Consider the following 56608-nt stretch of genomic DNA (forward strand, 5'->3'; position numbering starts at 1 on the left):
ATGAGCGGTAGTTTAGAACAGTTTTTGACGGATCTGTCACGTGGGCTTGAGCGCACGATGGTGGCAGTGAACAAGGAACTCACCTTGCGTCAGCGCATCAAGCGAACCTGGTCCATGCGCCAGTGCGCTAGGTTTCTCAATGTGAGTATTCAGTATCTGACCAAGTTCGCCAATTCGAGCGATGACTTTCCCGCAGGAGAATATGTTGGAAGAGAGCGTGTTTTCACGCTTTCAGAATTGATGCACATGCGGGCCCTTCTGGCAGCCTCGGCAAAGCGGCCGTACGACTACCTGGCCTGGCGGAAGCCTGACGCACCTTTGCCCGTCATCTCGTTTGCAAGCCAGAAAGGCGGCACCGCCAAAAGTCTGAGCGCCGCGCATTTTGCCCAGTATCTCAGCTTGCACTACGGCATGCGTGTCGGTGTCATGGATGCTGACCCCCAAAGTACAATAACGCTCTACTTCGTCGGGGGAGAGGGCCTTCCCCAAATGCCCGACGAAAACACCGCCTCCATGGTGGACTTTGCTGGACTCTTTCAGTCGGAAGACGCGCCATATACCGACCATGATGCGCAAACGCTCGACAGCTTCTTTCTCAAGACCTCCTGGCCAGGCCTGCGCCTGCTTCCAGCTCACGGCGAAACATCCGAGGGTGAGATCCAGATTGCGCGGCTTGTCCGCGAAGCCCCCGCAGGAAAGAGCTTTTACCGCTACCTACGCGATGCCATCGACCGCTGGAAAGCGGGCCACCCACCGAAAACGCTACCCAACGAATTGGTAGTCGACGGCAAGGTCGACCAGGAGCGACTCGACACCGCACTAACGGAGACGCTGGATGTCATCATCATCGACTATCAACCCGCGCTCACACTATTCCAGTTGAATAACGTGATTGCGTCGACTTCGCTGGTCATACCGCAAACCATGAAGGGGTTCGACATCGCGACGTTGTCGACCTTTGTGACTGGTCTGCTTGGGATGCTTCAGCACATCCTGGCCCATGAAAGGATCGAGATCGGAACCGGTGCGAACATGCTGTTGCCAACGATCGTTCAACGGTCCAATGCGCAGGATCTTAACCACATCGGAAACCTGCTAGAACATTGCCCCACGGAGATTCTGCCCGTGTTTTATCTGCGTTCCGACGCGATCTCGAACGCGTCGGACGTCTATCAGTCCGTATACGAATACGAGCCGGACACGCCCGGAAAGCGCAAGGGGATCAACCGGTTCATCACGAATGCCGATGCCGTGAACGACGCCATAATATCGCGACTCTGGCCAGGTCTCGAACGTGGCTACGCCAATACTTGGATGGACGAATTCTATGAAGATGACGGCGAGGGTGAAGCATGAAACGCAGTATTCCAAGGTCGCTGGTCAGCAAGGCTACCAATCTCGATACAAACAAGGAACGTGCGAGCGGTTCCGAAGGCAGTACAGAATCGAGTGATGCTGTTTCGACTCCTTTTAAGGGGGCCGGCAGTGCCTGGAAATCAGGAGCGCTTGCGCAGTCGCAAGCTGCAGTAGAGCGAAGCAGAGCCGAGCTTTGTTTGGATATCCTCAACGGTCGCCACGAGTTAAGCCTGTCGCCAGATCAAATCTCCGATCCGATGGGAACCGACCGCCGACAAGACTGGATGTCCCAGGAAGCCTTCAGGTCTTTGGTAAACAGCATCGCTTCGAACGGGCAGGACACGCCCATTCTAGTGTGGCCGGAGGATCCGGATTGGCAGCCGGATCCGTTGGACCCGTCGAATATCGCGGGGGTTCCATTCGTGATGCTGACAGGACGCCGCCGACTGGCTGCCGCGTCAGAGCTCGGTGTACCCCTTCGTGCAATCCTTGCCCCGCCTGACGCGCGAAACGCTGAGAACAGCAAGTTTGAGATGTTGTTTCTGCGGTTTCGCGAGAATGAGGAGCGCGAGAATCTCAGCCCTTTTGAGCGATTGGTTTCGATTGGTGAAATGTATGAGACGCTGGCTTCTGGCGAAGAGAAACTGACAGCTGTGGCCTTCGCCAAGAAAATTGGTGTGCATGAGAGCCTAGTCTCGCGAGCACGGTCCGTTTTCGCTGCGCAGGATCAAATCTTGAACACGTTCAAGAACGTCTACGACATGAGCTTTCGCGATTTACAGGGTGCCTTAGCGAGCTTGGAGAGAACGAACAAAGCCAAGCCAAAACCAAAGACAAAGACAAAGCCCCAAAAACTCACCGTAAAGCGCAAGGTGGGCAACCGAAATCTTTCGGTCACTTCCGTCGATGGAAACCTATCAATCAAGGTTGCAGGAGTGCCGATTGACCAAGAGCGTCTCGAAAAGCTTGGAGACTTAGTCGCAAACTATTTGAACGTCGAAGACACGGAGAAAGATACCGACTGAAGACAGCGTTGGTGAGATGTTCTTCGGAACGATGAGGCAAGGAGCATAAAAGGAACGACAAGTGAATTAACGGCAAAAGAAAAGCCCCCAAGCGGTGTGGCCTGAGAGCTGATCTTAATGGTTTGGTCGCCTTCAAGATAGGTCTCACAGGATTCACTGTCAACGACGAACGCTTCTGAGCGAACGGCTTTCTTTTGCCTCCACATGACCGGAGGTGAGATACAGGCATGAAACATACAGGTTGGCGCAAGCCGACACCGTGTCTTGGGGTTGCTGAGCAGCTTGCCCAAGCCGGTGAACAGGTAGCAGTACCTAAAACACGAGCATTTGTCGCGCTCAAACGCGTTGGGGCCCATATCGGCCTGAAGGCTGGCGACATGATGCTCCTCGATACCCTGGGGGCCTTCACTCAGGCTCAGGACTGGGAGGAGGGGCAGCGCCCGATCGTCTGGGCGTCGAACGCCTATCTGATGGAGCAGACGGGCTTTTCCCTGTCGGCCCTCAAGCGCCACGCGCGGCGTCTTGCTGAGATCGGCGTGATTTCCTTCCAGGATAGCCCCAATGGCAAGCGGTGGGGCCGCAGGGACGCCGATGGGCGCATCATTGAGGCTTACGGCTTTGATCTGTCGCCGCTTTCAGCCCGTGTCGAGGAGTTCGAAGAGCTTCATGCCGAGCTGCAGGCTGAACGCGAGCTCTGCCAGCGCCTGAAGCGCCAGATCACGGTTGCGCGCCGGATGATCCGAGCCCGGATTGAAGCGGCTATCAGCAGCGCGCTGCGCGGGCCCTGGAGCCAATTCACGGGGCTTTTTGAGGAGCTTCTGGACCGGCTTCCGCGTCGCCATGAAGCGTCCGAGCAGCTTGCTCGGCTCCTGACGTGGTTCAAGGATCTCCAGGAGCGGGTCGAGGCGGCCTATCTCAAGGCAACTGAGGTCGTTCAAACTGTGGAAAACACGCCCGAAACCAAGGAACAAGTTTCTGGGAAGACTCAAGAAATGAACCCCAGGGAGGTCATTTCCGAACCTCATATACTAATTACAAATCAACTTAATCCTGTAACTAGTAATTCCTCTGAAAAAGAGGAAGCGGCAGGTGTGGTGCCCAATGCCGAACCCGAAGAGCGGGTTGATAGGGAGTTGGAAGACTGGGTTGCTGAGGTACGCAAGAAGCGGACAGCGCTCGACCTGCCGACAATCATGCAGGCCTGTCCGGAATTCGCGTCCTGGGCGCGCAATATGGGTGGATTCCTGAAGGATTGGGGCGACCTGCACCGCGTTGCCGGGCAACTCAGGCCGATGATCGGGATCTCGGAGCATGCCTGGAACGTCGCGCAGGACCGAATGGGGACCCAAGTGGCCACGGCCGCATTTGCGCTCGTCTTCGAGAAGCACAGTACCGGTGAGGTTGCCTCTCCGGGTGGATATCTTCGGGGCATGGTGGAGAAGGCCGGGGCAGGGGAGCTGCATCTGGAGCGCAGCTTTTATGGCAGGCTCAACGGGCAGGCCGCATGATCGGGCAAGATTGAGAAATACCACGCGTTCGCAGCTTTAAGCAGGCCTGTAGAGATATTCTCTGCCGATCTGGAGGACCATCTAACTATTTGATCTATATCAATAATATCGAATCTCATGCGAGATACTGCCGATGCTCGTTGCCGATCTTTCATCCCCAACTGGCTCTGCTGATCCAAATCAAGAGCTTCGGTAGACGTGCCGGCATTGAGTCCTGTGGTGAGGACTCAATGGTTTTGCCAAGAACGGGTCCGGACCCGTAGAAAGTGAAAGTGTCCTTCGGGTTTTGTGACTGACGGATGAGGGCCTTTGGGGTCCCTCAGATGGGTCCGGGCCGGATTCCGGTCTGCCGTTCCTGATGAAGGGCATTCTAATGCAAACAGGTGTCTTGCGCGTATTGCGCGCGACCGCTGCCTCGTGGTGGCGACACAAGGAACTACGCCGATCCGGCCAGACGGGGCAGGCACAGCGGCGCGAGCGCGAGACCGTCCTGTGTGATCTCAGCTATCTGAAGCAGGCGGCGTTATTGCCGAACGCGCATGTGATTTGCGGAGAGGGCGGGACATTCATCCATCTCGGTTGGACCACCGTTTCAACCTTCGCGCCGATCGAGCGCTTTCCCTTGGCTACTCTTGCGGTCGCACGAGGGACCCCGTTCATCGATATCCGACCCGTCACCGATGTCATCGCCTTCGCGAACCTGCCGCGGGTGGCGCAGGACGAGTCGGTCGACCCTGAACCTTGGGGTCCCGGCAGGTCCGCGTCGCTGACCACCTACATCGACATGGTCGAAGCCCTCGGTGGCAGGATCGCCAACGATCCACGCCCCCGTCAGTCAACCTGATCACCACTCCCTCTCATCAACACTCGAAAGGAGGCCAGCCATGGCCCGATCCCGCACGCCCAAATTCGATGCCTCCGAGGTCATCACAAACGAAATCATCCGCATCATCGAGCGCGGCGTCCTGCCGTGGCGCAAGCCATGGACCGCAGGTGGCAGCTGTCGCCCCCTGCGCGTGGGCGGGGAACCCTACCAGGGAGTGAACAACTTCCTGCTGACCATGCGGACCGTGATGGCGGGCCACAGCTCTCCCTTCTGGATGACGTTGCCGCAGGCCAATGCGTTGGACGCAAAGGTCCGCAAGGGCGAAAAGTCCTCTGTCGTTGTTTACTACGGTCAAAGCCGGAGAGACGCCGGCGATGAGCATGATCACAGCGACGGGGATGATCACTCCGAGGAAGCCCGTATCTTCCGCTTCCAGAAATCCTACCGCGTGTTCAATGCCTGCCAGATCGAGGGCTTGCCCGACAGTTTCTACCCCGACCCGGAGCCAGCGCCTGAACATCCGCCGTCCGAGCCCATCGCGCACATGCAGGCGTTTTTCGACGCCATCGACATCACGACCGTCTTCACGGGGACGGAAGCGTACTATTTGCCCCCCGTGGACAAGGTTTACATGCCATCCATCACGCGGTTCCAGGACCCGCGCAATTTCTACGGGGTCTGGGCGCATGAGCTGGCCCATGCCACGAAAGCCCCCCATCGATTGAACCGTGATTTTGGGTTCTCGAAGTTTGGCAACACGTCCTATGCGCGCGAGGAGATCGTCGCGGAATTGACCTCGGTGTTCCTGGGTCAGACGCTCGGCTTCACGGCGCATACGCTCGAGATGAATGCCGCCTATCTCCACAACTGGTTGCGCGTCCTGCGCTCGGACAAGGGTGCGATCTTCAAGCACGCCGCGGACGCACAGCGCGCTTGCGACTACTTGATCGCCAGATCGGAGGCGGGCAGGGCAGGGCGCAGCGCCAAAGCGGCCTGACCACACGGAGAACGGAGACTTCCATGTCATGCAAGGAACCCAAGACGCTGCGGGTGGCCTGCTTCAAAGATGGCCGCCGCAAGATCATCACCTTCAAACGCGGCGCCTATTGGTGGAGCTCGTCCGAGGGTGCCTATCCACTCTCGGCCGCGCTCGAGACCATCAAGGAAAACGGTGGCTGGGTCGAGACCATCCCCAACCCGAATTACAGACCCAAGGGTCTGTTCGGGTAGGGCACCTTCTCCTTCGGTCCTGCCGCCAAGCAGAAAAGAAAAAGCAGGCTTTGGGAAGGGTGTTTCAACTTCTCAAAGGAGATCCCCATGGCCATGACCGTTCAACCCCAGCCAGATCGTCCCGACTCGACCGTGATCGCGGCGCAGAACGACGCGTTTCGCAAGCTCGCGTGCCTTGGAGTGCCGCCCGCGCAGCCCATCCAGGGCCGAATGCATGTCACCCGCGCGCTTATGGAGGCTGGTGACGGCTTCATGGCCGAGGCGGTGAAGGCGACCGGTGAGTTTGCCACATTCGAGCCTGAGAATGATCCCGAGGGATGGCACGATTTCGGGGCGGTCGAGATCCGGGGCGAGACCGTGTTCTGGAAGATCGATCTCTATGAAGCAGACTCGGATTTCCGCTACGGGGCTGAGACCCCGGACAATCCTGCCACCACCATGCGCGTGCTGACCATCATGCTGGCGCGCGACTGGTAGGGGAGGGGACTCCTCCCCCCTGACATCTGAGACGATGAAGGCCCGCTGCCCCTCAAAAGGGAAAGCGGGCCTTTTGTCGTGGTGATCCCTGAAGCCGGGGATTGGTTACGCGCGTGAAGGCGCGGGCCACACCTCACCCACCTGGAAGGATATCCCATGACCACAAGCTTTGCCCCTCTCACCGTCGCCATCGGCGATCTGGTCCCGCATCCTGCCAATGTGCGCAGCAACGCGCCGGAAACCTATGATCCCGAGAACATCGCGCATCTGAAGGCCAGCATCGCTGTGCTGGGCCTGCTCCAGCCGCTCTTGGTCCAGAAGCTTGACGGCAAATATGCTGTCCTCGCCGGTGGCCGACGCCATGCTGCGCTGAAGGAGCTGGTCGCCGACAAGGCCAGCAAGGGGTTCATGGCGAAAACCAAAGTCGACTGCCGCCTTGTCCCTGACGACTGTGACGTCACCACTGCGCTGTCGCTTGCCGAGAACATCACCCAGGCACCGATGAACGCAATCGACGAGTTCGAGGCTTTCGCGCGGATGATGGAGGTCGACGGCCAGACGCCCGAGACCATCGCAAAGACCTTCGGTACCACGGTGGCCGCCGTGAAAGGCCGGTTGCGCTATGGCCTTATCCACCCCGACATCCGCGCCGCGGCACGGGGCAAGGTGATCACGCTCGACACGATGAAAGCCTTTGCCGAGCACCCGAGCCAGGAGGCGCAGCGCGAGGTCTTCGAGGCGCTCACGAAGGACGGAGGCTATCTGCAGGCCTATACCGTTCGACAGGCGCTCAAATCCCGCGGCGTGCAGGTCAGCGACGATATCGGGGCCTTCGTGCGCGCGGACTACGAGGCGCGGGGCGGCGCCGTCGCGGCCGATCTTCTGGAAGAACATTCCGTGCTCGAGGATGCAGCACTGGTCGAGACCATCTTGCTCGAGAAGCTCGGGGCCGCCGCCGAAGAGGCCCGCACGAGGCTGGGCTTTGCCTGGGCCGATGCGATGGTGCGGTATGATTACGCGACAATGGCCGACTACGGCCGCGTCTATCCCGGCCCGATCGAGCCCGACGAGGCCGCCCAGAAGCGCGTGGATGAAATCACCGCCGAGCTTGAGAAATTGCAGCTCGAAATGGAGGACGAGGGGCTCGAGGACGGTGCCTACAATGCCCTTTACGACCGCGTCGACGCTCTGGAAGAGGAAGCCCGCGACCTGCAGGAGGCCTACAGCGCCGAGGACCTAGCGCGATCTGGGGTGATAGCCTCGTGGCAGGGTGGGCAGATCACGCTCCATGTTGGTCTCGTCCGCCCGGAAGACACCGTCAAAGAGGAGGGCGCGCGCGGCTCCTCGGCTAGCCCAACCGGGGAGGAGGCCCCGGACCCGGGCGAAATCACCTACCCGGCCTCGCTGGCCGAGGACCTCAAGACCGAGCGGGCCATGGCCCTCGGCGCCGCGATGGCGCTGCATCCGGAGGCCACGCTCGATCTGACGCTCTTCAAGCTGGTGAGCGACGTTCTGGCCAGCGGCATGAGTGTCACGCAGGCGATCAAGATCGATGCCCGCAAGGAATACCGCAACCACGCCAAGATGGACGAGATCGACGAGACCTCGCTTGAGCAGGTGGCGGCGGCGCATGATGCGCTGGACCTCTCGTGGCTCGATGATACCCGCCCGCCCGCCGATCAGTTCGCGGCGTTCCGCGCGCTGGAGGCAGGCGAGAAGGCCAAGCTCGTCGCCTTTGCAACCGCCAGCACCACGCAGTCCTGCTTCGCGCGGGACCGCCAGCGCGACAGCCTGATGCATGCGTTGGAGATCGAGATCATGCCCGACATCCGCGCCCACTGGACGCCGAATGCGGCGCTCTTCAACCGCTTCAAGAAGGCCTGGCTCCTGAGGATCCTCGGCGAGGATCTGGGTCTCGCCCAGGAGGCGGTGACGCTGGCCTCGTCGAGCAAGAAGGAGATCGTCGCCTTTTGTGACAAGCTCTTCGCCGAGCCCTTCGCCACGCTCACGGACGCGCAGCGCGCTGCCGTGGCCGCCTGGTGCCCGCCCATGATGCAGACCGCCGGTGTCGCCTGTGATGAGGCGGAGCCCGCTGCGGAAGCCCCCGAGCCTGACAGCGAGGTCGCGCAAGCGGCCTGAGTCCTCACGCGACCCGCGCGAGGCATTCCCCGCGCGGGTCGACCCTCCCACACCCAACCGAAAGACATCCTCATGGCTATTCTCAAGTTCTCTGCGTCCGCTGTTGCGGCACAGATCGCCCATGCGCGCGACTGCAAAACCTTCCTGCCCAACTGGAACGGGCCCGTGGACAGGCCCGCCCTGATCCTGATCGTCGGCAATGGTGTGCATCTGCGCTCAAACGGCATCGATGGCACGACCACCCGAATCGTCACCACCGAACAGGCCGATCCCTCTTTCGCCTTCGCCGACGGCATGAACCCGTTTCGGGACACCGACTGGATGGCGCAGCGCCGCATGGCGTTTCGCGATCTGACCGGCCAGTTTTACACCGACATCCTGGATGACGTGCAGGTGCTCATCGACCGGGGGCGGGGTGCGATCCGGCTCGCCACCGATGGCCACAGCATCCGCGTCTTCGTGCGCCGGGCCTCGGATTATCTCATCGGCGGGACCTACGAGGTGCCGTCAGGCCTCGGCGGCACCTTCCGGGTCATCCTCAAGGATGCCTGCGATACCTTCGCGATCGTGCAGAACTGCGGCAATTGCGAGGATTTCGACGCCATGCAGCCCTACCGCGTGCCGCTCGATGCGCTGATGGAAATCGACGGTCGGAGGGCGGCTTAACGCGCCCTTCCTCAAACCAGCATCGCCAATACCCTGCCGGACCTGCGGCCCCCTCGGACCATTGGCGACGACATTTTTCCTTCTGAGAGAAAGGACTCTGAAATGGGTTGGCTCTTCTACACCGACCGCCGCGTCCAGACCTACGCGGATGAGAAAGCGGAAATCGCACGGCTCTGCACCTTTGAGAGCGACACGCGCAAGACCGAACTCATCAAATCCTGCAAGGTGGGTTCGACCTGGTATGCAGCGGCGAGGGTCACAAGCATCGACGGCACCCCTGTCGAAGACACGACCTATGTCACCGATGCGGATGGCTCCATCACTTTCGCCGCCGTATTCCTTACCCGATATGATGACGGCTGCTGGGGCTACAAGGACATGGAGGAAAGCGCGGGACCGGTCGAATCCCGCGCGCCACTGAGCCTATTGGCCCTGCTGTCCGAGCTGAAAGACCCAGACAGCTATGCTCATGCCTGGCGCCAGCGCTGCCAGGACTGGGCTGCGATCCCGGACTACGAGGAAGGCGACAAGATCAAGCTCGCAGCACCTGTGACGCTCACCGATGGCAGTACCTGCCAGATTGTCACCGCGACCCACTACAGGCGCGGGCGGCAAAAGCGCCGCTGCTACCGCATCGAGGAAACTGGTGGGCTCGTACGCCTGTCGAAGGCCTCGCTTGCGGGCTCGGAGCTGCTCAGCTCCGCGAAAGGTGCGGCTAGCCCGGTGCTGGCGGAGTTCCTGGCGGGGCGAAATTAGGTCCTGCGCCGGACGGTTCATCGACCTGCCCGGCGACAGCAGATGCTGCGGCTTGTCTTGACAAGGCAATGCAAATGCATTACCTATCGCGGGCAGCAAAGAACCTTTTCTTCAGGAGACTGCCATGACAGCCCTCGCACAAGATGTCTCGAAACTCACGGATCGGTATCAGACGACCGTGCCGGCGGGTGTGCGCAAACAGCTCAAGCTGGGCAAGGGCGACCAGATTCGTTACTGCACCGAGCCGAGTGGCAGGGTCTATATCGAGCCCGTGCGCAGCGACGAGGAAGATCCCGTGCTCGGAGCCTTTCTCGATTTTGTCGAGGCCGATATCAAGGCGCATCCGGACCGCATTCGGGCGTTCGATGGGGCTTTGCATGACCGTCTTGCAGCACTGGTCGGAGACGTTGACGTCGATCTCGATGCGCCGCTATCGCTCGAGGATGAATGAGCGGCGATAGCGTGCCCGCCCAAGCGCCCCTTGTCGTAAACGGATGGTCGATTTATGCGCATCCGCTCTTTCTGGATCAGCTCGAAGGGCTGATTGAAGAGGTCGAGGCGCGTAAGGCACGCGATCCTAAGACCTGGCGCAAGAAAAACCCGACGAAACGGCTGGCCGCCATCTTCAAGCTGGTCACCGAGGCCATACCGGCAGATCCGGGTGCCGCCGCCTTCCGGCAAGGCGGCACACTCGGCGATCACCGCAAGCACTGGTTCCGGGCGAAATTCTTCCAGCAGTATCGGTTGTTCTACCGGTTCAACAGCGATGCGAAGGTCATCGTGGTAGCCTGGGTGAACGACGACAAGACCCTGCGCGCCTATGGCAGCAAGACGGATGCCTATGCGACGTTCAAAGGGATGCTGGAAGATGGAAATCCACCTGACAATTTCGACGCGCTCTTGAAAGAAGCTGCAGCGGCGGGCAAGCGGTTCGAAACTTCCCTTGAAGCGGTGCCCGATCGGTAAGTGGGCCAGCTTGCTGTGACCCTTTGGCATTATCGTTTACGACGCCCCGCTGGAAGATGTAGCATCGGCTGATAATACGGTCGGAGAAAGCACAATGATTGAGGCGGAAAACGATAGGCAGCACCTCGGGCTAGAGGAGCAATGCGCGCCTGACCTGACGGGGCACCGTTTCCCAATTGCTGTGCACGTTGCAGACATGCCCGATGACCTCGGCAAGCTGCTGGATATCGGGCTCGAGGAGCATTTCCGTGGCGGCTGATGTCAATTCGTATGACGCCTGGTTTTGCGCGCAGGTACAGGCCGCGCTGGAGGATGCACGCTCGGGAACATCTCAGGTTCAGGTGATGCAGGCCGCACAGGCATTGATTGATGCGAAACGGGAGGTCGAACCCAAGTCCTGACCAAGCCTTGGGGGCAGCGCGGTCTGACCCCGTCACCCTGAAAAGCGAAAGCGGGCTTTTTGTCCTTTGGAACTCAGACCCTGATCCAAAGGAAAATCCCCATGTCCAAACCCAGAACGGCCAACCCGGCTCTCGCAATCTCCGAAGCCGATCTCGCCTCTGCCCTCGCGCAAATCGGCACGGAGGTCGATGACCAGCCCCTGCGCAGTTCAGCGCTCGCGCGTATCATGCGCGAGACGTTTCATGGCAGCGATGCCGGGGGCGCCTGGGACTGGCGCATAGCCTATGACATGATGCAGGCTGCGGCTGTCCAAGTGGTGCTGCGTGGGAACGGCGTGGCAGATGACATCGCCGCTGCAAAGCTGCTTGCCTCGCGGCTGCTGACGGAAACCCGCCGCTCCGAGCAGCAGATCCGGCTGCAGCAGTTTTCCACGCCGTTGCCTTTCGCGGCGCTGGTCTTGCGGGCCGCGGCGATCCGCAAGGGCGACACCGTGCTGGAGCCCTCGGCTGGCACCGGTGCACTGGCTGCTTTCGCCGCCCGGGCCGGTGCCACCCTTGTGCTCAACGAGATCGACCCCTTTCGCCAGAGCCTTTTGCGCGCGGCCTTTGGTGGCGATGTGACGGGCCATGACGGCGAGCATATCGACGATCTGCTTCAGGCGCCGGTTCTACCCGACGTCGTGGTGATGAATCCGCCCTTCGCCTCCTCGGTCGACCGATCCCGCGACAAGCACATCGCTGCCAAACATCTCATTGCGGCTGCAAAGCGCCTGGCACCAGGTGGGCGCCTGGTGGCGATCATGCCGCCGGGGTTCACGCCCGAACGCGATGCCGCGCATTGGTCCCGCGCCTGCGGTCTCCTGACGCCACGATTGGCGCTGACGATGCCGGGGCAGGTCTACCGCAAGCTCGGCACCTCTGTCGAAACCCAGCTCATGGTCTTCGACAAGGTGCAGGAGGGCGGCGAGATGATCCGCGCCACTTTGTGCGATCTGGATGAAGCCCTTCCATTTGTCGATGCCGTGGCCGCAACACGGACCGAGATGAGCCCGGCCCAACGGGTTGAAGCGATCCCTCATGCTCGGCCGACCGTTCGATCATTTGTCCCGCGCAAGACCGCTGCCGGTGTTATCACCGCCCCCACAGCCAGGGCCAATGCCGTCCGTCCGCTCAGCTTCACGAGCCTTCAGACCCCGCGCAACAACATGCCCATCTCGGACATCTATGCGCGCTACCGTCCGCAACGGATCGAGATTGCGGATGCGCAGGAACATCCCACGCCGCTCGTTGAAAGCATCGCCATGGCCTCGGTTGCCCCGCCCATGCCCTCAAATACGGGCCGTGATGACTTGCGCCTGCCCGCACGGTTGATCGAGGAGGGACATCTCTCCGAGGCGCAGCTGGAAACCATCATCATGGCGCATGACGCCCATCGGCGCGACCTGCCGGGTCGGTTCGCGATCGATGACGACCAGACCAAGCTGACGCGCGCCGATGATGACCCTAATGCACGTGCCTATCGCCTTGGCTATTTCCTCGGCGACGGCACCGGTTGCGGCAAGGGGCGCGAATGCGCGGGGCTCATTCTCGTGAACTGGCTGGCCGGTCGCAGAAAGGCGATCTGGGTCTCCAAATCCGCCACGCTCATCGAGGACGCCATCCGCGACTGGACCGATCTCGGCGGCTCGCCCGCCGACATCCAGCCGCTCTCAAAATGGAAACCGGACCAGCCCGTCCCTATGGGTGACGGTATTCTCTTCGTCACCTACGCCACGCTGCGGTCCGCGGGCAAATGCGGCACCACGCGACTGAGCCAGATCCTCGACTGGATGGGCGCGGAGTTCGAAGGCGTCCTCGCTTTTGATGAGGCCCATGCCATGCAGAACGCGGCCGGGTCCGAGCAGGGCAGGGGGGTCAAACCCTCCCAGCAGGGCCTTGCTGGCCTGCGGCTGCAACTGGCAGCACCCCGCGCCCGCGTCTTCTACATCTCGGCCACGGGTGCCACGAGCGTGCACAACCTGGCCTATGCCGCGCGGCTGGGGCTCTGGGGGCAGGGCCCCGAATACCCCTTCCCAAGCCGCGAGAGCTTTGTGTCGGCGATGGAAGCCGGCGGTGTCGCCGCCATGGAGGTGGTGGCCCGCGATCTCAAGACGCTCGGGCTCTACACGGCGCGCGCCCTCAGCTTCGACGGCGTGGAGTATGACGTGCTCGAACACGCGCTCACCCCGGCCCAGATCAAGATCTACGATGCATACGCGGGTGCGTTTCGGACGATCCACCACAATCTCGAAGCCGCGCTGACGGCGACCGGCGTCAACGACGCCTCGGGCGAGACCAATGCCTCGGCCGCACGCGCCTCGGCCAAGTCCCGCTTCGAGAGCACGAAGCAGCGCTTCTTCAACCATCTCCTGATGGGCATGAAAGCCCCGACCATCATCCGCGCCATCGAGCATGACCTCGCGGCGGGCCACGCCTGCGTCATCCAGGTGGTCTCGACGGGCGAGAGCCTGTTGAAACGCCGGCTTGAGACGATGGATTCCGACGACGAGCTCGTCGAGGGCGCCCTGACGCCGCGCGACTATGTTCTGGGCTACCTCGAACAGGCCTTCCCGATCCACGCGCAAAAGCTCGTGGAAATCGACGGCAGTATGGTGGCGGAACCTTTGCGGGATGAGACCGGGGCGCTGGTTGTCTCGCGCGAGGCGCTCGCCCTGCGTGACGCGGCCATGATGGAGCTAATGACGCTGGCCCCGATCCCCGCAGCGCTCGACCAGATCCTCTGGGCCTTTAGCGACGAGGCCGTCGCAGAAGTCACGGGCCGATCGATCCGGCCCCTCAAGGCCGAGGACGGCCATCTCTTCATCGAAAAGCGCGCCGCCAGCAGCAATTCCTCCGAGACCCAGGCCTTCATGGACGGCGAAAAGGATGTCCTGATCTTCTCCGATGCGGGTGGCACCGGTCGATCCTACCATGCGGCGCAAACGGCGAAGAACCAGAAACGGCGCCGGCACTACCTGTTGGAGCCCGGCTGGCGCGCCGATGCGGCCATCCAGGGGCTGGGCCGCACGCATCGCTCGGCGCAGGTCAGCGCGCCCTTCTTCCGGGTCTGCACCTCGGATGTGCATGGCGAAAAACGTTTCACCTCGACGATAGCCAAGCGCCTCGACCAGCTGGGGGCCTTGACCAAGGGTCAGCGCGAGACCGGCTCGCAAGGCATGTTCCGCGAGGAGGACAATCTCGAAAGCCCGATCGCACGGGCGGCGCTGCGTGGGTATTTCGCCGATCTTGCCGCCGGGCGGGCCGAGGCGATGAGCTACGAGAGCTTCACCGACTGGACGGCACTGCGGCTGATCGACATGGACGGGGTGCTGCTCGAAGAGCTTCCGCCGATCCAACGGTTTCTGAACCGGGTTCTGGCCCTGCCCATCCACATGCAGAACGCGCTCTTTGCCGAGTTCATGCGCCGGATTGCCGATCAGACTGAACGGGCGCGCGCGGCAGGCACGCTCGATCTCGGCGTGGAAACGCTGCGTGGCGAAAAGATCGAACAGGTCTCCACGGAAGATCTCTGGACCTGCCCGAAATCTGGCGCGGTGACGCGGATCATCGGGCTTGAGGTGACCGACCCAGTGCATGTCCTGGGCGCCAAAGAGGCCATGTCGCGCAATCCCGACAAGCTGCCGATGGTGAATCGCGCCTCCGGTCGCGCGGCGCTCATCTCGGCGCGGCCCATGCAGATGTATGACGAGGACATTGTCACGCTGATGCGCAAGGCGGTGCGGCCAAACGGGTCGAGCTATCTCGAAGAGGCACGGTTTGAGTCCTCGGCTTGGGAAGAGATCGACAGGCCCGAATTTGCGCAGATTTGGGATGCCGAGGCTGCGTCCCTGCCAAAAACCACCACGACCAAGCTCTACCTGCTGACCGGGCTGCTGCTGCCGATCTGGAAGGACATTCCGACCACCAATGAGCGGATCTACCGTGTCACGCCAGACGGGGCGACGGCCATGATCGGGCGGACGCTGAGTGAGGAAGGGGCGGCCTCGCTGCGCGCCCGCTTCCTCGTCTCCAATCCGCAAACGCCACAGGAGATGTTGACCGCCGCCCTCGGCACCACCGCACCTGTCGATCTGGGCCGGGGTCTGACCCTGACCCGTCGCCGGGTCGCAGGCGAGATGCGCCTTGAGTTGGGCGGTGCGGATCGGGGCATGATCGATGGCCTCAAGGCGCTCGGCTGCTTCACCGAGATCATCGCCTTCCAGTTGCGTGTGTTCCTGCCGCATGGGGACGGGATCGACACGGGAAGCATTCTGGCCCGGATCGTGGGGCAGCGAGTCGCCAAGGTGGCAGAACAAGCCGCCTGAAAAGTCAAAGCGGGCTTCCGGTCGGGCGTCGCGGATCTGAGTTTCACTGGTCTGCGCTTTCTGGGCGCGCGCAGACCAATGCCACGCCCGCCCCCCAAATTCAGATAAGAGGACAGACCCATGACCAATCCCCAGATCGATTATGCCGCAATGGCGGCTCAGTGGCGCGCAGAGCGCGAAACCACATTGAAGGCATCCCGAACGGAGCTGCTCGCGCAACTACGTGCGCTTGGCATCAGCGAGGTCACTGCCGAATACGAAGGCTATGGCGACTCCGGCAATGTCGAGGATGTGACGGTGCAGCCCGCAGAGGTCCAACTGCCGGAGGCGCTTGCCACCGAAGTGGGCGACTTCGCCTGGTCGCTCGCCTATCACCATCACCCGGGGTTCGAAAACAACGAGGGTGGCTACGGCACGCTGACCTGGGACTTGCGCAACGACAGTATCACCTTGGATCATGCCGACCGCTATGTCGAATGCTCGCACAGCTATGACGAGGGGCTGTGAGATGGCCCATCCGCTTCATCATGCCGAAAGCTCTGCCCGGAAATTCGGCGGGGTGCCGTCTGACTATCAGGCTGTGCACGATTGGTTTGACGCCTCGAAAGAGCACCTCGCGCTCTTCACGCACAGAGCTTTGCGCCATCACGCCCAAGGCCTGTTCGAGGCCGAACGTGTCTTCGGCCTGACCCTGACCAATAGCGCTGGTCGGGACATACCTGTGCGCTGGATCGGCGAGCAACATGTCCGCGAAGATTGCCAGGGCCGTATCCCGAGCATGGCGGACTGGCAGCGACGGATCCAGCCCGAGCCATGGATGGCCAATGGCCATATCGACCGGCATTCTGGCGATGAGCCCTGCGGCGACCCAAGGGTCGCCTGGGCCTCCGAGGTTGCCGCCGGACGAACGGTTCTTGGCCTGAAAGATTGGAAGGCGGCGCGCGCGACGCGGGCCACGCAAAGCGCCTGACAGCTCTCGGCCGTTTGCCAAACGAATACTGTATGGAAGCCCGGTTGGAAGATCGGGCTTCTTGCGTCGTTTCCCCACCATTCTTCTTGAGGAGGATCGCATGACACTCAATGATATCAAGGCGGCCGTCGATGCGGGCCAGACCGTGCATTGGGCCAATACCGGCTACATTGTCCACAAGGACAGGCTCGGTCAGTACCTGATCACCTATCAGCCGAACGGTAGCTGCATCGGCCTGACCGACCGGAGCGGGCACCGGTTGAACGGAAAAGAGGTGGAGTTCTTCATCGGGCGATCGAAGGACAGCGCGGAAAATCCGGGCAGCCAATCAAGACCAGACGGGCAGGGGAGGGGCGTAGCACCCGGAGGCGCGGGGGCATTCCCGCTCGGACGGCAGCTTTGACCCGTGGGCGAGGCTGAAAGGAAAGCAGGCTTTCTGGTTTGTGATCCCTCAAGGGGTCGAGAAAGCAATCCCGGATGCGCTGGCAAGAACGTCAGGCACCGGCCAATCCAAAAGGAACCATCCCATGTTCGCAGGAACCCTTACCCGCAACGTCGAGACCGCTGCCGCCGAATACACCGGCATGATCCATTCGACGCGCTTTGACATCGCCATCCAGCTCGAGGCACGGGCCAAGATGTCCGAACGCAGCCCGGATTTTGACGTAACGGCAATCAACAAGTCGGGCCGCAAGGTGCGCGTCGGCACGGCCTGGAACGAGACCGGCAATACCAGCGGCAACCCCTACATCTCGATGCAGATCGATGTCGGCCTGGGTCCGTTCCGGGTCAACGCGGTGCAGACGAAAGAGGCGCGCTCGGCCCAGAGCGGCGAATTCGAGATCATCCCGCTGGTCTCGAACGGCCTGATGAAATCCGGCTCGATCTCGGGCGAGCTCACCGCCATGGACGCTGACAACGCCTTCACCGGCTACATCGCCAACATGATGTTCGATCTGGAGTTCATGCTGATCGAGAACAGCTATAAATCCGAGGAGACCCACCCCGATTACCGGATCGAGGTCAGCTCGCCCCGGGGCACACCGATCCGCGTCGGCTCGGCCTGGATGGCGAAAAGCAGCCGCACGGGCAATGACTACCTGTCGCTGCTTATCAACACGCCCGATGGCGACCTGCGCGTCAACGCCGTGCAGAACGAAGAACAGCGCGGCGGGCAGACCTTCTCGATCATCCCGTTCATCGACAGCGGTGAGCAGCCGCAGGACGCGGGCGCGGGGCTCTCGCTGGTCGCATGATCAACGCGCAAGATTAGACGATTTGCACCGAAAGGGGAGCCGTGGGATCACGGTTCCCCTTTAGTCTTGGCTCGATGTCGCAGCGAGACATATCTTACGATCCTTGAAACTACACCATCCATATACTACCAGAAGTTGAGATTGACAGCAATTTCGGTATGTTACACTGCAGCTTGGCAAATGAATCACTCGCTGTGGTCGTTGGGTGCCGGGTCAAATGAACTCGCACATTGCTGCGCAGAGCGTGGTCTCAGGGGGCTCCTTTCGCGCGGCACTATGGTCTTCTCTCACTTGCTGTTCCTAATGCGACGTGGTCAGTCCAACATTAAGGTGCGCCGAAAGAGTTGTTGCGGAAAGGGCCCGAAGACGCATTTTACGTCTCATAGAAACGCTTTAGATCGCGTCGCTTGCTCAGCTGTTGCGGTCGATATGGTTTGACCTCTCCGAATTGAGCGACCGCGGTCGCCTGCATGCGTTCTTGTACGGATGGGTGGAGAGGGAAATCATCGCCAACTTCTCGGATTCCTTTTTTCCATGGGATGCTGATTGGTCCTAATCTCACGATCGCGTCCTCGCGATGCTGCAGGCCCAAGGGGTCAGGAGCGCGGTTGAGATAATTCTCGTTGATTTTGATTGAAGGCACACACTCCTTCAACTCATCGATCATCCAGTCTAGGGCGATATCACTGAGACGGGATTCGGCCTCGGGGTAGCTGCCACCGATATCGCTGTGACAACCCGGAAACCAGACCTGCTTGAGCCAAGCCGGTTCTCGATCCTTGGTCTCAATCGCGGCTTTTTTGGACGCCCATCCAACTCGTGGGAAGTCTGCGCGGTCTTCGTCGATCGCCATTGCGTGGCGGGCGTGGTTAACGTCGGGATCCAGCCACATGTCGTAGTTGCGCTTGTTCCAAGCGGCGAAATGCCCGGTCTTCAGTATCTGCGGCCAGTCTGTAAGGCGCCAAATCTTCAGTTTGCGATCAGGATCATCCGCGAAGTACTTGAAATTATCCAGTAGTAGAGAGCCAAGCTGCCAAATGAGGGCTCCGAGTAAGGCACCGAGAGGGATGACCAGAAGCAATGACCACCCTAGAACAAGACCGGCGACGAAGGCGGCGCCGGTTGCAAACGTAATACCCCAGACGAGAGTGCGCACGACTGCCGTCCGGAGTGACGCCACCGTATCGAAAACCCCGATGAAGGTCGGCTGGACGTTGCCTTGGTTTTCATCGCCCTCCTGCGGGGCACTCGAATACTTCTGGCGAAACCTGCGACCAAGCTCTTCGCGGTGCTTGAAGTAAGGGTTCTGCCCGCGAGGCTTTCCGGCACCGTGGTTATAGACGAACTTCACTGCATCCTTGGCGATCTTGCGTAAACCGGGCCCGTGTCGCGGAACGGGTTTGCCATCGGGCATTTCTGTTGGGATTCCGCAAAGGTTCATGACATTCGCCAGTGCCCTGACCGTGTAAGCCCCGCGCGAGAAGCCGAACAACAGCACGCGGTCGCCGGGCTCATAATGGGCGATGATTTGTTCATAGCAATCGATGATATTGTGATCGATGCCGGTGCCGACTGCACTTTCGAGGATAGGTTTGACGCGGCCAAAGAGCCCCCCGCTCTCGCCCGTACCCAGCCCAGGATCGTAAAAGGCGACTTGATCCTTTGGGTTAATTGGTGAGTCTGGGCCGGGACGCATGGCGCGATACATCTTGTAGACGTTCGAAAGGCGTTGGTCTGGCCTAGATCCGCCCATTTGCCCGGTTCCATCGGAAAAAATACAGATATTCTTTGTCATTATTTACCTTTTGCCTTCAGTCTGATTGACTTATTTCTGTTTAGGTCGTCCGCCGGATCGCTTTAGCGAGAGCGGAAGAAAACAGTCTATCTCGTCATCTGTGACGGTCATGTCTTCCATCTCCTTCAGCCGTCTTTGGGCCTCCTTGTAGGCTTTTCCGTCAGTCTGAGGGGCTCCTTCATAAAGGGCTGCAAGCATAGCCTGTAATTCGTCGCGACGCTCAACTGCAACTTCATGTGAGAGTCTTGGAAGGTCGGTTAGAAGCGAGAGGTAGCATTCTCGGACGTTCCAGAGTTTCGCGGCCGCGTCACGGTGCTTTTGGGCGATGGCGCCGGGATCGAAGTTCTTCAGGTAAGCGGCCACGAACAGCGTTAGGAAAGAAATAACGACGGTTACAATCTCGACCCATGTCTCGTCTCCCACCACGACGCCGACTGCGCCAGCACTCGTTAGGGCTGAAAGCGCAATCTGAGCCATCTTGTACCGGCGAAGTGTGTCGGCAGAGCGATCGGCCATACGTTCGTGCGTTTTGTGGGTATAGACCACCCGTCCGAAGCATTCACGGACCTGATCCTCGAACGCGATATCGTAGTCAGGCGGCATAGTCTTCATCCTCGGCATCCCGGACACGAATCGGAACCCGGACGGTGTCGCGCGCAACGACCACGCCCCGACTGACCGCGTAGCATTCTACGAGGTGATCACCGCGGAAATTTGTGGTCTCTCGGCGCTCACCGCGACCTTCGTCGCGCACGATCTGCCCCCGGATCATGTCTCGACGCTCGGCTTCTTCGCCACGGTTCAAGACCTTCCAGAACACCTCGGCATCATCGGGAAGATCGGTTGCATCTGCGATGAAGAATCGAAGGCTCTTCTTCGGAAGCAGGACGCCATGCCGCTCCAAAAGGTCACGGAGCATTCCCGGCCGGAATCCATCCTGCGTCACTTCGCAGTTGATGCGAAGGTGGTATCGAATATCGACCGGAAACCTTTCTTCGACAAACTGCTCAGTATTTTTGAAGACATGCGCGAATGCCGCGGCCTCTCCCGCAGCACTCCTTACCGGTGCTGGGTAGGCGTTCCCGAACACATCCCGCCATTTCTGGCGCTCATTCTTCTGTCCGCTCGCGTCGATGGCTTTCACACATAGATCGTATGCCTTCTTCGCCTTCCGCTCGAACCGCTTCTTGACACGAACGCGTTGACGACTGCCAAGAGCTGCATACTCGGATTGCTTGGGCTGATCAGCCAGGAACTTGAAGAAATCCCGGCACATGTAATCGTAGTAGTGGAAGCTTTTGGTATCGTATTCGTCGGTTGACTCGAGGAAGTTGTAGGCGAGAGTGTCGATCAGAAGGCCGCCCATGGCGACGCCCTGCTTGTTCTTCCAGGCGCGCGCCATCTTGCACAAGTGGCGAAGGTTTCGGTTCTTGCGCTCATTGGCTTCTCTCATTTCATCGAGTTCAGCCTGCGGCTTGGTAATCTTCCACGACCCACCTTTTGCGTTGTCAGGGTACTTGTAGCTCCCATCAGCCAGCTTGAAGGCCGGCATCACTTCGATGTGGAAATCGTTGTACAGCACGCGGACAACCAAACGATCCACCTTGACGGTTGTCGAAGGGTATCGCCTCTTGATCGCATCCCTAGCATCATGAAGAAGCCTATTTTGGCCCTCTTCCTTGTAGGTGTCCCACTTCCCGGCGGGCATGATGTAAATCATGTCCAGGTCGGAAATGCCCTTGATCGCCGTCCAACGGCCATAGGAGCCAACTTGAAGGCTGTTAGCCGTTTTTGACTCTGTGTCGCGAAACTCCTTGTTAAGAGAAGCAGTGACTTCGCCGTATCGCAAGGCAATAGTCGCGGCATTGTCGATCTTGATATTATCGAGAAAGGTCTTGAAGTCGTCTGAGATGCCCATTGAAGCCTCACGATTTTTTGCCCTCAATGGGCGATTAGATGGTTGGTTTAGTCAGCCGCTTTGCCCTATCCGGTCGTTATTTCTCACGGACGGTGATCTTCGGATTTGACTTGCCGTGCTTCGCGGTGACAAACCGACCACTGATGGCGCTTCGATAGCTGCCGCCGGTTGACCCGCTCTTCCCGCGAGCTTCTTTCACGGTTGTTCGCGGGTGCGACTTCCCATGCGCCTGCGTAACATAGCGTCCTGATTTTGCGCTTCGGTAGCTACCGCCAACCTTTCTTTTCCCTGCCACTGCACTGCTCCTTTTTGTTGCATCTTCGCCAATTCGGACTAAACTAAGATTTGAGTCCTCATATGGACAGTCTACATAGGGACTCTTTTGGACGTCAAGTCCAAAAGCGGATAATAGGAGGATCAATGCAACCACATATAGGTTCTGCGCTTCAACCCGGCGCGGACAACATCAGGATTCCAGCCATTATGGATGCTTTTTCGAGACTTGCCGAAGACTGGGAGCTCTCGACTGATGAGCAGATAACGCTGCTTGGCTCGCCGGGGCGCTCGACGTTCTTCAAGTGGAAGAAATCCGGTGGCAATCTTCCGCATGACACTATCGAACGCATTTCTCACCTGCTCGGCATCTACAAGTCTCTGCAAATTGTGTTGCCGAACCCTGAAGCGGCGGATGGGTGGATAAAAAAGCCGAACGCGTTTTTTGATGATCGAAGCGCACTCGACGTGATGCTTGGTGGTAACGTTGTCGATATTTACAAAGTAAGAGAATATCTTGATGCACAACGCGGTGGATGACTTCGACGTAAAGCAGATCAATGGCGTTTTCTATGTGCTTATCCCGTCTCGATTTCCACCTGTGCCGCTCTATCAGCGCATCGCGGGTGGGCGCGACGACCAGGTCGCGGCTGTCGCAGATCTTCATAACCCTCGTGTTATGGAAAAGCAGCGCCTGCTAGGGCAAGGTTGTGTGACCGCAGATGATGTGTCTCCACGTTTTCAGAACTGGAACCATGCCCCGTTCGCCTATTCAAATCCGGAAGGTAGTTGGTTCTTCGACCGGTTCGTACGATGCCTAGAGATGTCGCAAGACAAACAGACAGCCTTGGCGGTCTCGGTTGCGAAAAGAGCGCTGTTCCTTAGCCGCACGGCGGAAGCTCCAATCGGGCTTGACATGCGGATGCTAAGCCGAAAGGTGTCTGGCGCGTTCTTAGACCTACGAGCGTTGCCTGTTGAGCTTTGTCAATCAGAACGGCGTAAACTTGGAAAGTTGCTTTGGGAGCGCGCCAAGACCGAAGGTTTGTCAGGCGTGCTATTCCGGTCATTCGAACGACCAAGCGGCACTCGCATTTGCGTGCTCGATGGCAATGTGCTTGACCGTGCAATTCAAGGTGAGCACTTCAGGTACTCATGGGATGGTGAAAAGGTTTCGTCGCTTTATGCTTTCGACAACTCTGGAGGTGACGAGGACAATTCGATCGATCCCCGCGACCTTGGCCAAGACGAAGATATTCTGGCGGCTTAGCATTGGTCATTTTGTCGCCAAGCTGACTGAAGGCTGTCGAGTTGACCCACTTTCAAATAGTGAGCGCTTCCGTGCCGCTAAATAGCGAATGATTGTTTCTGGTCCATCCTGCCGGACGTCCCATATATGACATTAACGTTTCCGACGCGACCGCTTCTTAGAAGCGGCATGACTTGATCATTGACCTGAGTCCCAGCCTTCCGGCCTCCCCAGCTCGGCTTCGCGTGTCGCAGGGGAGAACGGCCCTTCGGTCCGTCGCGCATTCGGCCATGCGGCCTCACCGCGGCGTCGCGCCTGGCATCCCGGTTTGCCCGCCTCGCGAGCACGTCCCTCCCCGGCCGCTCCGCCGGATTGCGCTCTGGTCTGTTTTGGCCCGAGGCCAAAACGACCCCGCCGCTCCATCCGTCTGTCGCGTCCGGTCGGGCCGTTTGCCTGCTCGGGTCGGGCAAACCTACCGTCAAAACACACACACATGAGCGCGGAAGCATATCCTCCGGATGGCCCCCAAATCAGCCCGCGTCAAGGATCGCAAAACTTTTCGGCGGGGGCGGAGCCTGTGGCATGGGGCGGTCCCGTGCGTGAGCGCGCGCGTGCATCAGGTGCTGCGCGCGGAAAACTTTTGCGCCCGGCAAGCCGGCGGCTGCGCCGTCCCTGACCCGGGCAGATTCGGAAACCAGGCATTCGGCCATGCCCCCACACTCACGTGGTGGCCTAGGAACCGAACACTGGAGACCAGACATGGCTTACGACACCGCAAACACCTACGAGACGATCGAACTTTTCGGGCTGACCGAGAAGGACGCGCAGCTGCCGATCCCGGAAGATCACATCCTGACCGACCACATCATCCGCGAGAGCTTCGAGGCTTTGCTCGGGCAGTTGCGCGGGACCGGGCTTGAAGCGGAAATCGAACCGCTGGCCCACGGGCTCGCCACGATCCTGCAGCGCCGTAAGGTGGCGCTTGGCAAGGAGGTCGACCGCACCGCCGACAAGATCGGCGCGCTGGCAAAATCTCACGACGGATCGGAGATCGCCGAGACCGCGCTCGAAGAGGCGCAGGCGCGCTTTGTGCAGTTGCGCGAGATTGTCGGCGCCATCGAGGTGATGAGCGAAGCAGCGGCGGAATGCTACGAGGTCGAGACGGGCCACGCCTTCATCCCGGCAGCCGGGTCGCGCGCAAGCGTCCGGGCGCAAGAGACCGGGGCGGTCTTCGAGGCGCGGCAGCTTCTGGAGCAGCACGACCGCGAGACTGCCGAGAAGTCGAAAGTCGAGGGGGTGCCCCTGATCGTCTCGGGCGCCACCGACTGGACCGATGTCGATGTGATCTTCAACACGCTCGACAAGGTTCGCGAACGGATCAAGCAGAACCGCAACGAGGAGATCTTCCTCTGCCACAAGGGTGGCAAGCACGGGGCGGAGATGATTGCGGCTCGGTGGGCCCGGGCACGGGGTGTTGCGCAGGCGCGCTTCGATCCGCGCTGGTCCGCGCATGGGCGGGCGGCGCCGTTCAAGTGCAACGACGAAATGCTGGATGACAAGTTCGCGGCGACGGGGGTTGTACTCTTCGGCGGCAACGGGGTCGCGCTGAACCTCGGGCAGAAGGCGGAAGCGAAAGGCCTGACGGTCATGCGGGTTGCGGACCCGGTGAAGAAGACCGCCGAGACATGAACTGAGAGGGTCGCCTTCGGGCGGCCCTTTTGTCGTTCCTCATGCACGTCGTGGTGCCCTCATGTCCTTTTGCCTAGCAATTTCATGTTTTGATAGGTATATGCGTGCCAAGCAAAACTTGGAAATGATTGGCATGACCCCTCTTAGCAGCATCGCGATGAGCGCCTATACCGACCTGGTGCGTCTCTTGAAGGACGACGCCTTGTCCGGTGTCGAAGGCAAGCCCACGCTCAAAGAGCGCGGCGACAAGGCCTACTGGTACGCGGCCCGCCGAGTCGGCACCGAGATGCGCTTCATCTATATCGGCGAGGACAGTGACGATACGCGTGCACGTATCGACCGGATCGAGGAGCTGCGCGCGACCGCCAAGGATCGGCAGGCAGAACGGTCGCGGCTTGTTCGGCTCCTGCGCGCCGAAGGCATGACCCCCACCGACCGGGCAACCGGGTCCATCCTGTCGGCGATGGCGGCAGCCGGGACTTTCCGTTTGGGTGGCACCATCGTTGGAACCAATGCGTTTCGCCTCTATGAAGGCGAGCTTGGTATCCGTCTGCCCATTGGCGGTATGGCCAACACCGGCGACATCGACATCGCCCAGTTCGAAAAACTGAGCGTGGCCCTGCAGGATCAGGTCGACCCGGGTCTGGCCGAGACCTTCTCGGCGCTCAAGTTTGATCCCTTACCGGCTCTTGACCAAGGTCGGACCTGGCGATGGGCCCAGGGCGGGAGTGGCCAGTTGGTCGAGTTTCTCACGCCGGCCTTCGGAGATGAGACCATCCGTGATTTGCCCGCTTTGGGCGTGAACGCCCAAGGATTGAACTATCTTAACTTCCTGATTGCCGAGCCGATCCATGCGGCGGCGATCTATCGATCCGGCATACTCGTGCAGGTCCCGCGTCCGGAGCGCTATGCGATCCACAAATTGATCGTTGCTGATCGGCGGCGTGACGGGGCAGGCAGCCTCAAGTCGGCCAAGGACCGGGAACAGGCGGCCTTCCTGATCGAAGCGATGGCCGAGGACCGCCCTGATGATCTGGCCCGCGCCTATGCCGCTGCTCTGGAGGTCGGCCCGCGCTGGCGGGAGCACATCGGCACCTCGCTGAAGCGGATGCCTGAGACGAAACTAATCCTCGGCGGGTTGGGAGTGTGATTGCTGCAATGGGGTGGCGCAGAACCTCGGGCAGAAGGCGGAAGCGAAAGGCCTGACGGTCATGCGGGTTGCTGACCCGGCGAAGAAGACTGCGCAGGATTGAAGAGAGGGGGTCGCGCTTGGCGCGGCCCTTTCGTCATGTTTCATGGCGCGTGCGGTCGGTCACGCGTGATCGGGAGCTCGCGGCGGCCAGCACCGTTATCCCTCTACCAAGTCCGTCAGAGTGCGGCCCATCCGCATCGGTACGGGTTGGGGATGGTGCGCACCTCACGCACATCGTCAGCATCGCAAGACACGAAGGCTCGAAACGTCGCACTTGAGGCTGAAGACCTGCAGGTCCCTCGGGTGGTGTTTCGGAACATCGCATCCACGCGGGCGGGCTCCGTCAGCACCCCGGCCAGGCTCGGCGGGACGCGGACGCGGATGGTGGCGGCTGCGTGATGGCAAGGGTCATCCGGATCACTCCTTTTTGCTCATAGATGTGGATCGCACGGGGTCGGCCCGTCCGTGCCCTCAGCTCACGCTTCGGCAAGCACAAATACGGCTTCCACGGCTGGCCGCGGACCCTCCGCATTTGCGCTTGCGACCGGGCCTCTTGCCCCCGTGCCGGGTGATCCCCATCGCAACAAGGAGTAACCCAAATGACCAACCACTACGTCGCCACCGTCCCCGTCAAGTTCACCGATACCGATGGCCAGGAGCGCACTCGTTTTCAGCGCGTAGGTGCGATGTTCCGCAACACCCGCAACGGGGACGGCTCGGAGTTCTTCAGCCTCAAGCTCGACTTCCCGGTCGCGGTCTCGGAGCTGGTGATGTTCCCACCGAGCGCGAAGGATCCCCAGGACTGAATCCTCTGACGAGGATGGGCCGCCCCAGGACGATCTTGGGGCGGCCCGACCCCTGTTCCAAGGATGCCGGTCCCTGCGCGTTCAACGGACGCACTCCCCCCGGAATGATCAGGCCGCGACAGACCGGCCAGTCAGCCTCAAGGGGGCCATCCACAAAAACCTATCGGCCAGGGCCTCCCGGTTTTTGCGGCAGAGATTTGGCAAGCCAAATCTGGCCCTCCTTGACCCTGCCTGTCCGCCCTGTCGGTGGGGTTTGCGCCCGCCTGCGGTTCCGTCCGAACACTTGGCGTTCGGCCAGACCCTCGGGCGGTGCTGGGGAAGGGGACCCATTGGACAGGTGGGTCGCCCGGTGGTGCGGGCGGCGGAGCCGCGTCCCTGCGGGCCGCAGCGTGAAGCGGACACCAAGGCTGCCTGAGACTGCATGCAACGTAAGTATATAATTGACAGATAGATATATTATCGTAAGGTAGGGGCAGCCTTGGTGGAAGGTGGTAGGAAATAGGGGGTCTTTCTTCGCATGTCTCGCTCAAAACGCCTCACAGATGCGGACCGCATGGAGATCGTTCGCGAAGCTGCGGAAGGCGTTTCCACTTCAGTGCTGGCGGAACGCTTTGGCGTGTCGGTGCGGGCGATTCAGTACACGCTCAAAGCCGATGCCGAGCGCCAGACGGATGCCGCAATTCCGGTCTCAGCGGTCAGTGTGAAGGTCACGGCGGCGGAGCTGGCGGCGCTCGACGCGGTGTTGGAGAAGGCGGGGATTGAGAGCCGGGCCGAGGGGCTGCGGCGGCTCATTCAGGCGGCAGGCGGGGTGTTCGTTCCGGACGCGCAGATGGCGGCCGAGATGGCGCGCTACCGCGCTTCACTGCACGAGGTCGGCAATGGGGTCACGCAAATCGCCAAGCAGATGACGCAGGCCAACCGGCGGGGGCAGGGGGCCGTGGGGGGCACGAGTGCCGAGTTCACTGAATTGCGCCTTGCCCAGATGCGCGGGTTGGCGCGGTTCATTCTGGATTCTGCTGACGAGATCGATCTGCTTCTGCGCCGCCGTCGGGACGCCATGCAGCTCGAGGCCACGGCCGCGCTGAGGGAGTTTGCGCATGCGGCTGAATGATGCTGTCCATGCCGTCACGGGCGAGGTCTTTCGGGATGGCTGGAGCCGCGTCCGGGGCTCAATGCAGGGGCTGCACGTGGCCAAGCAGACCCAGCTTGTGCGCGCGGCAGCAGGGCATCGGCCAGCGGTCTTCAAGGCAATCCGGGGCGGGGGCACGCATACCAAATCGCAGCTCGCAAACCAGCTCGATTACCTCACCACCAAGTCTACCCATATCGTGGACAGTAGCGGGTTCCTGGATGGCAAAGCGAAGCTCGAAGCGGGTGACATCAAGGATCTGACCGAGCGCTTTGCCAAGCGGTGGGATGCGGGCTTCAAGCCCAAGCTCGGACAGACCACCCACATGCTCATGTCCTTCCCCGTGGGCACGCGTGGGGTGGATGTGCGCGACATCGCGACGGACGTGGCCGAGCGGTTCTTCCAGTCTGATGAGGGGCATTTCGACTACATCATCGCGGTGCATGAGGACCGCGATCACCCCCATGCGCATCTGGTGTTGAACCGTCGCTCGCAGGAAGGCGAGTTCTTCTTCCTCGGGCGCAACCACCGCTTCAACTATGACGACTTCCGCCTCGCCATGGTCGAGGAGGCGGAGAAGTATGGTGTGCGCCTGGAAGCCACGCGGCGGGTGGATCGCGGGGTTGTGCATTACCCGGCCCGCACAAGCGAGGTCTACGATGCGAAAGAAGAGGGCCGCGCGCCCCGCGAGCGGGAACGTGTAGGGCAGGACCTGACGCGGACGCTCGCGGAGATCGCCAACACCAGAACTGTCTACCATTCGCTGGCCGCGGAGGCTTCGCGCGAAGCGCGCGAGGATATTGCCGCAGCCCTCTTCCGCGCGGGCGAGGTACTGGCGCGCAGCGGGCAGGTGGACCGAACAGGAGATGTGTATATGGCCGAGGATCAAAGCTTCGAGGATCTGAGAAGCCTCTATGCGGAGAAGCTGGCGCGGGTGCAGGGCATGATCGCCGAGAAGTCCGATGCGGAACGTCCCGTGCTGGAAAAGCGCCTTATCGAGATCCAGACGCAGGTCCAGCACATGCAGCCTCTCGGTTTGCGATCATCCACGCTGTCAGAGACTCCCTCGGAGGGCGGGATCTATTCCGAAGCCAATATCGACGCCAGCCAGCGCGAGCGTCTGGCAGAGCCCGATCTGAGATCGCGCATTGACGCGGCACTACGGGGCACCGGGATCAGCACATCGGAAGTGGTGGCCCGGATCGAGACGGGCGCCTCAAATGCAGCGCTCGAGCATCAATGGATCGCCAATGATCTCTCCAAAGTGGCCGAGGCGCGCGATCTGAACCTCGAACGCCGCGCCGATCTGGAACAGGCGCGCGACATTCTCAACGATGTGCACGTCGAACTTGGCACGCTCTTGGAGCGGGAGAACGTGCTGCGCCGGGATGGCGTCATGGAAGCGGAACCGATCAGCGAGCGGTTCCATTATCACCGGGACGCGGTCCGGGCGATGGAAGGGACAATCCGTCAGGAGATGCGCGCAGACGGCCTGACCGCGCAGCAGATCGAGGACCGGGACTGGGAGGTTGTCTCGCGGGCAGAGCGCCGGATCGAGACCGAGCAGCGCGCGTATCTCGTGGCACACCCGGAGCTGCTCGCACTCCCTGGCGATGTGATTGACCGGTCTGAGCCCTACAGGGAGACCATCACCGATGTGGCCCGCGCCAGCGAGATCACCCGCGAGGTCGACCGGATCATGGAGGCACGCGACCTCCGCACGCCCGTTGCAGATGCTGTCACGGATGACTTGCGCGCGCGCTATCCGGACATGCCGTCCCACCTCGCCCGCGGGCTTGGCGCGACCTATGCGGCGGTCGTCGAGATCCGGGACACGGAGGCCATTAATCAGGTCCGCCGCGAAACCGAGATGCGCGACGGGCTTGGGTCTGGCACGCGCGACGCACTCCTCGCAGCCCGCGGTGAAACTGCGCCGCAGTCTGACAATACCGATCGCCTCGCAGACGAGATTGCCCGTGTCCTGGACCATGAGCGGGCAGGGGAGTTGTCCGCGCCCTTCGAGACGGAAGCCGATCGTGAGGCATTCCGCGAGGAGATCGCGCGGTTGCTGGATGACCGCCAACTTGACCGGCTCACATCTGGCGATGCCGATGCGCTGGAAAAGGTTCTCGAGGACCGCCTCGACCGGCTCTATGTCGCCAAGGTCTACCTGCAATCGGATGCAGCGACGGCCAACACGGAGGCCTTGCGCCAGGTGGTCGATGATCTTGCCGACACCGAATATGAAAAACACCGCGCGACAGACGTGGATGGCGAGACCGAGCGGGGTCAGGTCCATTGAGCGCCGCCATGGGAAAAGCGCGGATCGCAACAGGGGTCTTGCTGGTGACGCTGGTGACCGCCGCCATGGGCTATACCATCGCCTCGGCGGTGCTGACCTACCAGGATCTCGGGTTCGGGGCCGAGATCGACTTCGCCTATATCGCGCAGAACTATCTGGCGATCCTGGACCGCCGCCCGGAGGACGCGCAACTTATTCACCTGATCATCGGCAGCTTCGCCGCCGCCGGCCTGATGCTGAGCCTCGCCCTTTCAGGCTCGGCCCTGACACGCTTTGGCCAGACCCATTGGCAGACCGCGCGCGAGATGAAGGCCAATGGGTTCTTCGGGGCGCCAGGGACCGGGTTCATCCTCGGCAAGCTGGGGACGCCGGGCTCCCGCGCCAATTACATTTGCTCGAAGGTCTTCCCCCATGCGCTGATCGTGGCCCCCACGGGCCGTGGCAAGACCACGGGCTTCGTCATTCCGAACCTGCTGACCTGGCAAGGCTCCGCCGTGACGCTCGATGTGAAGGGCGAATGTTTCGAGGCCACGGCCCGGCATCGCGCCGCCCAGGGCGACAAGGTCTATCGCTTTGCCCCCACCGATTGGGAGGGCAAGCGAACCCATCGCTACAACCCGCTCTTGCGCATCTTCGAACTGAAAGACCCTGCCCGCCAGCAGATGGAACTGCAGCTTCTGGCGACGCTCTTCCTGCAAAGCGACAATGACCGGGTGCAGGGGCTCCTCAAGGGCGGGATTGATCTCTTTGTGGCAGCAGGCCTGTTGGCCTTCCAGCGCAAACGTCCGACCTTGGGCGAGATCTATCGCATCGCGGCCTCGGGTGGGAACAAGCAGAAGGAATACTTCGCGCGCGGCCACGAGGTCGACAACAGGGCCGCCAAGCTGATCTTCACGCGGCTGGCGTCCACCAACAACGACACGCTGACCTCTTATGTTTCGCTTTTGATGACCTCGGGGCTCGATCAATGGCAGAACCCGGCCATAGACGAGGCGACGGCAGTGTCGGATTTTGATTTCCGCACGATCCGCAAGAAGCCCTTTTCGGTCTATCTCGTGGTCCAGCCTCTCATGGTGAAGCCGCTCGCGCCGCTGATCCGGCTGTTTTTCTCCGACCTGCTCTCGGCCATGCAGGAAAAGGATCCCGGGCCAGACGAGCCGTGGCCAGTGATGATCATGCTCGACGAGTTCAACCGTCTCGGAAAAATGCCCATCGTGGTCGAAAGCATCGAGACCCTGCGCACTTATCGAGGTCACCTTGCCGTGGTCACCCAAACCATCCCCGCCCTCGATGAAATCTACGGCGAGAACACCCGCCGCGCCCTGCAGGGCAACGCGGGCGTGAAGCTTTACTTGACACCTTCGGATGAAAAGACCGTCGAGGAGCTGAGCAAGGCGGTCGGCAAGACCACGAAGACCGTCATCACGCGATCCCAGTCCATCGGCAAGAACCCCTTTGAAGGGCGCAGCCAATCCACACGGACTGAAGAGAGCTCGTTGTTGCCCGAAGATGAGGCGCGCCGCCTGCCGCTCGACGAGATCGTCATGGTCATCGATGCCCAGATGCCCGTCCGTGCAAAGCGGATCCAATATTTTGACGATCGGCTGTTCAAGGCGATCCATGCGACGCAGACGGGCGAGTTGCCGTTTCCGGAGCCGGGGGGAGGGGGACCGCAGGGGAACCTGCCGCTGAGTGTGCGCGCCATGCCGATGACTCCGCCAGCGAACGGACCAAGTGGGTCTGACGCCGTTGTGGAGACCACACGCCAAGAAGCGGGTAGTCAAACGTCAGGGCAAACCGACGTCGCACCAAAAAAGACTGCGCCTGTCGTTTACGCCGTCGTCGCGGAGGAACAGCGACAGATGGAGATGGATTTTGGGGGCCGAGTTGCGGATGCCGAGACAGTGGGCGTGGATGATGAGGCACAGGTGCGCTCCGCCGTCGATGGCTTGGACGAAATGGAAGCGATCTTGCAGGAGGGGGATGGCGAAAAGCTGGTTGCTCGATAGGGTGGCGAGCATGGCTTGTCTGTCGGGCAGACTGTAGCGGGAAACTCGCCGGATCACTTAGAAGGCCGCGTGAAGACGGATTACCGCGATGCCGCCAAGCTGGCGAAGTTGCGCCAAATCGGGGAGCTGATTGCCTTTAGGGCGGTCTTGTTTGGGTATAGAACCCCGTTGGAACTCACAAAAATGGAATGCAAGAAAATTAAAGCTAGGCGGACGATACATCGAGCCTTTAGCCTAACGTCTAGTGGATTTCGCGAAGATTACAGCGGCGTCATCTAATATTTATGAAGCAATTTGGTAATGAGAGGATAATGAGGGACAATTTGGCGAAGGTCGACAATAGGATAAATTCAAAGTGGCGGAAATAGCTTTTGCCAGCGAGAGACAGACAGCCATACGCTTACTTGCCTGCATTCAGGCGGCGGGCGACACAATCAATCCTATTCGCTGGGGACATGATATTGTTTGCGTGCTGCGCTCTCAGTCGCGCCTGCAGGCACTCGACTTCTGGATGCGCAATCCAGACTATCTCGCCAACGAGCTCCTAACGGAGTTCGAGTCGTCTGGTGAACGCGATCTACTTACGATCGCACAGCGGATATTCGATGATCGTGAGCCCGATCTCAGGCGCCTACCGATGGTGCGCTATCTTTTTGGGGCATTTGAACCGCTCGACAATGCACTGGCGATCCTGCGGGCTGCAGACCTCATTCGCATCAAGCGCGACGGTGTTCCTGGCGTCAAGATCCGTGAGCATCTCTATCTATTGACCACTGCAGGCGAAGACGCGTTGGGACGGATCTCTGCTGCGGCCCCCGAACTCAGCTGGTATCGTGATCGTGCCTGCATCGTGGCGCGAGTGGCGGGCGCACAGGGTGGCAAGGCGCTGAAGGACCGACAGTATCTTCAGGCCGAATATGCGGGAACGGAACTTAGCCATACGATCCAGCCAATCACAGATCGGGTGCTGGCACGGCTCGCAGCAATCTTGGAAAGGCTCGATGAATGACCGGTAGTTGGCTAGAGGCAGTCGCAGAAAAGGCAGGTATAAGCCTCACAGTAGCGGAACTGGCTCTGCGCAAGAGAGGAATTGTGGCAGACCGGCCGCTGCGACCCGCGCCCACGTTGACGATACGCCGTATCGCGTTCAGGGGTGAAAAGCGCGGAACCGCACAGGGTGCGATCGACTTTGACTGGTCGGAACTGACCGCCGGCGTCTGGGCAGTGACGAGCCAGAGGAACCTCCGGGGCAAATCAACAGTGCTGGAAATCCTGCTGTGGGCGCTGCGAGGCAGGCCGAAGGGCCTGCAGGACGACGTGCGCCGGTGGTTGTCCTCGGTGTGCGTCGAATTTGACGTCGATGATCAGCGTTACGTGGTGGAGTTCGCGGTCGATGAGCGTGTTCCGCGCGGCAGCTTGGCGCGCCGCCGCCCGTCAGGAGAGACGGACGAACTGGATCGCTTCATGTCGGACGAGGGCTTCGAGGCAGCGATGTCGCGCTTCATGATGAATACGCTCGATCTCGACCCGGTCACGGCGATGCAGGGCAAAGAGGACGAGCGCAAAGTTGTTGAGCATGGCTGGGCCGCGCTTTCGGGCGGCCTCTACTTCGGCGGCGACCACAAGCAGTTACTAGGTGACGTCCAGATGGGGGGTCTGCCAGCACGCATGTTGCAGATGTATATTGGTATACCTTGGGCGACAACGGTGATGCAGGCGAGCACCGTCAAGCGCGAGCTTGAACAAGAAGCCGAGAAAGCGTCCAAGGCTGCGACGGCAGCGGCGAAGGACGCGGAGATTGCCCGCGCACGAATCGACGGTGAACTTCAGGCAGCGAAGAAGATTCTGGACGGCTTCGCACAAGTGACCGGAACAGCCTCCGAAATCGAGCGCCTGGCCGGCGAAGTCGCTCGCCTTTCGCCAATTGCGCTCGATCTCGCGCAGCGCCTGGCCCGTGCCGAGGCCGAAACGACCGAATTGGAACGCCTCGCGACCGGGGACGAGCGTGCTGTGCGTGATCTGCGCGAGAACATCGTTGCGACGCAGTTCTTCAACGGCCTGAAACCTGTTTGTTGCCCGCGCTGCGAGACGCGGGTGTCGAACGAACGGCTGAAGCGCGAAAGTGCTGATCTGAGTTGTTCGCTCTGCGCTGAGGAAATCCCGATCGATGAGATGGAGGGCGCGGACGACGGGTTGGACGCGATCGAACAGCGTTTCGCGGCCGCCAAAGCTGCCGCCGATCGTGCGCGCGCCAACACCAACGCGCTGAGTGTGAAGTCGAAGTCGAGCAGCGACGAGCTCGAGAATGCACGGCGGGAACTGACCAAGGCGGCAACGAGTGCCACATTCGAAGAGCGTCGAAAGGCAGAACTTGATGTTGCGCGACTGGAGGGCGCATTGAAGGAGCGCCAGACACCCGCGAGACCCGTCATTGTTTCTTCCGATGTTACGCTTATCAACGCGGCTCATGCCGAGGCAGATAAAGCCTACAACGCTGGTCGCGGCGACATACTCGAGCGCTTGAACACGGAGATTCTCGCGCTGGGGCAACGGCTCGGTGTGCAGATGCTCGAGGAGGTAAAGCTCAATACCAACGCCTCTCTCCGGCTTACCAAGGGTGGCGAGTCGACCAGCTTCAGCAAGGTGACTGCAGGCGAGCGGCTGCGGTGGCTTTGATTCGGGTTGGACAAGAACGGGGCCTCGGTCGTCATCCCGGCCTCCTCATAGTTGACTCTCCTGCTGCTGAAGAAGTGAGCCCCGATGATCTGACCGCCGTATTGAGCGAGCTTCAGGCGATTTCGCGTGAAACCGTGGGGCTGCAGATCATCATCGGGAGCGCCAATGCCAGTGCGATTGTCGATCAGCTTGGCGAGCAATGGTGCCGCTCCGCGACGGGAGACGATTATCTATGGTAGCGCAGCCGCCAGCGCATTCTTCAGCATGAGCGCGCTTGATCTTCTCGAGTCGCGTCTGGCTAGCAATCAGCCGATCACGATCGACGATCTCGGCGGCGTGGATGAAATCCTCGCTGACGCTGATCGACTCTATGCAGCACCTTTCCTCGACATTCTCGCCTACATGATCAGTGCGGCCCCGCCCACGGAAGGTGCACGCCTGCATGATTTCTTGGTTGACGGCTTTGATGCGGCACGCGACCCGCAATCGTTCCGTGACGCGATTGACCAACTCATTAGGAGTGCAACGCTGCGTGCTGCCATGGCGCAGGCGGTCGTCGCAATATTCACGCGACGGATTCGGGAACACGCTACCGAGCGCGAGGCGCTGATCGCTGCCTATTCGCTCGAAGGCCTTTTCCGTCTCGCGCTGGAAGGCGATGTGAGCCGTCACCGGCCCCTGCTCGAACTCGCCGAAGTCGCACCCGATGCGCCAGGCCCCTTCGCCCAGCATGTCGCGAAGATTGGCGGAGCTGCCTTCCATGCATGGGGCGATGACGATCTGCTGACTATGCTCCACCGGCTGCTCGACAATGAGGAAGCAGAAGGCGAAGCGGCTTTCGAACTCGGGCTGGCACATCTGGCCCGCGCGCTCGAAGGCGAAGATATGGCGACCATCCATGCCCGTCTCGGCACGGCGCGGCTGCTCTTCGAGCGCGCTTGCGAGGCAGATGATGATCGTTCGGACGCGCGGGCCTATCGATCAGCGATTGATCTCGTTCTCGGCTTTGCGGCGAACCGGAGTGCCGCTGATATGCAAGAGACGCTGGCCGACCTGGTCGCTGCCGCTCGGGATCGTGCAGCGGTACTGCGCACTGGCTGCGTGACTCCATGGCTCGCGCCCCGTCAGGACGTGGATCTTGAATGGTTCGAGCTTGCACGCACGGTCCAGCGTGCGGCCGACGATCTTGCCCGTCCGAGCTGGATCAATGCCGCCACGACCATGGATCGCATCCTAGCCGTCTATGACGCAAGCTGCACTATTGCACACGGCGACGGTCTGCGGTCCATGTTGCGGCCCCGGGTAGAAGCTTCTTTCTTACGCGAACGCGGCCTCGCTGCACATCTCGACGATCTACTTAGCGAAGGCCAATGGTCGGATACACAGCGAACGATCGCGCAACATCTCCGCTGTCGATTGGATGAGGCTTACCGTGCCGGTGCCTTACCGGGAAAAGCCGGGGAGAATGAGCAATATCCGCTGCTCGCGCGCATTCTCCCTAAGGGAACTTCGACCGAGCAGATTCCCTCCGACATGGTACGAGCTCTCGAAGCCGGGTTAGCAAGCCATGCTGCGCGTAGCACCGAGCTTGCCAATCCGATCCTTCAACGTATGCTGGCGTTGCTACGTGATCAGCTGTCAGACAGCAGCGAATATAAAGGCGAAGTCCAACGTTCGTTCGACGCCGTCCTGCAACAGATTTTGATTTTCTGTGCTGACCGGCAGAATGCTGATATTCGCGATCTAGGCACGCGCGGAGATTATCTGCGTGTTAGGGATCCAAGCGAGGCTGACCTCCAGTCTGACCTCCGCGACTTCCTTAAGGGTAATCTCGTGGGCGCTGAAGTGCTGACCGAAGTGCGCGGGGTCGCTACCGGGCGAACAGATATCTACATCAGTCTGGGTGGCCCGGCTTTCGTTATCGAGCTCAAGAAGCATATTGGCGAGTTTTCACCCGAGGCCGCTAAACGCTACGTGGCGCAGGCAACCAGCTATCAAGCCACCAATGTCAAGCTTGGTTTCCTTGGAGCTCTCGAACTCGTCGATCGCTCAGGGCCGGTTCCAAGCATCGAGGAGTGTCTCTGGCACAGCGCTTATATTCCCGAAGGTGGCGCTCTCGGCCGGCACCTCATCGTCTTCAGGGTTCCCGGCCGCCTCAAATCCCCATCTGCACTCCGCTAGATAGCCTAAATCCCAGAACGGCGACAGTTAGTCTCTGATGATCTTAGATAGTGCGTGCACCTCAAACCGCTCTCCGAACGTCTGCACTACACGTCTCCATCCCTGTATCGAATTGAGGGTGAGCGCATAAGGCTGCCCATCAACCATGATATCCTGACCGTGCGCGATTTTATTTCGGACCTGATTCATAATCCTCAGTTTCTTCTTCAAGGTTGTGGTCGACTGGCCCTGCCAAGAAAGGCCGTTGAACACGTCGTTTATGCCGAGGCGTCTGAACAGAGCGATGATATTTTCGTCGCTCGGGTTTCCCCATCTCGACCACGTTTTGGCGTAGTCCTTCCGCTCATCTTCGGTCAACTGCCGGCCGAATGCTTTTTCGGAGCACGCAAGGAACACATCGCCGATGTAGGCTTGCAAAGTAGACGTCAACATGACGACACAGGCTCGGTTCAATGCACGCCCCTCGTGATTCCCGTCTTCGAGCCTCCTTGGGGCTCCCCTTGCACCGCCGTGAAGGCTTCTTCTGGCAGCGATAAGCTCATCGACAAGTCCAAGCTCTAAAGGCAAATTGGCATCCTTTTTGCGAAAATATCAATGTTAGAGCGCACAATGCCTGCCTAAATCAAGCGCCTTTGATTGGTCGAGTGAAATTTTCCCGATCTCGCCGCCGACCAGCCCTAAGCGTCGATCTTATTTCTGCTCATCGAGTCACTCTTATTCCCATCACCGCAAAATGTCCTCAACGTAAGCGGCTTGCAGGATGACGGATTTCATCGCTTGCGGTCGGCTGATCTCTGAGCGACCGCCACACTCTCTTATCTCTCCTGTCGCCGAGGAATCGAGTTGTAGCACGTCCCCGTCTTGTAAGGGAAACGGCTGTTTCGTCTGCAGCGCGCGACACCATCCCGAGTCTTCCTACGGAACAGTTCGAAGGCCGACTTTGGAGAATGCGGCGGTGCGGCATCCTTGGCAACTGGGCGGCGGCTCAAGGCCGTCATCGCCGCCCAAGTCGCCCCAATCTCGCCAGCTGCGCTAGCATTTTTGATCCTGAGTCTGCGGATCCTGTGCCGCCTCCGGAACCCGTCTGCCCCATGCCTTGCCGCACTGGCATTTGCTGCACGCCAAAGAACTGCCGCGCCCTGAGGGCTGCGTATTCTGCGCCACTTGCGCCTCCGATCAGGTAGCGATTGTAGGCCTGCTGGCTTCCCATGGCGGCGCGGGCAAAGCTGTAGCCGCCACCGAGGCCGCCGGAGAGCGCTGGCATCATGATGTTGCCGGAGATTGCGCGGACGATGAATGGCGTGGCGACAATGAAGCCCTTGGCCATGAGCACCATCATGAAGAAGGGGATGAGCGCGCCTATATTTGAGGCCCCTTCCGGGTCGCCAAGCTCACCGATCAGAGCGGAAGAGACGCCTGTGATCGTTGCGAAGACCCCTGCGACCACGATAGGGTAGATCGCGAATGAGATAAGCGCGGATAACCAGCGCGCGAAATAATCCTTGGTGACCTCGAAGAGGGTCAGGAAAATCATCACCGGGGCGATCCCGATCAGAAGCGCGATCATCAATCGGGAGGCCACGAGGATGAAGGCGGCCAGTCCGCCGAGGATCGAGAGCAGAAGCACACCGACGATGTCGAGCATGGCGCCAGCCATCCAGTTCAGCTCGGACCCGGCAGCGTTCAGATAGTCGCCCAGCTCGGCGATCAGCCGGTCGAATTCTTCAGCGAAAGTTCCAGAGGGCCCCGGGCTGCCGCCGCCGACGGAGGCCACGAGCGCGCCCGCGATACTGTCGATCCCATAGAGAATGGCAGACGAGAAGGCGTTGAACTGCATCCAATTGGTCGCGAATATCCCGATGAGCCCGATCTTGACCGCGAGCCAGAAGGCTGTGTGCCCATCCATGGCCCGATATTGATAGATCATGTTGATGCCGACGAGGATCACCACCAGCGTTGTCCCCAAAACCAGGAGCGTGCCGACCGTTGCCGCAACCGCACCAAACTGGGTCTCAGCGGCGGTGTCGAGATAGGCTTGGGAGGTTTCAACGAAGTAGGTGACGACACTCATCGCAGGGCTGCCTTACCAATTACCTGCGGCGTCGCAGATGGCCTTGGCGGCAGTTCGGGCGGCGTTGGCGCGGCGGTTGTAGGCGTCCGAGGCTTGCAGCATCTCCCATCGTTCGTTGCTCGCGTACCTCTCCCGAAACACGGCCTCGGCCGCGTCCCAAGAGGGGAACCGGGTCGCGCAGTCGCAGTTGCCGATCTCGACGACCTGCTCGAGATTCTGGGCGCGATAGATGTCCTGAACCAGAACCCGATGATAGACTTGGCGCAGGGGGATCTGCTGCATCCAGACGGGCTCGGCGGGCCGGTCAGGACAGACGTCGAAACTGCGATCGAGGGTCGGCACGAGATTGCGCTCAGCAAAGCCGGGTGCCGACGTTAGGCCCAAGACCAGCGCAATCAGTACGAGGGTACAGCCCGCCTGCCTCATGCCGTGGCTCCAGCGGGTGTGGTTTCGCGCTTCAGGAAAACGGTGTGTCCCACATTGGCGAATTCCGAAGTGCTGATCGACACCACCTCCCACCCGTCTGCGCCCTTCTCGTTCAGGCTGGCCTGCATGTCGGAGAGGCTGGTCTTGCGGGTCATGGGAAAGGACAGGATATTGTATTCAAATGTCTTCATGGGGAAGTTCCAATCTCAGTTGCGCCGGGGAGGTAAAATTCGGTGATGCCGCGTTTGCCGTCATGCCGACCGGCCTGGATGATCACATCGATGGAGTTCTCGATGTACTGGATCATGTCGGCATAGGTTATCGGGATCTCGGTCTTGAGCGCCGCGATCGCGAGGCGCTGCACGGCCAATTGCGGGGTTTCGGCATGTAGCGTGGTCATCGAGCCGCCATGGCCGGTGTTGATGGCTTCTAGAAAGGTCATGGCCTCCTTGCCGCGCACCTCGCCGAGGATGATCCGGTCGGGGCGCATGCGCAGCGTGGCGGTGAGAAGCACATCGGCAGTCTGGAATTCCGCGTCGCGATTGGCGATGAGGGTCACTGCATTTGGCTGGGTCGGCAGCAGCTCGGCGGCTTCTTCGATGGTCACGATGCGTTCCTCGGATGGCACGTGAGATAGGATCTTGCGCGCGGCCACGGTCTTGCCGGTGGAGGTGCCGCCCGAGACGATCATGTTGAGTTTGTTCTCGACGCAGAAGGCGAGCGCGTCATCGATCAAACCCGCGGCCACCACGGCGCGCAAGGCGCGCTTCTTTTCCACGCGCAGGTCTTCGAGCTTGCGTTCTTTGCCATAGAGAAAGTCGAGCGCGATACCCTCGAGCGGCAGGCTTGAGAAGAACCGCAGGCTGATCGACATGGCCGAGAGCACTGCGGGCGGGGTGATGACCTGTGCGCGGATCGGGCGCCCCTTGTAGGTGATCGAGACCGAGACGATTGGGCGGTCCTTGCTCATCGTGGTATTGGCCGAGGAGGCGATCTGGTTACCGAGGTCCCTGACCTGAACGCCGGTCAGCCTCTGGTCCAGCGCGCGCATGAAGTGATCGCCCTGGAATTCGCCCCAGCAGGTTCCGTCGGGGTTGATGCAGATCTCGATGACATCGCCGCGGGCGGCGGCGTCGATCCGGTCGAGCGAGGTTTCGAGATAGCTCAGCGACATGGGCTCAGAATATCTCCAGATCGCGGTCGACCATGACCGTGACGCGGGCGCCCTGGTCGACATAGATGACGGGGCCGATGGAGAGATAGTCGCCGATGACGCTGTCCGTCGCATCTGCCAGATCATCGCCCACGTCTTCGAGAACGTCGGCGGCAGTCTCATCCTGGACCTCGGATGCGGCGGCACTTGGTGCGGCGGAAATCAGCGAGATCAGGGCGGCCGACCCGAAACGCTCGGGGAAGCGTGTGTCCACGAAACCTGTGACACCGGAACGGCCCAGTTCATCGCCCCCGAAGGAGCTGATCTGGACGGTCTGGTTGTCGGGCAGGATAATCCGGTCCCAGGCGATCGTGACCCGGCGCTGCGCGATATCGACGCCGGCGCGGTAGCGCCCGATGAGACGGGATCCGCGGGGGATCAAAAGGCGCGCGCCATCGACGCTGTAAACATCCTCGGACACCACGGCACGGGTCTGGCCGGGCAGGGAGCTGTCGAGGGCGGTTTCCATGACGGCCTGGATCATGGTGCCCTGGATGATGGTGTTGGAAGGATTGGCGATCACCTCGGCCTGCGTCACGGTGGAGGGCAACGCACCGTTCAGCACGAAATCCGTCACCTCGCCGAAGCTGCGCTGCGCAAGTTCCGTCTCGGCGGCGCCGGATGGGCCGCCAAATGCGATCGTGGGCGAGGCGATGCGCCGCTCCTGGAAGGCGCGTTCCTCCGTGGCGCGGCGCTCCAGCTCGGCCATGCGCCGGGCTTCTTCCTCGCGGCGCAGTCGCTCTTGCTCGCGTGCGCGCAGCTCATCTTCCGTGGGGCCCGCTGGGGCGGGTTGGGGCCGGCTGGCCTCGAGTTGGGCCAGTTCCAGATCCATGCGGAGTTGCTCAAGGCTGCGATCCCGCGCCGTCAGTTCGTCCTGAAATCGTTGCTGTGCGGCTTCCGAGGCGGCTTGTAGCGCCGCGATCTGAGCAGTCAGCGCGTCAATTGCCTCTGCGGCGGCGGTGTCTTCCTCGACAACTGGTTCAGGGGCGTTGCGCAATTCCTCGATCTGGGCCTGCAGGGCGGTGATCTGCGCCAGAAGCTCCGCGTTGGGCTCGACGGGGTCTGGTCCGACGAACACAACCTCGGGCTCGGGCGGGGGCAAGGTCTCGATGGCGCCAAAGCCGTCCCCCTCGTTTTGGAAGACGTCCGGGGTGGCCGTCGGCAAGGCTTCCTCTTCGTCGGGCTGTGAGAGGAGATAAAGCAGGGCACCACCCGCGCCGATGACGAGGATCACGATTAGCGCGAGAAGGGGCGACCGGCGCTGCGCCGCTATGGGGGCGCGGGCACTGCCTTTCTCAAGGGCGGCGAGGCGCTTTTCCAGCTCGGTGTTCTCGGTATCGCTCATGAGGTGGCCTCCGCGGGCGGGATCGCCTCGATGCAGACCACCTCTTCGCCAAGTCGCAGGACCCATTGGCGGTTCACGCCGCTGACGCGGATCACGCCGTCTTCAGGAGTTTGCGTGTTGACCGTGCGCTCACGGCCGCCCGCGTAGCGGAAGATCGCGGGCACAGGCGCGTTTCTTGGAAACGCGAAATACGTGAACGTCCCGTCATCCCAGATGCGCGTTGGCGTGAACTCGGTCCGCGCGCTGGCGCCGTAATTGTAGTTCGGCGCTTGGGCCGCGATGGCCCGGGTCGGGCGCGCAGCGTCGTCCGGATAGCGGAACTGCACGACGTAGAAGGTCGGGCTGCGGACCTCCTGGACGTTGAAATAGTAGCTGCGCCTGTTCGTGTAGACGGTCACATTGGTATGGACACCGCGCGCAACGGGCTTGATTGCAAATGCCTGGCCTCCGGGCACGCCATCGATCTCGAAGCCTTCCGTGTCGCCCGCGATGATCGAGCGGATGCTCTCGCCTTCCCCGAACTCGATGGTGGTGACATGGGTAAGCGAGACGCTGAGGCGGTAGACCTGACCTTCTTGATATGTTGCCAGCCGCACCCGATTGTCATTGGGCCCGCCACGCGGGATGGCTTCGGCGAAAGCAAGGCCGGGCAACAGGGCAATCAGCAATATGAAAAGTCGAACTGGGTACAAATTCAATTCTCCAATCTGTCGGAGCGGACGGAATATTCGAGGACGGTGAAGCCGAATGGATTGGTCCAGACCTCATCGATGGAGCGGCGGGTCTCCGGGCGGAACTCGAAGAGAAGCGTCGTAGTGAAGAGGCCGGTCTGGGTGCCGTTAATGGACGTCAGGCGCTTGCGCAGGCGGACCGTCGCGCGGTTGGTTCCGATCCGGTTGATGCTGAGGATTTCCACGTCGAGCCTGGCGTTGGGGCCATAGACGGTTGGCGGGTAATTCTCGTTGGCGCTGTTCCAGATCTGCCGCAACCCGCTCTCGGCGGCCCCGTCCGAGCGGCGCAGAACGCTGCGGATGCGTAGATCGTTGTCGAGCTGGTTATAGACTTCCCGGTCGGTCACATAGCGGAAGACCTCCGCCTCGATGATCGCCTGGTTGGCGGTCACCGAGGAGGCGCCCACCGAGGCTTCGGGGAGTGCAAAGCCGGTGGCGGGATCATAGGGGACAACGACGGGGGGCGGGTCGACATCGAGGATCGAGACAGCCGCGGCACTCAGACAGCCGATGATACCGAAGACAAGGCCTATCAGGCCAAGGCGTTGCCAGAGCCGTTCGCGGCGCAGGGCACCATAGACCAGTTCTTCCTCGATGATTTCTTGTTCAGTCGCCACCATTCATGCCCCCGCGATTACTCGGCCCGCAGGTCCGGCAAGGTGAAATCCATGAAGCGCTGTTCTTCGGCGATGGTGGCGGCATCGATCACGCCGCCGGTGCCATCGCCCACGGTCTGGATGGCTTCGAGTTGCCACATGGCGACCAGTGCAATGGCGAGCTCCGCAGTCACGCGCGTGTTGAGATCGATACTTTCCTTGAGTTCGTCCATGTCGTCGATGAGCCCGACAAGGCGGTCTACCCGCTCGAGCGACTGGCCGGCATCCTCATAGCTGTTCTGGGCCGCCGCCGAGACAAGGGCACCGGTGGTGGCCTGCGTCGCCACGCGGTTGGCCCCGGGATTGCCGCTCGTGGCCATTTCCGAGAGGGTGTCCTCGTCAAAGCCGAGGTCGGCCAGCACCCGGTCCATCTGGGTTTCGATCTCGCCTGCGCCAGAACCGGACAGGCCGGAGAAATCCCCAGTCTTGATCGCCTCAATCGTGGCGAGGATGTCCCCGAACTCCTGGTCGAGCAGGCCATTGAGTTCGTCTTCCATCTCGGTGCGAATGATTTCTGGCAGCTCGGCAAGTCGGGTGAGCGCTTCATAGGTTCTTTGCAGCTCGGCGAGTTGATCCGTGAGAAGGCCGAGCTGTTCGCGGAGCTGCGTCAGCTGCTCGTTTTGCAGGATCTCGTCTTCGATCATCTGCCGCAGCTGCTGGATGTTTTGCGCGATGTTCTGGGTGTCGACGACCGGTACACCTTGTGCTGCGGCAGGGGGTAGGGCGCTGAACTGCAAGCCAACGCCAAGTGTCGTGGCCAAAGCTGTCCTCAAGAGCAGATGTCCCATCATTCAATCTCCCTGATCGTAAAATCCATGAACGCGCCTTCGGCCATGCGGGCGCTGGCCTGGGCCAGCTCCTCGGCAGAAAGGACGCGGGTGCGTGCCGCCTGAAGTCGGATGCGGGCGGCCACGAGACGCACCAGTTCGGCGCGGGCATAGGTGTTGAGCGCGACGCTCTCCTGCACGTCCTCGGTTTCGGAAATCCGTTCGACGATATCCGCAATACGCAGGGCGGCTTGCCTGATCGCGGCGGGCGAGTTGTTGCCATAGAAGGCCGCCCCATGACCCGTGAGCGAGAGGTTGGCATTGGCGAGAAGCGCGGGGTCGATCGTGCCAAGCGCTTCGATCCCGCCGATACGGGTCAGATAGAGATTGTAGCGTTCAGGGATGACCGACACGTAGTGCTGTGTCTCGCGGAAGGGGGGCACGCCGCCATACTCGAAAACCCGGCCGGGTCCGGCGTTATAGGCCGCGAGGGCGTTGATGATGTTGCCATCGAATGTGTTGAGCTGGGTCGCGAGATAGCGCGCGCCGCCATGCACCTGAAGGTAGGGGCTGTCGTAATATTCCGGGTTGATGCCCAGATCGCTGGCCGTGCCCGGCATGATCTGGGTGAGACCATAGGCGCCGACGGGAGACCGTGCCCCAATCGTAAACCGGCTCTCCTGCCAGATCAGCGCTTGCAGCAGCGCGCGCCATTGGACGGGGGAAAGACCCGCGCGGCCAACACCCGCAAAGCCACTGGTCTCCTGAGCCACGCGGATGATGAGCTGCTCGATGGTCTCAGACGCATCCCCAAACATCTGTTCACCGCCGGGATTGGGATCGATCTCGCCCGTGCCATAGACCGCCTCGACTGACCGGGCCGGATCCCCGCTGCCGCTTTCCAGCCCCGAGACCATAGCCGGCAAGCCCTGACCGCCGAAGCTGGTCTGGGCATCAAGGATGCGTTGCAGGGTTTCCAGCTGCTCCCGTTCGATCTCCGCGATGAGTTCGCGCACGGCGAGCTTGTCGGCCTGAACGGCCAAGTCAGCCTCGCGATCACCGGTCTCGACGATGTCACGCGCGGTCAGCCCATTGTCATTGGTCGGCACGCCTTGGGCGAAGCCGAGACCGGGCAGCAGGCAAAGTGCGAGGATATGGGGCAGGCTAGACTTCAATGTCGCCCTCCGGGGTGCCAAGGGGCGTGAAGTCACAATCAGGCGCGACGGGTGCCGTGGACGCAAGGAATGTGAAGCAGTTCGCCTGCGGCTCCCGATACTGGGTGCAGGAGGCAAGCGCGCCGAGCGCAGCCAAAGCCAACAATTTGGCGTTTCGAGATTGTCTTGAATCGTTTGTTCGCTGCCTCTCGCTTCGCTCGAACGCGAAAAACGATGCAGGATTTATTGGTGAAATCTCGATACGCCATATACGAATCATGAAAGCCTCCAGAAGTCTGGGCGGTCGCGGTAGTCGGCCCCAACAAGCGCTTCGCCTTTCTCCATGCCGCCAAGGATGGTGAGATTGGGTCCAAGCGCGCTCAGATCGGCATCGACGACGATTGAGCCCTGATCGTCGCGGATCAGTGCGAGGCGGCTGTTGCTGCCCGTGTTGAGAAGGACGTCGAGCTCCTTCTCCGTAAGGTTCAGCATGGCGTAGTCCGCAGGTTGCGCGCGGATATTGGGCAGCAGGATCTGCGTCGGAACGGCTTCGACGATGGTCTTGCCGGTCCGGGTGCGCTCAAGCTGGCTGGCATATTGCGTCATCATCACCGCGACGGTGTTCTGCTTGCGCGCGGTCACCAGCCAGTTCGATAGCCGCTCGGCGAAATACGCGTTGTCGAGGGCCTTCCAGGCCTCGTCGATCACGATGATGGTGGGGCGGCGATCCTCGATCTCCCGTTCGACCCGGCGGAAAAGATAGGAGAGAACCGCCATCCGCTCCTTGTCGGCCTCGCTGTCGAGAATGCCGGTCAGATCGAAGCCCACGACATCGCCCTTGAGCGAAAACGTGTCCTCGAGGCTCTGCCCGAAGATCCAGCCGTAGCGGCCGTCTTCGGTCCACTCGAGCAGGCGCTGGTGCAGATCGCCGCCATCATCGGTGGACACAAAAAGCGATGCGAAATCCCGCCAGTTCCGCAGGGCCGGGTTTGTGGCCTGCGCGTTCTGGCGCACGACCTCCTGTATGCGGTTGGTCTGCGCCGGGGTCAGGGGTTTGTCGGCGCGGTAGAGCAGGGTTGTGAGCCAATCCGAGAGCCAGGCGGTGCCGCGCGCATCGGTCTCGGTCCAGAGCGGATTGAGACCCGTGGGCTGACCGGCGTTCAGGGAGGCGTAGCGCCCGCCATTGGCGCGCACCGCCATCTCCATACCAAGACGGTAATCGAAGACGAAGATCCGTGCGCCTGCGCGACGGGCTTGCGTCATCAGGAAGGCCGAAAGCACCGATTTGCCCGACCCGGGCCGTCCCATGATCAGGGTATGGCCGCTGGTCGGTTCTTTGTCGGGCGAGCCTTGTTCGTGATAGGAAAACCGGTAGGCGCTCTGCTCCGGCGTGGGCAAATATGTGACGACCCGGCCCCAGGGGGTAAGTGCTGCAGGTTTGCCGAGCTGTGTCCGGTGGAAGGCCGCAAAATCCGCGAAGTTGCGGTTGGTGACGGCGCTGGCGCGGACGCGCTTTGGCTGGTTGCCGGGGTGCTGGCTGAGGTAATGCGCCTTGGCCGCGACCCGCTCGCCGATCATCTTTACGCCTTCGGTCGCGGCGGCATTTACGATCTCAGCGCTGAGCGCTTGCAGCTCTTCAAGCGTGTCGCAGAAGAGCGTCACGACCATATGATGCTCGCCGAAGCTTTGGCGCTTGGCCTCGAGATCATCGGCGGCGATGTCGAGGGCTTCCAGGAGCGAGAGGGCTGCGTCCTGGCTCGCCTGCATCTGGCGCTTTTGCCGTTTGATACGGCCCGCCATGAGGTTCGAATTGATCGGCGTGAAGGAATGGGTGACAATCATGTCGACCGGCAGGTTCAGCATGTCGAACATGGTGCAGGAGGTGCCTTCCGAGTATTCCCCGATGGTGAAGCTTTTGCCGTAGCGATGGCCCACGACGCCCTCGGAAAGCTCGAAATGGTCGCCGTGAAACGTCACGCGGGTATTGGCGACGTTGAAGGACAAAAAGCCGTAGGTGTTCGCTGGGTAGAGCGGCAGCTCTGTTCCGGTGTTGAGCGCGCCCAAAAAACCCACCAACTCTCCCGATCTGGCTGACAGCAGGCGCGGCTTGAGCTCGGTGAGCCCCGAGAGGAAGACGTTCACGGCCTCGCCCAAGCGCTGCAGGCGTTTGCGGGTCTCCTCCTTCAGTCGGTCCGGCGCGCTGCGGCCGAGGTGCGGCAGGAGACTTTTCGGAGGCGGGCGGTGAATGACGGTGAGCGTCAGTGTTTTGTCGCGGAGCCCGCTGGTCTCGAGTTTCGCGCGCCAGCGCCGGTCCACCTCGCCTGCGAAGCTGTCCTCGCGGATGGGGTCGAGATCAGGTTTGATGGCCTTGGAGACCTTGTGGACGTAATAGCTGAATTCCGGCCCAAGTTGCGCGACGATGCGGGCAAAAAGCGCCGTCACCTTGTCGAGATAGGCATCGTCCGTCGTGTAGCTGTTGATCCCCTCGAGCCGGATGCAGCGGAAGAGCTCATTGACCCGGGTGCGCACGGTCTGGCCATCGACGAGGCTCACATAGGGCAGCATATGCGCAAGGCGGGTCTCGCGCGCATACCAGTCTGGCGTCATTGTGCGGGGATCGATCGCTGGATCATGGGCGTCATCACGGGGCATAGCTGTCCCCGCCATGGATGCTGCGGTTGCGCGTGGGTGGCGTCTCCTGCAGCGCCGTCATCATTACGTCGATGAAACGCGGGTCCCAATCCGCGGCCTTCCAAAGCACCGGATAGAGCAGGGCGGCGAAACCCAGCACCGCGATGTGCTGGACCCAGACGAACAAGAGCACCGAACCGAAGAGCCAGACCATCGCATACATGATGGGCAGGCCCAGAAGCTTCGGCGGGCGCACGAGCCCAAGAAAGAGGGGCGAGCGTTCAGCCACCGGCAAAGACCGCAGCAACGATCGTCGGGGCAGCCGCGACACCGGCGATGCCGACCAGGACCCAGAGCGCCTGGCGCAGATCGATGATGTTGAAGAACCAGCTCAAGAAAACGCCGAGGACCGCGAGTGTGGCGATGACCACACCAAGGGGTCCGGTCAGCGCATCGACAATGCCCTGTAACAGGCTCTGGATCGGGGAGAGATCGATGCTCTGTGCTAGGGCGGGCTCGGCAATGAACAGGAATAGCGCCAGCGAGGCGACAAAGAGGTTTGAAATCTGTTTCACGAATTTGATCCTTCCAATCGGGCCACGACGGCCATGACGCGGGCCACGTGGTTCTGGGTTTCTCGGTAGGGGGGAACGCCGCCATACTGGCGGACCGCATCGGGTCCGGCGTTGTAGGCAGCCAGCGCCAGGTGCGGATCGCCGAACGTCTCCAGCATCATCGCGAGGTAGCGGGCGGAGCCGTCAAGGTTCTGCAGCGGATCACGCGGGTCGACGCCCAGATCACGCGCCGTCGCTGGCATCAATTGACCAAGGCCAATGGCACCTGCACTTGAAATCGCATCCTGCCGGTAGGCGCTCTCAACCTCGATATTGGCTCGATAGAGAGCCAGCCAATCCGTCACGGAAAGCCCCGCGCGACGCAGGCCGGGATGGCCGGCATAGCGCAAGGCCGTGGTCTGAATCCCGGAGAGGACATCGGCGCGGGGCAGGGGAGTCGGGCGGGCAAGGGCCGCGACTTGGACGCCCTCTTGCTCGGCCTCTACCTCGCCGAAGATCGCGATCCCATCGGAGGCCGAACCCTGACCAATCCCGTCATTGTAGTTTCGGGCAAAGCTGCTTTGGGAGCGGGACGGGATCAGGGAGCCGTCGCTCTCCATGACCAGGACCATTTGCGCTGAGGCAGGTGCTGCGACCAGCCAGAGACAGACGAGGTTAGCTGCCAGCGCCCTTGACTGATGGGGCTTTGTCTGACGGCGCAAGTTTGTGCGTACGGCTTGTCCCCGCCTCAAGCGGCAGGTCGACATGCGCAAAGCCAAGGCCAATGAAGAATGACACCACGCCGGAGATCGTCTTGAACTCGCGGATCTTGATATCGTTGTAGGTCGTCCGCGTGCGGGCGGTGACGAGGAGCTTTTCCACCCCGTCATCAGAGACAATACGCATGATCCAGACCCCGTAATAGCTGGGGCCTTTCTTGTGTGCCGACTCTTGGCACAGGATTTCTGCGCTATAGCCGCTTTCCACGAGTTCGCGGAAACGTGCTTCCGTAACCACATTTGGTGCTTCGATGTCCCAGTTCATGGCCCGGCTCACGCTTTCTCCAATGGCGCGACCCTAGGCATTCCCACTTGAAGCCCAGAGTTACGATAGTATACTATCAACCGCAAGATGTAATATCGTGCTTTAGCTGTAGTTTGGTCACGCAAACACTAGTCACGGCCAGTGTCTGCGATCAAGGAGATAACAGGTTTGAGAAACCCAAGGTTGACATGCCTGCTCCCATTGCAAGCTATAGTCCTTCTGATCTGCGTTCCCGGGCCGGTTTTGGCGGAATCCTGCTTTGCGCCATCCCGTCCTTTCCTGCCAAGCGATTCGCAGGCAGCGCGGGACTATGCAGACATCATCCGTGGCGATTTCGAAGACTACATCCAGGATATCCAGAGCTACTTCCGTTGCCTCGACAGCGAACGCGCCCGCGCCTTCGAGGAAGCGCGCGAAGTCAGCGAGGACTATGGCCGGTTCCTGCAATTGGTAGGGGATTGATGGGCAACCTCGGGAGCATCAGACTTGCAGCCCATGGAAACCAGACGCCGATAACACCCTCAAATATCTACTTTTTAGATAACAGATTTCATCCGCTAGCGACGTCACAAAAGGTATGTGACGCGTGGCAAAGACAATCAGAAGCACGGGACAGGTGGCGCTCTGCCAAGCATTGGTCGACGCGCGTAAAAGCGCAGGCTTGGGCCAGGACGACTTGGCGGACAGGCTCAAGTGCCATCAATCTCTCGTGGCGCGCATTGAAAGCGGCCAGCGCCGGGTCGACGTCGTCGAGCTGGTCGTCCTTGCGCGCGCCATCGGCTTTGACCCCTTCGAGGTTTTGGCGATCGTTGAAGCCGCCACGGAGCCCGACCACAGGATTTGAACCATTTCATCTTTCGAGAACACGGGAGCTGACTTCTCCCGGTGTGAATTCGTTACCGCGAGGACGAACAGTAACCGATTTTAACGAGGCCCGGCACACGGTTGCAGCAAACGCTTTGGATCTGAGCTGCTATCCGCAACGCCAAATTGCAGGAAGTCAGTAAACAGTGAACGAAAATGAGGTCGAAGGCGTCGCGATCGCCAATTTGATTGCAACCGATGAAGAAACCATTGTCGGCTGGGTATATCGCTGGAACACAGGTGCTCTGGCAATCCGGTGGGACATCCATGGCCCGCAGCGTGTCTCAAAGATTTACCCGGAGCTCTGCGATGCGGATAAAGCCGAAATTGACTTCGCGTCTCTCATGCAGCTGCCCTGTCGCAACGACTGACATGGTAGAATATGGCCTTTATGGCCCTCGATTGTGTGAGTGTGCCTGCGTTGCAGGTTTGATTTCGTACAAGGCCCTGCGCGACTTCGCTGCGGCTCAATAGTCAGTAATTGACCTGCTCAAAACCGTAATTCCCGCTATAGTCACGCCACTCAACGAAGACGGATCTGTGATAAATGCTCGGGCAGTGCTCGCCCCATCGCTCGAGACCGGCATGCGCATCAGGAAGCGCTGCGGGTGACGACACCCTCCAAGAAAAATCGCCCTGGATCCCGTAGGTGCCGAGGACAACGGCGGCGCTGCGGTTGCAGTCGCCATCTCGCCCGGATTCGTGCTGGCGGGCATAACGAACGTCAAAGACGCGGATGGAACGCACGAAGTTGAATTCCGGCCCGCTGATATCGATGTCGGCGCGGTCTTTTACGAGCTGGAGGGCGTAATCAGCCCTTACGAGGTTGTCCCAAGCCGCGTTGGAGCCTTTGCGCCCAAGCATCCCGCCTGCCCTGGCTGCCTGATCGAAGAGCGGGGTTGAAGAGTTTGGAGGGGTTCCTGAATCACCATATAGGGCATCGAAGATCCGGTCCGCGGGCCGCGATCTAGCAGGTCCATCGTAAGACGCACCCATCGGGCAGCGCCAAATCTGAAGCGGCGGCTCCACCGGCCATGGAGTTATGCGCCGGATGAACTCGGCCCGTGCGCGGGCGCAGGGCACGGAAGCTGGCCATCCACCGGACAAACACAGCAGGATGGCACAATCGATCTGATAGGTTTGGGCGCGTGCTTGTGTCGGAACTGTTGGGCCGGTCAAGGCGAGAGCTAAAAAGGCCGCCAGAGGGAGGTTTTTGAATTCGAAACGCATGGCAAGGACCCTTGACAATCTTCACCCAGCATACCTACGAAAATATACTATTGCAACAATGATGATGCGTGTTGCGGTTGCGGCGGTCAGCAAGATCGCGAGGTGACCGAGCCGCCCGTCGTCATCCGCCACGTTCCGCGCTGCGCCAATCCCACGGCATGTCAAAGCGTCCGAGCCATCTCGATCGTCAAATGAGTCTCGAATTGCCCTTAAATCGGTTCTACCTAAATCTGTTTGGCGAATAGGACGCATTCGGGCTCTCAGCAGTTCTGCAACGGCTCAGAAGCAGACGGAACCTTGAAGGCTTCGAACCTCGTGAGTTCGAGGACCAGGCCAGGCTGGCTTGAAGCAGGCCGTGCACCCGTTTCAGGTCGCTGTCGCTTAGCTTGCACTCGCAATCGACGTCGATCACACCTTCATGACCTCTCACAAGCTCAGTGAAAACGGTTCTCCTCCTCTTCAGGCTTGCCGTGACCGTAGAGGTCGGCGTTTTCGTGTGCGCGGTCTTCGTGTTCGAACTCCAGGCTGGAATGGGCGATGTTGAAGTCCTCCTTCAGCCGGTCCTTGATCGCTGCCTTGATCTTTTCGATTTTACCCCAGCCGCCCGCTGTCAGCACCACGTGGCAGTCCAGCGCCGCCTTGTGCTCCTCCATCTGCCACAGATGCACGTGGTGAACGTCCGCTACACCATCGACGCTCCGCAGCGCCTCAACGACGGCTGCATTGTCGATGTCGGGTGGGCTGCCGAGCATCAGGGTTCTGATCGGACCGCCAATCTCAGTGAAAGCCAGATAGAGGATGTAAAGGGCAATGCCGATGGTGATTGCGGGATCGACCCATCGCATGTCGTAGAGGATGATCAGGGACCCTCCAATGATGACTGCCACAGAGGCCAAAGCGTCCGACAGGTTGTGCAGGAAAAGCGCACGGATGTTCACACTGCCTTTCTGCATCGAATAGGTGAGCAGCGCCGTCAACGTGTCGACGACGAGTGCCACACCGCCCAGGATCACCACCGTCCAACCAGCGACCTCGGGCGGGTCGATCATCCGCATGCCACCCTCATAGATCAGGTAGAAACCGATCAGGATCAGGGTCGTGTAGTTGATGAGTGCCGCGACGATTTCAATCCGACCATAGCCGAATGTCATGCGTTCATCGGCGGGTCGTCTGGCGATTTTGCGCGCAACGAACGCGATCACCAGTGACGCCATGTCCGAAAAATTGTGTAGGGCATCTGCGATCAGCGCCAGGCTGCCGGAAAGGATGCCGCCAACGATCTGCGCGACGGTCAGAAGCCCGTTGGCCCAGATTGCGATGGAGACCCTACGATCACCTGATTCAGGATCAATGTGGGTATGGCCATGATCATGCGGCACGGTTGTTCTCCTCATGGCTGTGGTTCGGTCGACTGAGACCAGGGACCTTTGGCAACATTCCACGACGGATGCGGCGAACCCGGGCATTCATCCAGTGACGGATGACGTGGCGATAGAGAAAGTCACGCGCAAATCCGAAGTTCTGACTATATTTCAAATAAAAGTCATCGGGCGCATCAAAGGTTCCAAAATCACGAACGATACCGGTTTTCTGAATATAAGTGCTGCCGCCGTTCCAACTGACTGGTGGCGCACTCAGGCAATCCGTTCCAGCGCCGTAGCCGCAAAGGCTTTCTGTTTCGCTGAATTCCTTCTGAAGCGACTGCAGGAAGGGGGCGTCCAGAATGAAGCCTTCGAGATTGATCCAGCCCTCTTCTGTTTCGACTTCGACCCACGAGTGCAGAATTTCGGACGGTGCGAGGGGGTAGACCAATTCGGGCACCACGCCACGCTGCAGGGCCTTGTGGATGGTGAAGCCGTGCAGTCGGCAGCGGATGCCTACGCTGCGCAGCAGTGCCATGAGAAGCGTCCCTTTCGTGTTGCACTGCCCGTAGCCGTCGGTCAGCACCGCAGAGGCGGGAATGTCGTCGACGCGGTTGTAGCCGAACGCAATCACGTTCCGGACAAAGTCATAAACCGCGCCAATCCGGTCGACACGGGCAAGGTCATGCCAGCCACGATCTCGTACCAGGTTCGAGATTGAGGGCGAGTCAAAATCCAGCAGTCTTGTTGCGGTTAAATAGGAATCGGTGGGTGCCACAGGGTCTCTCCTCGAATCGTTCACGAGGAGTCTTAATCTCTACAGTGACTAGAGAGACAAGCCTTTTCTCAAATGTTACTTTCGATCACAGCTCTATCCGATAGTGCCAAGGGCCGGGAAGGTTTCGAGCAGCCAGAAGGCAAGGCGGCTGATCTGACCTGTCATCACGCCGATACCCATCAGCACCATCAGTCCGCCCGATATACGATAGAGCCATCGACCAGCCGCACCGATCCGCTTTAGCCTGCCTGCAATCTCGTTGGTGAAGAGCGCTATGATTAGAAACGGCAGTCCAAGCCCTGCGGAGTAGATTGCCAGCAAGGCCATCCCGTCCGCTCCAGATGTCGCGCTTACTGCCAGGATCGACCCAAGCACAGGGCCTATGCAGGGCGTCCAGCCAAAGGCAAAGGCAAGACCCAAAAGGTAGGCTCCAACGGCGCTGCCGCCGTCAACTTTTACGTCGGGCCTCGTGTCACGCATCATTGCGGGGATCTTGATCGCGCCCATCATGACAAGTCCGAACAAGACGATCAAGAAGCCACCCGCAAGCCCGAGTTCGTATTTCCAGCGCAAGAGCATCCCGCCCAAAAGACTTGCCCCGGCCCCGAGCGCCACGAAGACTGTCGAAAACCCGAGCACGAACCACAAACTCAGGACCACGCTGCGCGCCCGTTCGGCAATGCTGCGCGCCGCCCCGGATTTCGCGGCGGGCTGTCCCGCGATGTAAGAGACGTAGCCAGGTGCAAGAGGCAAGACGCAAGGCGACAGAAAGGATATAGCGCCACCCAGAAAAGCCGCGACGATTCCAACACCTGAGATTTCGAACATTCAATTCCTGCCTTGCTTTAGCCTGTGAAACGCGCACCGTTGTAAAAGCTAAAGCTACTGTAGGAGCAATGCCGTTTTATTACGCTCCGCGGGGTGCCGCGAGGATGATGGCAGCACCCAACAAGCATACAGTGGTGCCGAGCAGATCCCACCTGTCCGGCCGGTGCCCTTCGGCGAGCCACATCCAGAGAATGGACGCGGCAATATAGATCCCACCATAGGCGGCAAAGGCGCGTCCCGCAGCCACAGTGTCGACCTGAGCCAGAAGCCAGCCGAACGCCACCAGCGCCGCCACACCGGGGACAAGCCAAAGTGGGGACGCGCCAAGACGCCACCATGCCCAGATGGCAAAGCATCCGGCGATCTCAGCCAAGGCCGCGAGCGGATAGACGAGCACTGCGGTCATCTCAGGCGCCGATCTCGTCGTGGTCCGTCAGGCACTCGGAATGGTCGCGCAACACCTCCAGCACACGGCAATCGGCCGTGTGCCCGCCGCTGCATTCGTGCACCATCCTCTGCAATTCTGTCCGAAGGGCTTCAAGTCGGGCCATACGTTGCTCAACCTGCTTGAGTTGTCGGCGAGCGATGGCATCGGCCTCCGCGCACGACTTGTCTGGATGATCGCTCAGATCAAGAAGCTCACGGATTGCGTCCAGCGAGAACCCGAGTTGCCGCGCATGCCGGACGAAAGACAAGCGGTCAAGCTCACTATCTCCATAGCGCCGCTGACCGCCAGCCGATCGCCCGGGCTCGGGCAGGAGTCCGATCTGCTCGTAATAGCGGATCGTCTGCACCTTCGTCCCGGTCCTTTTTGCCAAAGTGCCGATTGTGAGCATATCACCTCTCCAAACTATCTACAGCCCGTGTAGCTTTAAGCGTTTTTTTGCACAAGTTCCGCTCGGCATCTCACAGGTCAGTGAACATCGCTCTTTCATCCAGAATAGGTCTTGAACCTACAGTAGCTAGAGGGTGTAAACGCGCCTAAAATATAGAATCAAATTCGGGCGGAGCGGCGTGCGGCTATCAGGTCTTCAGAAAGTACTACGGGTTTTGGCGGGTGTGGCGGCGCTCGTTTTCATCTGGTCGTTGTTGTGGTGCGACTATTTTGTCGCCCAGCATCGGGTCTCGACGGGCGCACTATCGTAAGTATCGTGAACAGACAAAAAAGGACTAACCTTGAAACGGCGCTAGCCTGAGAGCGCGACACCATGGAGAGCGGGTCCAGCTTGCGTTCGACGCGGAAAAACGACTGTTTTGTAGGAAGCCCAGACGAGCATCGCTGTCGCCTAGTTGGTCGGAGTCTTGGCTCTGCCCACTGTTTGAGGGGTCGACGCCGTCACAAAGGCGTTCGGGACTAGCACGTTGCTGTAACTTCCCGAGACTGAGCGCGAAGAAAAAGAGGTCAGAATATGCGTACAACCTTGGCAGGGTATCAGGGATTGCTTATCAGTCTCGCACTCTTTCTTGTTTTTGTGGCAAGCCCTGTTCGCGCCTTGGAATCCAATGCGTATCGTTCCGAAGTTCTGACGGCACGTTTGATCGTCGCGGAAGCAGGAATCGCCCCAGGATCGCAGTTCCTTTCGGCGGGTTTGAAGATTGAACTGGAGGAAGGATGGAAAGCGTACTGGCGGTCGCCAGGCGAGGTTGGCCTGCCGCCAGAGATCGATTGGGAGGGGTCCACAAACCTTGAATCCGTCGACATGCTTTGGCCCGCACCCACGCGTTTCCGCGCCTTCGGAATTGAAAATTTCGGCTATGCCAAACAAGTAATATTTCCATTGCAGTTGCGGCTTGCGAAC

59 protein-coding genes and 1 pseudogene (1 of these 60 cut by a window edge) are annotated in these 56608 nt (G+C 60.5%); 37 read left to right on the forward strand and 23 right to left on the reverse strand.

What is annotated here, in order from left to right; all coding sequences use genetic code 11:
* From RAK1035_RS19300 to RAK1035_RS19385, 19 genes are all read left to right on the forward strand, one after another.
* Entirely contained in the window at window positions 1-1356 is a 1356-nt protein-coding gene (locus RAK1035_RS19300) for a ParA family protein (RefSeq protein ID WP_170850625.1), read from the forward strand.
* Window positions 1353-2381: a ParB N-terminal domain-containing protein gene (locus tag RAK1035_RS19305; RefSeq protein ID WP_008282915.1), complete on the forward strand. Its 1029-nt coding sequence runs from the start codon at window positions 1353-1355 to the stop codon at window positions 2379-2381. The genes RAK1035_RS19300 and RAK1035_RS19305 overlap by 4 nt, the downstream gene beginning before the upstream one ends.
* A 227-nt stretch (window positions 2382-2608) precedes the next feature.
* Window positions 2609-3889 carry a plasmid replication protein RepC gene (gene repC / locus RAK1035_RS19310; protein ID WP_008282916.1) on the forward strand — a complete coding sequence of 427 codons (1281 nt, stop codon included), beginning with the start codon at window positions 2609-2611 and terminating at the stop codon, window positions 3887-3889.
* 373 nt (window positions 3890-4262) lie between these two features.
* On the forward strand, window positions 4263-4733 hold the full coding sequence (locus RAK1035_RS19315; protein WP_232279257.1) for a hypothetical protein: 471 nt from the start codon (window positions 4263-4265) through the stop codon (window positions 4731-4733).
* Between the two features lie 40 nt (window positions 4734-4773).
* Window positions 4774-5712 carry an ArdC family protein gene (locus RAK1035_RS19320; RefSeq protein ID WP_008282918.1) on the forward strand — a complete coding sequence of 313 codons (939 nt, stop codon included), beginning with the start codon at window positions 4774-4776 and terminating at the stop codon, window positions 5710-5712.
* A 23-nt stretch (window positions 5713-5735) separates the two neighbouring features.
* Window positions 5736-5945 (forward strand): DUF6330 family protein, encoded by a 210-nt coding sequence (locus RAK1035_RS19325; RefSeq protein ID WP_008282919.1) that lies wholly within the window; start codon window positions 5736-5738, stop codon window positions 5943-5945.
* Between the two features lie 87 nt (window positions 5946-6032).
* A complete protein-coding gene (locus RAK1035_RS19330) occupies window positions 6033-6422 on the forward strand; it encodes a DUF3768 domain-containing protein (RefSeq protein ID WP_008282920.1) in 390 nt (129 codons plus the stop codon).
* 156 nt (window positions 6423-6578) lie between these two features.
* Window positions 6579-8561: a ParB/RepB/Spo0J family partition protein gene (locus RAK1035_RS19335; protein WP_008282921.1), complete on the forward strand. Its 1983-nt coding sequence runs from the start codon at window positions 6579-6581 to the stop codon at window positions 8559-8561.
* 72 nt (window positions 8562-8633) lie between these two features.
* Entirely contained in the window at window positions 8634-9227 is a 594-nt protein-coding gene (locus RAK1035_RS19340) for a hypothetical protein (RefSeq protein ID WP_008282922.1), read from the forward strand.
* A 102-nt stretch (window positions 9228-9329) separates the two neighbouring features.
* Window positions 9330-9983, forward strand: coding sequence for a DUF6927 domain-containing protein (locus tag RAK1035_RS19345; protein ID WP_008282923.1), 654 nt, complete (start codon window positions 9330-9332; stop codon window positions 9981-9983).
* 124 nt (window positions 9984-10107) lie between these two features.
* On the forward strand, window positions 10108-10434 hold the full coding sequence (locus RAK1035_RS19350; protein WP_005668772.1) for a type II toxin-antitoxin system PrlF family antitoxin: 327 nt from the start codon (window positions 10108-10110) through the stop codon (window positions 10432-10434).
* The gene (locus tag RAK1035_RS19355) at window positions 10431-10949 is read left to right on the forward strand and encodes a type II toxin-antitoxin system YhaV family toxin (protein ID WP_008282927.1); all 519 of its coding nucleotides are present in this window, start codon (window positions 10431-10433) and stop codon (window positions 10947-10949) included. The genes RAK1035_RS19350 and RAK1035_RS19355 overlap by 4 nt, the downstream gene beginning before the upstream one ends.
* A gap of 94 nt (window positions 10950-11043) precedes the next feature.
* Window positions 11044-11208: a hypothetical protein gene (locus RAK1035_RS20445; RefSeq protein WP_008282928.1), complete on the forward strand. Its 165-nt coding sequence runs from the start codon at window positions 11044-11046 to the stop codon at window positions 11206-11208.
* Window positions 11198-11350, forward strand: a complete 153-nt coding sequence (locus RAK1035_RS19360; protein WP_008282929.1) for an antitoxin PaaA2 family protein — start codon at window positions 11198-11200, stop codon at window positions 11348-11350. The genes RAK1035_RS20445 and RAK1035_RS19360 overlap by 11 nt, the downstream gene beginning before the upstream one ends.
* A gap of 101 nt (window positions 11351-11451) precedes the next feature.
* On the forward strand, window positions 11452-15714 hold the full coding sequence (locus RAK1035_RS19365) for a strawberry notch-like NTP hydrolase domain-containing protein (RefSeq protein WP_008282930.1): 4263 nt from the start codon (window positions 11452-11454) through the stop codon (window positions 15712-15714).
* A gap of 120 nt (window positions 15715-15834) precedes the next feature.
* Entirely contained in the window at window positions 15835-16221 is a 387-nt protein-coding gene (locus RAK1035_RS19370) for a DUF6878 family protein (RefSeq protein ID WP_008282931.1), read from the forward strand.
* 1 nt (window position 16222) lies between these two features.
* A complete protein-coding gene (locus tag RAK1035_RS19375; RefSeq protein WP_008282932.1) occupies window positions 16223-16684 on the forward strand; it encodes a DUF6915 family protein in 462 nt (153 codons plus the stop codon).
* 100 nt (window positions 16685-16784) lie between these two features.
* A complete protein-coding gene (locus RAK1035_RS19380) occupies window positions 16785-17087 on the forward strand; it encodes a hypothetical protein (protein ID WP_008282933.1) in 303 nt (100 codons plus the stop codon).
* Window positions 17088-17211: 124 nt separating this feature from the next.
* The gene (locus tag RAK1035_RS19385; protein ID WP_008282934.1) at window positions 17212-17940 is read left to right on the forward strand and encodes a DUF736 family protein; all 729 of its coding nucleotides are present in this window, start codon (window positions 17212-17214) and stop codon (window positions 17938-17940) included.
* A 373-nt stretch (window positions 17941-18313) separates the two neighbouring features.
* Here the strand turns inward: RAK1035_RS19385 and RAK1035_RS19390 are convergent, their stop codons facing one another.
* The 3 genes from RAK1035_RS19390 to RAK1035_RS19400 are packed head-to-tail and all read right to left on the reverse strand — an operon-like array spanning window position 18314 to window position 21653.
* Window positions 18314-19735, reverse strand: coding sequence for a phospholipase effector Tle1 domain-containing protein (locus RAK1035_RS19390; RefSeq protein ID WP_037298746.1), 1422 nt, complete (start codon window positions 19733-19735; stop codon window positions 18314-18316).
* A gap of 30 nt (window positions 19736-19765) precedes the next feature.
* The gene (locus tag RAK1035_RS19395) at window positions 19766-20347 is read right to left on the reverse strand and encodes an SLATT domain-containing protein (protein ID WP_008282936.1); all 582 of its coding nucleotides are present in this window, start codon (window positions 20345-20347) and stop codon (window positions 19766-19768) included.
* Window positions 20328-21653 (reverse strand): SMODS domain-containing nucleotidyltransferase, encoded by a 1326-nt coding sequence (locus RAK1035_RS19400; RefSeq protein WP_008282937.1) that lies wholly within the window; start codon window positions 21651-21653, stop codon window positions 20328-20330. Before RAK1035_RS19400 ends, RAK1035_RS19395 begins: the two co-directional genes overlap by 20 nt.
* 483 nt (window positions 21654-22136) lie before the next feature.
* Here RAK1035_RS19400 and RAK1035_RS19410 point away from each other — a divergent pair, with 483 nt between their 5' ends.
* The 14 genes and pseudogenes from RAK1035_RS19410 to RAK1035_RS20745 all read left to right on the forward strand — a co-directional run bounded on the left by RAK1035_RS19410 (window position 22137) and on the right by RAK1035_RS20745 (window position 37717).
* The gene (locus tag RAK1035_RS19410) at window positions 22137-22466 is read left to right on the forward strand and encodes an MbcA/ParS/Xre antitoxin family protein (protein WP_008282938.1); all 330 of its coding nucleotides are present in this window, start codon (window positions 22137-22139) and stop codon (window positions 22464-22466) included.
* Window positions 22447-23193, forward strand: coding sequence for an RES family NAD+ phosphorylase (locus tag RAK1035_RS19415; RefSeq protein WP_008282939.1), 747 nt, complete (start codon window positions 22447-22449; stop codon window positions 23191-23193). The genes RAK1035_RS19410 and RAK1035_RS19415 overlap by 20 nt, the downstream gene beginning before the upstream one ends.
* Before the next feature lie 738 nt (window positions 23194-23931).
* Entirely contained in the window at window positions 23932-24861 is a 930-nt protein-coding gene (locus RAK1035_RS19420) for a DUF2493 domain-containing protein (protein WP_008282940.1), read from the forward strand.
* 133 nt (window positions 24862-24994) lie between these two features.
* Window positions 24995-26011, forward strand: coding sequence for a nucleotidyltransferase family protein (locus RAK1035_RS19425; protein WP_254683696.1), 1017 nt, complete (start codon window positions 24995-24997; stop codon window positions 26009-26011).
* Between the two features lie 7 nt (window positions 26012-26018).
* Window positions 26019-26114 (forward strand): annotated as a pseudogene (locus RAK1035_RS20740) (DUF2493 domain-containing protein); the annotation flags it as partial.
* 538 nt (window positions 26115-26652) lie between these two features.
* On the forward strand, window positions 26653-26859 hold the full coding sequence (locus RAK1035_RS19440; protein ID WP_007120662.1) for a hypothetical protein: 207 nt from the start codon (window positions 26653-26655) through the stop codon (window positions 26857-26859).
* 517 nt (window positions 26860-27376) lie between these two features.
* A complete protein-coding gene (locus RAK1035_RS19445) occupies window positions 27377-27970 on the forward strand; it encodes a helix-turn-helix domain-containing protein (protein ID WP_037298753.1) in 594 nt (197 codons plus the stop codon).
* Complete coding sequence (locus tag RAK1035_RS19450) at window positions 27957-30290, forward strand: relaxase/mobilization nuclease domain-containing protein (RefSeq protein WP_008282943.1); 2334 nt, start codon at window positions 27957-27959, stop codon at window positions 30288-30290. Before RAK1035_RS19445 ends, RAK1035_RS19450 begins: the two co-directional genes overlap by 14 nt.
* Window positions 30291-30298: 8 nt before the next feature.
* Window positions 30299-32299 (forward strand): type IV secretory system conjugative DNA transfer family protein, encoded by a 2001-nt coding sequence (locus RAK1035_RS19455; protein ID WP_008282944.1) that lies wholly within the window; start codon window positions 30299-30301, stop codon window positions 32297-32299.
* 355 nt (window positions 32300-32654) lie between these two features.
* Entirely contained in the window at window positions 32655-33308 is a 654-nt protein-coding gene (locus RAK1035_RS19465; protein ID WP_037298756.1) for a hypothetical protein, read from the forward strand.
* A complete protein-coding gene (locus tag RAK1035_RS19470; RefSeq protein WP_157132433.1) occupies window positions 33305-34975 on the forward strand; it encodes a hypothetical protein in 1671 nt (556 codons plus the stop codon). Before RAK1035_RS19465 ends, RAK1035_RS19470 begins: the two co-directional genes overlap by 4 nt.
* A gap of 74 nt (window positions 34976-35049) precedes the next feature.
* On the forward strand, window positions 35050-35214 hold the full coding sequence (locus RAK1035_RS20310) for a hypothetical protein (protein ID WP_008282948.1): 165 nt from the start codon (window positions 35050-35052) through the stop codon (window positions 35212-35214).
* 25 nt (window positions 35215-35239) lie between these two features.
* Window positions 35240-37156: a hypothetical protein gene (locus RAK1035_RS19475; RefSeq protein ID WP_008282949.1), complete on the forward strand. Its 1917-nt coding sequence runs from the start codon at window positions 35240-35242 to the stop codon at window positions 37154-37156.
* 54 nt (window positions 37157-37210) lie between these two features.
* Window positions 37211-37717 carry a hypothetical protein gene (locus tag RAK1035_RS20745; protein WP_151976316.1) on the forward strand — a complete coding sequence of 169 codons (507 nt, stop codon included), beginning with the start codon at window positions 37211-37213 and terminating at the stop codon, window positions 37715-37717.
* A 433-nt stretch (window positions 37718-38150) separates the two neighbouring features.
* Here the strand turns inward: RAK1035_RS20745 and RAK1035_RS19485 are convergent, their stop codons facing one another.
* From RAK1035_RS19485 to RAK1035_RS19555, 14 genes are all read right to left on the reverse strand, one after another.
* The gene (locus tag RAK1035_RS19485; protein WP_008282951.1) at window positions 38151-39227 is read right to left on the reverse strand and encodes a type IV secretion system protein; all 1077 of its coding nucleotides are present in this window, start codon (window positions 39225-39227) and stop codon (window positions 38151-38153) included.
* A gap of 12 nt (window positions 39228-39239) precedes the next feature.
* Window positions 39240-39653 (reverse strand): hypothetical protein, encoded by a 414-nt coding sequence (locus RAK1035_RS19490; RefSeq protein ID WP_008282952.1) that lies wholly within the window; start codon window positions 39651-39653, stop codon window positions 39240-39242.
* Window positions 39650-39844 (reverse strand): DUF4177 domain-containing protein, encoded by a 195-nt coding sequence (locus RAK1035_RS19495; RefSeq protein WP_008282953.1) that lies wholly within the window; start codon window positions 39842-39844, stop codon window positions 39650-39652. The genes RAK1035_RS19490 and RAK1035_RS19495 overlap by 4 nt, the downstream gene beginning before the upstream one ends.
* Window positions 39841-40827: an ATPase, T2SS/T4P/T4SS family gene (locus RAK1035_RS19500; RefSeq protein ID WP_008282954.1), complete on the reverse strand. Its 987-nt coding sequence runs from the start codon at window positions 40825-40827 to the stop codon at window positions 39841-39843. Before RAK1035_RS19500 ends, RAK1035_RS19495 begins: the two co-directional genes overlap by 4 nt.
* A gap of 4 nt (window positions 40828-40831) precedes the next feature.
* Entirely contained in the window at window positions 40832-42211 is a 1380-nt protein-coding gene (locus RAK1035_RS19505) for a TrbI/VirB10 family protein (RefSeq protein ID WP_008282955.1), read from the reverse strand.
* Entirely contained in the window at window positions 42208-42903 is a 696-nt protein-coding gene (locus RAK1035_RS19510; protein WP_037298778.1) for a TrbG/VirB9 family P-type conjugative transfer protein, read from the reverse strand. Before RAK1035_RS19510 ends, RAK1035_RS19505 begins: the two co-directional genes overlap by 4 nt.
* A gap of 2 nt (window positions 42904-42905) precedes the next feature.
* Window positions 42906-43562, reverse strand: a complete 657-nt coding sequence (locus tag RAK1035_RS19515; RefSeq protein ID WP_008282958.1) for a virB8 family protein — start codon at window positions 43560-43562, stop codon at window positions 42906-42908.
* A gap of 14 nt (window positions 43563-43576) precedes the next feature.
* Window positions 43577-44386 (reverse strand): type IV secretion system protein, encoded by an 810-nt coding sequence (locus tag RAK1035_RS19520; protein WP_037298780.1) that lies wholly within the window; start codon window positions 44384-44386, stop codon window positions 43577-43579.
* A complete protein-coding gene (locus tag RAK1035_RS19525) occupies window positions 44386-45540 on the reverse strand; it encodes a lytic transglycosylase domain-containing protein (protein ID WP_232279259.1) in 1155 nt (384 codons plus the stop codon). Before RAK1035_RS19525 ends, RAK1035_RS19520 begins: the two co-directional genes overlap by 1 nt.
* Window positions 45541-45795: 255 nt before the next feature.
* Window positions 45796-48171 carry a type IV secretion system DNA-binding domain-containing protein gene (locus RAK1035_RS19535; RefSeq protein ID WP_008282961.1) on the reverse strand — a complete coding sequence of 792 codons (2376 nt, stop codon included), beginning with the start codon at window positions 48169-48171 and terminating at the stop codon, window positions 45796-45798.
* Window positions 48161-48439, reverse strand: coding sequence for a type IV secretion system protein VirB3 (locus RAK1035_RS19540; protein ID WP_008282962.1), 279 nt, complete (start codon window positions 48437-48439; stop codon window positions 48161-48163). The genes RAK1035_RS19535 and RAK1035_RS19540 overlap by 11 nt, the downstream gene beginning before the upstream one ends.
* Window positions 48432-48725, reverse strand: coding sequence for a TrbC/VirB2 family protein (locus tag RAK1035_RS19545; protein WP_008282963.1), 294 nt, complete (start codon window positions 48723-48725; stop codon window positions 48432-48434). Before RAK1035_RS19545 ends, RAK1035_RS19540 begins: the two co-directional genes overlap by 8 nt.
* Window positions 48722-49336 (reverse strand): lytic transglycosylase domain-containing protein, encoded by a 615-nt coding sequence (locus tag RAK1035_RS19550; RefSeq protein WP_008282964.1) that lies wholly within the window; start codon window positions 49334-49336, stop codon window positions 48722-48724. Before RAK1035_RS19550 ends, RAK1035_RS19545 begins: the two co-directional genes overlap by 4 nt.
* A 43-nt stretch (window positions 49337-49379) precedes the next feature.
* Entirely contained in the window at window positions 49380-49748 is a 369-nt protein-coding gene (locus RAK1035_RS19555; RefSeq protein ID WP_008282965.1) for a hypothetical protein, read from the reverse strand.
* 210 nt (window positions 49749-49958) lie between these two features.
* On the opposite strand from RAK1035_RS19555, the gene RAK1035_RS19560 reads away from it, so the two are divergent.
* The 3 genes from RAK1035_RS19560 to RAK1035_RS19570 all read left to right on the forward strand — a co-directional run bounded on the left by RAK1035_RS19560 (window position 49959) and on the right by RAK1035_RS19570 (window position 50983).
* Window positions 49959-50210, forward strand: a complete 252-nt coding sequence (locus tag RAK1035_RS19560; protein WP_153218141.1) for a hypothetical protein — start codon at window positions 49959-49961, stop codon at window positions 50208-50210.
* A gap of 124 nt (window positions 50211-50334) precedes the next feature.
* Entirely contained in the window at window positions 50335-50592 is a 258-nt protein-coding gene (locus tag RAK1035_RS19565; protein ID WP_008282967.1) for a helix-turn-helix domain-containing protein, read from the forward strand.
* Window positions 50593-50758: 166 nt separating this feature from the next.
* Entirely contained in the window at window positions 50759-50983 is a 225-nt protein-coding gene (locus RAK1035_RS19570; RefSeq protein ID WP_008282968.1) for a hypothetical protein, read from the forward strand.
* A gap of 103 nt (window positions 50984-51086) precedes the next feature.
* Here RAK1035_RS19570 and RAK1035_RS19575 read toward each other — a convergent pair whose 3' ends face one another.
* The 6 genes from RAK1035_RS19575 to RAK1035_RS19600 form a co-directional block, all read right to left on the reverse strand.
* Window positions 51087-51842 carry a hypothetical protein gene (locus tag RAK1035_RS19575; protein WP_085976983.1) on the reverse strand — a complete coding sequence of 252 codons (756 nt, stop codon included), beginning with the start codon at window positions 51840-51842 and terminating at the stop codon, window positions 51087-51089.
* A gap of 434 nt (window positions 51843-52276) precedes the next feature.
* Entirely contained in the window at window positions 52277-53221 is a 945-nt protein-coding gene (locus RAK1035_RS19580; RefSeq protein ID WP_008282971.1) for a cation diffusion facilitator family transporter, read from the reverse strand.
* Window positions 53211-53981: a transglutaminase-like domain-containing protein gene (locus RAK1035_RS19585; protein WP_008282972.1), complete on the reverse strand. Its 771-nt coding sequence runs from the start codon at window positions 53979-53981 to the stop codon at window positions 53211-53213. The genes RAK1035_RS19580 and RAK1035_RS19585 overlap by 11 nt, the downstream gene beginning before the upstream one ends.
* Before the next feature lie 93 nt (window positions 53982-54074).
* Window positions 54075-54809 (reverse strand): cytochrome c biogenesis CcdA family protein, encoded by a 735-nt coding sequence (locus RAK1035_RS19590; protein ID WP_008282973.1) that lies wholly within the window; start codon window positions 54807-54809, stop codon window positions 54075-54077.
* A 79-nt stretch (window positions 54810-54888) separates the two neighbouring features.
* Window positions 54889-55215: a YnfA family protein gene (locus RAK1035_RS19595; RefSeq protein ID WP_008282974.1), complete on the reverse strand. Its 327-nt coding sequence runs from the start codon at window positions 55213-55215 to the stop codon at window positions 54889-54891.
* Between the two features lies 1 nt (window position 55216).
* A complete protein-coding gene (locus tag RAK1035_RS19600) occupies window positions 55217-55645 on the reverse strand; it encodes a MerR family transcriptional regulator (protein WP_008282975.1) in 429 nt (142 codons plus the stop codon).
* Window positions 55646-56218: 573 nt separating this feature from the next.
* On the opposite strand from RAK1035_RS19600, the gene RAK1035_RS19610 reads away from it, so the two are divergent.
* Window positions 56219-56608: the beginning of a protein-disulfide reductase DsbD family protein gene (locus RAK1035_RS19610; RefSeq protein ID WP_008282976.1), read on the forward strand. The gene runs 1713 nt beyond the window's last position; 390 of the gene's 2103 nt are visible here — the first part of the coding sequence; the start codon lies at window positions 56219-56221; its stop codon lies beyond the right edge, outside the window.

The organism is Roseovarius sp. AK1035 (genome assembly GCF_003288315.1).
Classification (GTDB): domain Bacteria; phylum Pseudomonadota; class Alphaproteobacteria; order Rhodobacterales; family Rhodobacteraceae; genus Roseovarius; species Roseovarius mucosus_A.

Excerpts from the sequence above, each read along its gene's own strand:
- RAK1035_RS19375 (WP_008282932.1), top strand. The coding sequence starts at position 16,223 with ATGGCCCATCCGCTTCATCATGCCGAAAGCTCTGCCCGGAAATTCGGC.
- RAK1035_RS19355 (WP_008282927.1), top strand. The coding sequence starts at position 10,431 with ATGAGCGGCGATAGCGTGCCCGCCCAAGCGCCCCTTGTCGTAAACGGA.
- RAK1035_RS19380 (WP_008282933.1), top strand. The coding sequence starts at position 16,785 with ATGACACTCAATGATATCAAGGCGGCCGTCGATGCGGGCCAGACCGTG.
- RAK1035_RS19370 (WP_008282931.1), top strand. The coding sequence starts at position 15,835 with ATGACCAATCCCCAGATCGATTATGCCGCAATGGCGGCTCAGTGGCGC.
- RAK1035_RS20445 (WP_008282928.1), top strand. The coding sequence starts at position 11,044 with ATGATTGAGGCGGAAAACGATAGGCAGCACCTCGGGCTAGAGGAGCAA.
- RAK1035_RS19410 (WP_008282938.1), top strand. The coding sequence starts at position 22,137 with ATGGATGCTTTTTCGAGACTTGCCGAAGACTGGGAGCTCTCGACTGAT.
- RAK1035_RS19475 (WP_008282949.1), top strand. The coding sequence starts at position 35,240 with ATGAGCGCGCTTGATCTTCTCGAGTCGCGTCTGGCTAGCAATCAGCCG.
- RAK1035_RS19315 (WP_232279257.1), top strand. The coding sequence starts at position 4,263 with ATGCAAACAGGTGTCTTGCGCGTATTGCGCGCGACCGCTGCCTCGTGG.
- RAK1035_RS19425 (WP_254683696.1), top strand. The coding sequence starts at position 24,995 with ATGACCCCTCTTAGCAGCATCGCGATGAGCGCCTATACCGACCTGGTG.
- RAK1035_RS19555 (WP_008282965.1), bottom strand. The coding sequence starts at position 49,748 with ATGAACTGGGACATCGAAGCACCAAATGTGGTTACGGAAGCACGTTTC.
- RAK1035_RS19445 (WP_037298753.1), top strand. The coding sequence starts at position 27,377 with ATGTCTCGCTCAAAACGCCTCACAGATGCGGACCGCATGGAGATCGTT.
- RAK1035_RS19455 (WP_008282944.1), top strand. The coding sequence starts at position 30,299 with ATGGGAAAAGCGCGGATCGCAACAGGGGTCTTGCTGGTGACGCTGGTG.
- RAK1035_RS19390 (WP_037298746.1), bottom strand. The coding sequence starts at position 19,735 with ATGACAAAGAATATCTGTATTTTTTCCGATGGAACCGGGCAAATGGGC.
- RAK1035_RS19350 (WP_005668772.1), top strand. The coding sequence starts at position 10,108 with ATGACAGCCCTCGCACAAGATGTCTCGAAACTCACGGATCGGTATCAG.
- RAK1035_RS19415 (WP_008282939.1), top strand. The coding sequence starts at position 22,447 with ATGCACAACGCGGTGGATGACTTCGACGTAAAGCAGATCAATGGCGTT.
- RAK1035_RS19395 (WP_008282936.1), bottom strand. The coding sequence starts at position 20,347 with ATGAAGACTATGCCGCCTGACTACGATATCGCGTTCGAGGATCAGGTC.
- RAK1035_RS19335 (WP_008282921.1), top strand. The coding sequence starts at position 6,579 with ATGACCACAAGCTTTGCCCCTCTCACCGTCGCCATCGGCGATCTGGTC.
- RAK1035_RS19450 (WP_008282943.1), top strand. The coding sequence starts at position 27,957 with ATGCGGCTGAATGATGCTGTCCATGCCGTCACGGGCGAGGTCTTTCGG.
- RAK1035_RS19515 (WP_008282958.1), bottom strand. The coding sequence starts at position 43,562 with ATGGTGGCGACTGAACAAGAAATCATCGAGGAAGAACTGGTCTATGGT.
- RAK1035_RS19495 (WP_008282953.1), bottom strand. The coding sequence starts at position 39,844 with ATGAAGACATTTGAATACAATATCCTGTCCTTTCCCATGACCCGCAAG.
- RAK1035_RS19400 (WP_008282937.1), bottom strand. The coding sequence starts at position 21,653 with ATGGGCATCTCAGACGACTTCAAGACCTTTCTCGATAATATCAAGATC.
- RAK1035_RS19505 (WP_008282955.1), bottom strand. The coding sequence starts at position 42,211 with ATGAGCGATACCGAGAACACCGAGCTGGAAAAGCGCCTCGCCGCCCTT.
- RAK1035_RS19520 (WP_037298780.1), bottom strand. The coding sequence starts at position 44,386 with ATGGGACATCTGCTCTTGAGGACAGCTTTGGCCACGACACTTGGCGTT.
- RAK1035_RS19590 (WP_008282973.1), bottom strand. The coding sequence starts at position 54,809 with ATGTTCGAAATCTCAGGTGTTGGAATCGTCGCGGCTTTTCTGGGTGGC.
- RAK1035_RS19305 (WP_008282915.1), top strand. The coding sequence starts at position 1,353 with ATGAAACGCAGTATTCCAAGGTCGCTGGTCAGCAAGGCTACCAATCTC.
- RAK1035_RS19365 (WP_008282930.1), top strand. The coding sequence starts at position 11,452 with ATGTCCAAACCCAGAACGGCCAACCCGGCTCTCGCAATCTCCGAAGCC.
- RAK1035_RS19385 (WP_008282934.1), top strand. The coding sequence starts at position 17,212 with ATGTTCGCAGGAACCCTTACCCGCAACGTCGAGACCGCTGCCGCCGAA.
- RAK1035_RS19420 (WP_008282940.1), top strand. The coding sequence starts at position 23,932 with ATGGCTTACGACACCGCAAACACCTACGAGACGATCGAACTTTTCGGG.
- RAK1035_RS19345 (WP_008282923.1), top strand. The coding sequence starts at position 9,330 with ATGGGTTGGCTCTTCTACACCGACCGCCGCGTCCAGACCTACGCGGAT.
- RAK1035_RS19600 (WP_008282975.1), bottom strand. The coding sequence starts at position 55,645 with ATGCTCACAATCGGCACTTTGGCAAAAAGGACCGGGACGAAGGTGCAG.
- RAK1035_RS19500 (WP_008282954.1), bottom strand. The coding sequence starts at position 40,827 with ATGTCGCTGAGCTATCTCGAAACCTCGCTCGACCGGATCGACGCCGCC.
- RAK1035_RS19490 (WP_008282952.1), bottom strand. The coding sequence starts at position 39,653 with ATGAGGCAGGCGGGCTGTACCCTCGTACTGATTGCGCTGGTCTTGGGC.
- RAK1035_RS19325 (WP_008282919.1), top strand. The coding sequence starts at position 5,736 with ATGTCATGCAAGGAACCCAAGACGCTGCGGGTGGCCTGCTTCAAAGAT.
- RAK1035_RS19575 (WP_085976983.1), bottom strand. The coding sequence starts at position 51,842 with ATGCGTTTCGAATTCAAAAACCTCCCTCTGGCGGCCTTTTTAGCTCTC.
- RAK1035_RS19550 (WP_008282964.1), bottom strand. The coding sequence starts at position 49,336 with ATGGTCCTGGTCATGGAGAGCGACGGCTCCCTGATCCCGTCCCGCTCC.
- RAK1035_RS19440 (WP_007120662.1), top strand. The coding sequence starts at position 26,653 with ATGACCAACCACTACGTCGCCACCGTCCCCGTCAAGTTCACCGATACC.
- RAK1035_RS19330 (WP_008282920.1), top strand. The coding sequence starts at position 6,033 with ATGGCCATGACCGTTCAACCCCAGCCAGATCGTCCCGACTCGACCGTG.
- repC (WP_008282916.1), top strand. The coding sequence starts at position 2,609 with ATGAAACATACAGGTTGGCGCAAGCCGACACCGTGTCTTGGGGTTGCT.
- RAK1035_RS19300 (WP_170850625.1), top strand. The coding sequence starts at position 1 with ATGAGCGGTAGTTTAGAACAGTTTTTGACGGATCTGTCACGTGGGCTT.
- RAK1035_RS19340 (WP_008282922.1), top strand. The coding sequence starts at position 8,634 with ATGGCTATTCTCAAGTTCTCTGCGTCCGCTGTTGCGGCACAGATCGCC.
- RAK1035_RS19485 (WP_008282951.1), bottom strand. The coding sequence starts at position 39,227 with ATGAGTGTCGTCACCTACTTCGTTGAAACCTCCCAAGCCTATCTCGAC.
- RAK1035_RS19535 (WP_008282961.1), bottom strand. The coding sequence starts at position 48,171 with ATGCCCCGTGATGACGCCCATGATCCAGCGATCGATCCCCGCACAATG.
- RAK1035_RS19320 (WP_008282918.1), top strand. The coding sequence starts at position 4,774 with ATGGCCCGATCCCGCACGCCCAAATTCGATGCCTCCGAGGTCATCACA.
- RAK1035_RS19470 (WP_157132433.1), top strand. The coding sequence starts at position 33,305 with ATGACCGGTAGTTGGCTAGAGGCAGTCGCAGAAAAGGCAGGTATAAGC.
- RAK1035_RS19595 (WP_008282974.1), bottom strand. The coding sequence starts at position 55,215 with ATGACCGCAGTGCTCGTCTATCCGCTCGCGGCCTTGGCTGAGATCGCC.